This window comes from Streptomyces kronopolitis (assembly GCF_014646275.1).
GTDB lineage: Bacteria > Actinomycetota > Actinomycetes > Streptomycetales > Streptomycetaceae > Streptomyces > Streptomyces kronopolitis.
Map to the genome: position 1 here is coordinate 1 of NZ_BMND01000005.1, position 57,671 is coordinate 57,671.

The 57,671-nt window shown below is 74.2% G+C and carries 43 protein-coding genes and 1 pseudogene (1 of these 44 running past the window's edge); 21 read left to right on the forward strand and 23 right to left on the reverse strand.

Annotated features, from left to right (window positions below; translation table 11 throughout):
- Positions 1 to 258: 258 nt before the first annotated feature.
- Positions 259 to 1,674: a HEAT repeat domain-containing protein gene (locus tag IEY78_RS07950; protein WP_189096898.1), complete on the reverse strand. Its 1,416-nt coding sequence runs from the start codon at positions 1,672 to 1,674 to the stop codon at positions 259 to 261.
- Positions 1,675 to 1,985: 311 nt separating this feature from the next.
- Here IEY78_RS07950 and IEY78_RS07955 point away from each other — a divergent pair, with 311 nt between their 5' ends.
- Positions 1,986 to 3,449: a PP2C family protein-serine/threonine phosphatase gene (locus IEY78_RS07955; RefSeq protein WP_189096899.1), complete on the forward strand. Its 1,464-nt coding sequence runs from the start codon at positions 1,986 to 1,988 to the stop codon at positions 3,447 to 3,449.
- A gap of 176 nt (positions 3,450 to 3,625) precedes the next feature.
- Here IEY78_RS07955 and IEY78_RS07960 read toward each other — a convergent pair whose 3' ends face one another.
- The gene (locus IEY78_RS07960; protein WP_189096900.1) at positions 3,626 to 5,146 is read right to left on the reverse strand and encodes a DNA-binding protein NsdB; all 1,521 of its coding nucleotides are present in this window, start codon (positions 5,144 to 5,146) and stop codon (positions 3,626 to 3,628) included.
- 285 nt (positions 5,147 to 5,431) lie between these two features.
- Here IEY78_RS07960 and IEY78_RS07965 point away from each other — a divergent pair.
- Positions 5,432 to 6,556 (forward strand): annotated as a pseudogene (locus IEY78_RS07965) (aminoglycoside phosphotransferase family protein); the annotation flags it as partial.
- 427 nt (positions 6,557 to 6,983) lie between these two features.
- Positions 6,984 to 8,987 carry an N-acetylmuramoyl-L-alanine amidase gene (locus IEY78_RS07970; protein WP_189096901.1) on the forward strand — a complete coding sequence of 668 codons (2,004 nt, stop codon included), beginning with the start codon at positions 6,984 to 6,986 and terminating at the stop codon, positions 8,985 to 8,987.
- 91 nt (positions 8,988 to 9,078) lie between these two features.
- Here the strand turns inward: IEY78_RS07970 and IEY78_RS07975 are convergent, their stop codons facing one another.
- Together IEY78_RS07975 and IEY78_RS07980 are read right to left on the reverse strand one after the other, a co-directional pair.
- The gene (locus tag IEY78_RS07975; RefSeq protein WP_129246861.1) at positions 9,079 to 9,579 is read right to left on the reverse strand and encodes a hypothetical protein; all 501 of its coding nucleotides are present in this window, start codon (positions 9,577 to 9,579) and stop codon (positions 9,079 to 9,081) included.
- Positions 9,580 to 9,677: 98 nt separating this feature from the next.
- Entirely contained in the window at positions 9,678 to 10,073 is a 396-nt protein-coding gene (locus IEY78_RS07980) for an ACT domain-containing protein (protein WP_189096902.1), read from the reverse strand.
- Between the two features lie 299 nt (positions 10,074 to 10,372).
- On the opposite strand from IEY78_RS07980, the gene IEY78_RS07985 reads away from it, so the two are divergent.
- Entirely contained in the window at positions 10,373 to 11,509 is a 1,137-nt protein-coding gene (locus tag IEY78_RS07985) for an FAD-dependent oxidoreductase (protein WP_189096903.1), read from the forward strand.
- A 40-nt stretch (positions 11,510 to 11,549) separates the two neighbouring features.
- On the opposite strand, the gene IEY78_RS07990 is transcribed toward IEY78_RS07985, so the two are convergent.
- The 5 genes from IEY78_RS07990 to IEY78_RS08010 form a co-directional block, all read right to left on the reverse strand.
- Positions 11,550 to 11,789 carry a DUF397 domain-containing protein gene (locus IEY78_RS07990; protein WP_189096904.1) on the reverse strand — a complete coding sequence of 80 codons (240 nt, stop codon included), beginning with the start codon at positions 11,787 to 11,789 and terminating at the stop codon, positions 11,550 to 11,552.
- Between the two features lie 138 nt (positions 11,790 to 11,927).
- A complete protein-coding gene (locus IEY78_RS07995; RefSeq protein ID WP_189096905.1) occupies positions 11,928 to 13,094 on the reverse strand; it encodes a thiolase family protein in 1,167 nt (388 codons plus the stop codon).
- Positions 13,094 to 14,143 (reverse strand): thiolase family protein, encoded by a 1,050-nt coding sequence (locus tag IEY78_RS08000; RefSeq protein ID WP_189096906.1) that lies wholly within the window; start codon positions 14,141 to 14,143, stop codon positions 13,094 to 13,096. Before IEY78_RS08000 ends, IEY78_RS07995 begins: the two co-directional genes overlap by 1 nt.
- A complete protein-coding gene (locus IEY78_RS08005; RefSeq protein WP_189097130.1) occupies positions 14,143 to 15,090 on the reverse strand; it encodes a Zn-ribbon domain-containing OB-fold protein in 948 nt (315 codons plus the stop codon). Before IEY78_RS08005 ends, IEY78_RS08000 begins: the two co-directional genes overlap by 1 nt.
- Positions 15,091 to 15,114: 24 nt before the next feature.
- Positions 15,115 to 15,915, reverse strand: a complete 801-nt coding sequence (locus tag IEY78_RS08010) for a crotonase/enoyl-CoA hydratase family protein (protein ID WP_189096907.1) — start codon at positions 15,913 to 15,915, stop codon at positions 15,115 to 15,117.
- 163 nt (positions 15,916 to 16,078) lie between these two features.
- Here IEY78_RS08010 and IEY78_RS08015 point away from each other — a divergent pair, with 163 nt between their 5' ends.
- On the forward strand, positions 16,079 to 17,707 hold the full coding sequence (locus IEY78_RS08015) for an acyl-CoA synthetase (protein WP_189096908.1): 1,629 nt from the start codon (positions 16,079 to 16,081) through the stop codon (positions 17,705 to 17,707).
- 162 nt (positions 17,708 to 17,869) lie between these two features.
- Here the strand turns inward: IEY78_RS08015 and IEY78_RS08020 are convergent, their stop codons facing one another.
- Positions 17,870 to 18,505: a chorismate mutase gene (locus IEY78_RS08020; RefSeq protein WP_189096909.1), complete on the reverse strand. Its 636-nt coding sequence runs from the start codon at positions 18,503 to 18,505 to the stop codon at positions 17,870 to 17,872.
- Positions 18,506 to 18,726: 221 nt separating this feature from the next.
- Complete coding sequence (locus IEY78_RS08025; protein WP_189096910.1) at positions 18,727 to 19,425, reverse strand: alpha/beta fold hydrolase; 699 nt, start codon at positions 19,423 to 19,425, stop codon at positions 18,727 to 18,729.
- A 121-nt stretch (positions 19,426 to 19,546) separates the two neighbouring features.
- On the opposite strand from IEY78_RS08025, the gene paaK reads away from it, so the two are divergent.
- Positions 19,547 to 20,863 (forward strand): phenylacetate--CoA ligase PaaK, encoded by a 1,317-nt coding sequence (gene paaK, locus IEY78_RS08030; protein ID WP_189097131.1) that lies wholly within the window; start codon positions 19,547 to 19,549, stop codon positions 20,861 to 20,863.
- A 163-nt stretch (positions 20,864 to 21,026) separates the two neighbouring features.
- Here paaK and IEY78_RS08035 read toward each other — a convergent pair whose 3' ends face one another.
- The 6 genes from IEY78_RS08035 to IEY78_RS08060 all read right to left on the reverse strand — a co-directional run bounded on the left by IEY78_RS08035 (position 21,027) and on the right by IEY78_RS08060 (position 28,896).
- Positions 21,027 to 21,869 (reverse strand): alpha/beta fold hydrolase, encoded by an 843-nt coding sequence (locus tag IEY78_RS08035; protein WP_229699782.1) that lies wholly within the window; start codon positions 21,867 to 21,869, stop codon positions 21,027 to 21,029.
- Between the two features lie 158 nt (positions 21,870 to 22,027).
- The gene (locus IEY78_RS08040) at positions 22,028 to 22,834 is read right to left on the reverse strand and encodes a VOC family protein (protein ID WP_189096911.1); all 807 of its coding nucleotides are present in this window, start codon (positions 22,832 to 22,834) and stop codon (positions 22,028 to 22,030) included.
- A gap of 111 nt (positions 22,835 to 22,945) precedes the next feature.
- Positions 22,946 to 24,490 (reverse strand): acyl-CoA synthetase, encoded by a 1,545-nt coding sequence (locus tag IEY78_RS08045; RefSeq protein WP_189096912.1) that lies wholly within the window; start codon positions 24,488 to 24,490, stop codon positions 22,946 to 22,948.
- Between the two features lie 82 nt (positions 24,491 to 24,572).
- Positions 24,573 to 26,132, reverse strand: a complete 1,560-nt coding sequence (locus IEY78_RS08050) for an acyl-CoA synthetase (RefSeq protein ID WP_189096913.1) — start codon at positions 26,130 to 26,132, stop codon at positions 24,573 to 24,575.
- 20 nt (positions 26,133 to 26,152) lie between these two features.
- Positions 26,153 to 27,256, reverse strand: coding sequence for an NAD(P)H-dependent flavin oxidoreductase (locus IEY78_RS08055; RefSeq protein WP_189096914.1), 1,104 nt, complete (start codon positions 27,254 to 27,256; stop codon positions 26,153 to 26,155).
- Between the two features lie 77 nt (positions 27,257 to 27,333).
- The gene (locus IEY78_RS08060; RefSeq protein ID WP_189096915.1) at positions 27,334 to 28,896 is read right to left on the reverse strand and encodes a phytoene desaturase family protein; all 1,563 of its coding nucleotides are present in this window, start codon (positions 28,894 to 28,896) and stop codon (positions 27,334 to 27,336) included.
- Between the two features lie 181 nt (positions 28,897 to 29,077).
- Here IEY78_RS08060 and IEY78_RS08065 point away from each other — a divergent pair, with 181 nt between their 5' ends.
- Positions 29,078 to 30,373, forward strand: coding sequence for a glycoside hydrolase family 27 protein (locus IEY78_RS08065; protein WP_189096916.1), 1,296 nt, complete (start codon positions 29,078 to 29,080; stop codon positions 30,371 to 30,373).
- 37 nt (positions 30,374 to 30,410) lie between these two features.
- On the opposite strand, the gene IEY78_RS08070 is transcribed toward IEY78_RS08065, so the two are convergent.
- The 6 genes from IEY78_RS08070 to IEY78_RS08095 form a co-directional block, all read right to left on the reverse strand.
- Positions 30,411 to 32,522, reverse strand: coding sequence for a serine/threonine-protein kinase (locus IEY78_RS08070; RefSeq protein WP_189096917.1), 2,112 nt, complete (start codon positions 32,520 to 32,522; stop codon positions 30,411 to 30,413).
- A gap of 33 nt (positions 32,523 to 32,555) precedes the next feature.
- Positions 32,556 to 33,455 (reverse strand): oxygenase MpaB family protein, encoded by a 900-nt coding sequence (locus IEY78_RS08075; RefSeq protein ID WP_189096918.1) that lies wholly within the window; start codon positions 33,453 to 33,455, stop codon positions 32,556 to 32,558.
- A gap of 30 nt (positions 33,456 to 33,485) precedes the next feature.
- Positions 33,486 to 34,676 (reverse strand): acyl-CoA dehydrogenase family protein, encoded by a 1,191-nt coding sequence (locus IEY78_RS08080; RefSeq protein WP_189096919.1) that lies wholly within the window; start codon positions 34,674 to 34,676, stop codon positions 33,486 to 33,488.
- A 196-nt stretch (positions 34,677 to 34,872) separates the two neighbouring features.
- Complete coding sequence (locus tag IEY78_RS08085; RefSeq protein ID WP_189096920.1) at positions 34,873 to 35,292, reverse strand: SH3 domain-containing protein; 420 nt, start codon at positions 35,290 to 35,292, stop codon at positions 34,873 to 34,875.
- A gap of 176 nt (positions 35,293 to 35,468) precedes the next feature.
- The gene (locus IEY78_RS08090; protein ID WP_189096921.1) at positions 35,469 to 36,233 is read right to left on the reverse strand and encodes a VOC family protein; all 765 of its coding nucleotides are present in this window, start codon (positions 36,231 to 36,233) and stop codon (positions 35,469 to 35,471) included.
- Positions 36,234 to 36,407: 174 nt separating this feature from the next.
- Entirely contained in the window at positions 36,408 to 37,553 is a 1,146-nt protein-coding gene (locus IEY78_RS08095) for an FAD-dependent oxidoreductase (protein ID WP_189096922.1), read from the reverse strand.
- Positions 37,554 to 37,877: 324 nt separating this feature from the next.
- Here IEY78_RS08095 and IEY78_RS08100 point away from each other — a divergent pair, with 324 nt between their 5' ends.
- From IEY78_RS08100 to IEY78_RS08165, 14 genes are all read left to right on the forward strand, one after another.
- Positions 37,878 to 38,888 carry a FecCD family ABC transporter permease gene (locus IEY78_RS08100; protein WP_189096923.1) on the forward strand — a complete coding sequence of 337 codons (1,011 nt, stop codon included), beginning with the start codon at positions 37,878 to 37,880 and terminating at the stop codon, positions 38,886 to 38,888.
- Entirely contained in the window at positions 38,885 to 39,952 is a 1,068-nt protein-coding gene (locus IEY78_RS08105; protein WP_189096924.1) for a FecCD family ABC transporter permease, read from the forward strand. The genes IEY78_RS08100 and IEY78_RS08105 overlap by 4 nt, the downstream gene beginning before the upstream one ends.
- A complete protein-coding gene (locus tag IEY78_RS08110) occupies positions 39,949 to 40,761 on the forward strand; it encodes an ABC transporter ATP-binding protein (protein ID WP_189096925.1) in 813 nt (270 codons plus the stop codon). The genes IEY78_RS08105 and IEY78_RS08110 overlap by 4 nt, the downstream gene beginning before the upstream one ends.
- 64 nt (positions 40,762 to 40,825) lie before the next feature.
- Positions 40,826 to 41,845, forward strand: a complete 1,020-nt coding sequence (locus IEY78_RS08115; protein ID WP_189096926.1) for an ABC transporter substrate-binding protein — start codon at positions 40,826 to 40,828, stop codon at positions 41,843 to 41,845.
- Positions 41,846 to 41,927: 82 nt separating this feature from the next.
- Complete coding sequence (locus IEY78_RS08120; RefSeq protein ID WP_189096927.1) at positions 41,928 to 43,115, forward strand: ATP-grasp domain-containing protein; 1,188 nt, start codon at positions 41,928 to 41,930, stop codon at positions 43,113 to 43,115.
- Entirely contained in the window at positions 43,112 to 44,911 is a 1,800-nt protein-coding gene (locus tag IEY78_RS08125) for an IucA/IucC family protein (RefSeq protein ID WP_189096928.1), read from the forward strand. The genes IEY78_RS08120 and IEY78_RS08125 overlap by 4 nt, the downstream gene beginning before the upstream one ends.
- Positions 44,912 to 44,916: 5 nt before the next feature.
- The gene (locus IEY78_RS08130; RefSeq protein ID WP_189097133.1) at positions 44,917 to 46,212 is read left to right on the forward strand and encodes an MFS transporter; all 1,296 of its coding nucleotides are present in this window, start codon (positions 44,917 to 44,919) and stop codon (positions 46,210 to 46,212) included.
- Complete coding sequence (locus IEY78_RS08135; protein ID WP_189096929.1) at positions 46,200 to 47,981, forward strand: IucA/IucC family protein; 1,782 nt, start codon at positions 46,200 to 46,202, stop codon at positions 47,979 to 47,981. The genes IEY78_RS08130 and IEY78_RS08135 overlap by 13 nt, the downstream gene beginning before the upstream one ends.
- Positions 47,978 to 49,225 carry a type III PLP-dependent enzyme gene (locus tag IEY78_RS08140; RefSeq protein ID WP_189096930.1) on the forward strand — a complete coding sequence of 416 codons (1,248 nt, stop codon included), beginning with the start codon at positions 47,978 to 47,980 and terminating at the stop codon, positions 49,223 to 49,225. The genes IEY78_RS08135 and IEY78_RS08140 overlap by 4 nt, the downstream gene beginning before the upstream one ends.
- Before the next feature lies 1 nt (position 49,226).
- The gene (locus IEY78_RS08145; RefSeq protein WP_189096931.1) at positions 49,227 to 49,997 is read left to right on the forward strand and encodes an HpcH/HpaI aldolase family protein; all 771 of its coding nucleotides are present in this window, start codon (positions 49,227 to 49,229) and stop codon (positions 49,995 to 49,997) included.
- 206 nt (positions 49,998 to 50,203) lie between these two features.
- On the forward strand, positions 50,204 to 51,436 hold the full coding sequence (locus IEY78_RS08150) for an NAD(P)/FAD-dependent oxidoreductase (RefSeq protein ID WP_189096932.1): 1,233 nt from the start codon (positions 50,204 to 50,206) through the stop codon (positions 51,434 to 51,436).
- A 174-nt stretch (positions 51,437 to 51,610) separates the two neighbouring features.
- A complete protein-coding gene (locus tag IEY78_RS08155; protein ID WP_189097134.1) occupies positions 51,611 to 55,822 on the forward strand; it encodes a bifunctional nitrate reductase/sulfite reductase flavoprotein subunit alpha in 4,212 nt (1,403 codons plus the stop codon).
- A 69-nt stretch (positions 55,823 to 55,891) separates the two neighbouring features.
- A complete protein-coding gene (locus tag IEY78_RS08160; RefSeq protein ID WP_189096933.1) occupies positions 55,892 to 56,104 on the forward strand; it encodes a hypothetical protein in 213 nt (70 codons plus the stop codon).
- A 228-nt stretch (positions 56,105 to 56,332) separates the two neighbouring features.
- On the forward strand, positions 56,333 to 57,671 hold the 5' portion of the coding sequence (locus IEY78_RS08165; RefSeq protein ID WP_189096934.1) for a phosphoketolase family protein. 1,064 nt of this gene lie beyond the right edge of the window; only the first 1,339 of its 2,403 coding nucleotides appear in the window; the start codon lies at positions 56,333 to 56,335; its stop codon lies off the right edge, out of view.

A 57,671-nucleotide genomic window follows, 5' to 3' on the forward strand; every position in this document is an offset into this window, starting at 1 on the left:
GGGAGGGGACGGGCCGGAGGGGGTGGGTGTTCGGACGTAAAGCGAAGCAGTCCGAACACCCACCCCCGCAGGACCGTCACCGCACCCAACACCCACCGCCCGCCGCAGGCGCAACGGCGAAACACCCCCACGGCGGGAAAGCCGACAACGCGGAAAACGGCCCCGCGCAGCGGAAAGACAACGACGGGCGCACCGCGAAGCGGGCGATACACGGCGAGAAAACAACCACGGCGGAAAAGCCGAAAACGTGGGAAAAACCTAGGCCTCGGGGCCGAACCGGCTACGGACAGCCGTCTGGACCTCGGCCTCCTCTGCCGGGTCGGCGGCAAGGCGGCGGAGTTGTTCGACGACCCGGTCGTCGCCCGTGGCGGCGTGGCGGGCGGCCAGTTCGCGGGTGGTCTCCTCGCAGTCCCACAGGCACTCGACGGCGAAGCCGGCCGCGAAGCCGGGGTCGGTGACGGCAAGTGCGGCGGCGGCCCGGCCGCGGAGGTGGGAGGAGGAGGTCTCACGGTAGATGTGCCGCAGCACGGGGGCGGCGCAGCCGACGCCGAGCCGGCCGGTGCCGTCGACCAGCTCCCACAGGGCCTCCGCGTCCGGGCCCTCCTCGCGGACGGTCCGGCGCAGCGCGGCCAGCACCAGCTCGGTGTCGCGCGGCCCGCCGCGGCGGGCGAGCATCGCGGCGGCGGTGGCGAGCAGCCGGTCCGCGCCCGCCGCCCAGTCGCGGGCCCGCACGACGGCGGCCACGTCCTGCATCCGTGCGAACGAGGCGAGCGCGGCGGCGACCAGCGGCTCGGAGGAGAGGGGGCAGCAGACCGCGGCCTCGATCAGGTCGAGGGCCTCGGCGTCGCCGCGCTCGGCGAGGTGGTGGAGGGCGGCGGCGCGCGCCGCGTCCGGTCCACTACGGGCGGCACGCAGCAGCTCGGGGCGGTCCTCGGGACCGGCGACGGCGCCGAGGCAGCGGGCGGCGGCGAGATGACGCCGCTCCTCCGGTTCCCGCTCCCGTCCTTCCTGGGCCCACTGCAGAATCTCGGTCACGCTCCAGCCGGGGCGCGGCCCGCGCGGCCGCAGCTGCCGCTGCCAGCGGTCGAAGGAGCCCTGCTCCCCGGCGGCGGCCAGTCGCGCAGCGTAACGGGGGTCCTCGGCCCACAGCCGCCAGGGCCGGGGCTCGAAGGCGTCGCGGACGGCGGCGGCCAGTTCGGCCTCGCCCTCCTCGGTCCCGGGGAAGCGGGCGAGGACGGCGGGGGCGAGGGTCATCAGCCCGGCGTCGTCGTCACGCAGCGCGAGCTCGTCCAGGGCCCAGCGCCAGTTGCTGCCGGCGGCGGCGTAGCCGCGCAGCAGCAGCCGGGCGGCGTCGCGGCCGTACGCGGCGAGGTGGCCGAGGACGGCGAGGGCCAGGCCGGTGCGCTCCTCGCCGGTGTCGACGAGGTCGTCGGGGTGGAAGAGGTGGCGTTCGATCTCCTCGAGCCCGCCGTCGAGCTGCATGTAGAGGCGCGCGTAGTACAGCGAACGGTTCTCGACCTGCCAGTCACGGCGGGGGTCGCGCAGCACGCTGTCGTTGAGTGCCGCGAGCGCCTCGGCCCGCGGCGCCGCCAGGGCATGCAGGGTCCCGTCGCCGCGGCCTCGCTGGAGGAGGCCGAGCAGGGTGCCACTGGGCGCTATGTCTGGATCGAACATGAGGTCAGCATCCGGTGCGGGGGGCAGGGTGGCAACGGGATTTCCGCTGACCGGCATTCTTGCCGGTGACCACGGGCCGTATGCGTCGTTCCCACCATGGATCGGGGGAACGCCTCTTTGTACGGCGGCCGAAGCCTAGCCTGGAAGCCGTCATTCCGCCGATTCGGTGCGAGGTTGCCCCGCAAAGCCGGGGGCATATGCCAGATGCACCACCGTATCGGGTAGTGCCAAATCCCTTACAGACGGTCGCTGCCTGTGCAACAGTCGTTACCGGCCCTTCAGCCCGGCGCCGCCTGATCACGGAGTACGTCATGCCGTCCCCTCTCTTCGCGGATCACTCAGCAGACCGGCCCCCCGAGCGCGACGCGGTCGAGGCACTCATCACGCAGGCCCGCCGCCTGCGCGGTGGCCTCGACGCGGTGCGCCGGGAGTCCGCGGTGGACACCGGCCTCGCCCCCGACCCGCAGCTGCGCTGGCAGCGGGCGCTGTGCGATCTCGCCGCGCACCACCTCGACGACCTCGGGGGCCATCTCGACCAGCTGAGAGAGGGCCTGCCCACCGAGAGCGACCACGACAGCGCTCCCGATGCCGCTCCCCCCGCCCCGCCGGAGCCCGCGCCCCATGAGCGCGGCGCGCTGCTGCGCCGGGTGGGCAGCGCCGAGTGGAATCTGCTCACCGACGAGGTCAGCTGGTCCGACGAGCTGTTCGCGATGTTCGGAAGGGCACCGGAGGACGGCCCGCTCACCCTCGACGAACTGCCCTCGCTGGTGCACGCCGAGGACCAGGAGGGCCTGGCCGCGATGGTCACCGACTGCCTGGTGGACGGCCGGCCGATCGACGGCGAGTTCCGCATCGTGCGGCGGGACGGCAGTCTGCGCACGGTGCACATGGTGGGCGAGCCGGTGCTCGACGCCGACGGCTGTACCGCCTGCATGTGGGCCGTGCTCCGGGACGTCAGCGAGCTGCGCCGAAGCCAGCAGGCGGTGCGCGAGACCCGTGACTCGCTGCACCACGAGCGGCGGGTCGCGCAGACCGAGCACCGGCTCGCGGTCGAGCTGCAGGAAGCCGTGCTGCCGCCCTGGCGCGGCTCCCTGCGGTTCCCGCAGGGCGGTCCGGTCGCCCTCGATCTCGCCGGGCGCTATCTGCCGTCCGGCACCCGCGCCCTGATCGGCGGCGGCTGGTACGACGCGCTGCAACTCCCCGACGGGCAGACGCTGCTGAGCGTCGGCGATCTCACCGGGCACGGCATCACCGCCACCTCCGGAATGGCGATGGTGCTCGGCGCGCTGCGCGGCATGGCGGTCGCCGGCCACCGCCCGGGTCCCCTGATGGGCCTCCTCAACCAACTGCTGGACAGCGCCGCCCAACCGGCTCTCGGCAGCGCGGTGTGCGGCTGGTTCGATCCCGAGCACCGCACGCTGGAGTGGGCCCAGGCAGGGCACCCTGCACCGCTGTTGTTCCGTCGCGGCACGGGGCGCGCGCTGGACCCGCCCGACGGCGTGCTCCTCGGGGCGACCTCGGGCGCGTCCTACACCCAGCACACCGAGCAGCTGGAGCCCGGCGACCTGCTCGTGCTGCACACCGACGGTCTGGTTCCGCGCCAGGCAGCGGGCGGGGCGGCCGCCCATGAGGGTGCCGAGCGGCTGCTCGCCCTGGCGCCGCGGTTCGCCGCGGCGCGCAGCGCGCAGGACAGCGTCCGCATCGTCGTCGAGGAGTTCGGCAGCGGCGAGCGCGAGGACGATGCGTGTGTGCTGATCGCCAGGGTCGGCGACTGACGCACACCCCGCTTGCTGAGGGCGGTCCGGCGGATCCTTCGCCGGCCGCCCCGGAGGCGTCGGTGGGCGGGTGAGATCCGGACAGCGGGGACGGCGGGGCGGAGCACGCTCCGTCGTCCGTCGTGTCGCCCCTCCGGGCGGATGACGCGGCGTGCTGTGCGTGGTCATCTCCGGTCTCAGGCCGAGAAGTTCCCCCCGAGGCCCGCGCCGATTCCCGGGCCCAGGCCCGACCCCTTGGTCTTCGGCTTCGCCTTCGGCAGGACATCCTGGATCTCCTCACGCAGGTCCTGGATCTTGGCGAAATTCGCGTACTGGCCGGTGAGCCGGAACATCTCGCGCAGCCGGTCCCAGGTGCGATGGGAGGAGTTCTCCCCGATGGAGACCAGCGCCAGCCTGGCATAGCGGTCGGCCTGCTCGGGGTCGTCGCCGAGGAAGCAGGCCGAGGCCATCGAGATGTAGTCGAAGATCTGGGACCGCTGACGGCCGTTCTCGCGCAGCCGCAGCGCCTGCTTGGCGTGGTGCTGGGCGATCCTGGCGGCGGAGGGGTCGTGGTCGGCGAGGGTGCGGAAGGCCAGGGCCTGCATACCGTGCAGATCGGCCTCGTCGAACATCTGCATCCAGCACGGCGGCGGCACATCGCCCTTGTCCGAGACGAACAGCTCCTCCGCCTCGCCCAGGGTGCGCCGCATCGCCTGGCCCTGGCCCTTGGACGCCTGCGCCCAGGCCTCGATGGTGTGCAGCATGGCGCGGGTGCGCGGCAGGGTCTCCTCGCCGGAGCCCGACTTGGCCAGCTTCATCAGGTCCAGCGCGTCGTCGGGGCGGCCCAGATGGACCATCTGGCGGGCGGCGCGGGAGAGTGCCTCACCGGCGCGCGGGCGGTCGCCGCCCTCGCGCGCCGCATGGGCCGCGATGATGAAGTACTTCTGGGCGGTGGGCTCCAGGCCCACGTCATGGGACATCCAGCCGGCCAGCACCGCCAGGTTGGCGGCCACTCCCCACAACCGGCGCTGCAGATGGTCGGGGTGGTGGTAGGCCAGCATCCCGCCGACCTCGTTGAGCTGGCCCACCACGGCCTTGCGCTGGAGTCCGCCGCCGCGGGCCGCGTCCCAGGCGCGGAACACCTCGACCGAGTGCTCCAGCGCGTCGACCTCCTGGGAGCCCACGGGGGCGGCCTCGTAGCGGTCGAGGCCGATCTGGTCGAGGTCGTCGGCGGAGTCGGAGGCGAACGGGTGGCGTGGGCCGGCGGGGGCCGGGGCGGTGTGCAGCCAGTCGTACATGGCGCCGGTGAGTGCGGAGCCCGCGGCGAGTGCGGCGCCCGCACCCACCAAGCCGCGTCGGTTGAGCATGAGGTCCATTCCCGTGAATTCCGTGAGGACCGCAGCGGTCCGTTCGGGAGCCCACGGCAGACCGTCCAGGGCCTGCCGCTTCCCCGAGCGACCCGTTCTTGCGAACCCGAGGTCCTCGATGGTTACGACACGGCCGAGGCGCTCGGTGAACAGGGAAGCCAGAACCTTGGGCACCGGATCGCGGGGGGTCTCCCCCATATCGATCCAGCGCCGCACTCGCGAGGTGTCGGTCGCCAGCTGCGGATGGCCCATGGCCGCCGCGTGCCGGTTGACCAGTCTCGCCAGCTCGCCTTTGGACCAGCCGGCCAGACCGAAAAGGTCCGCGAGACGGGTGTTCGGCTGCCTGTCCACGTCAAGCCCCCAGGTTCCTCGACTGAGTTGACAGTAACGGCCGGTGACAGGGGCTGTGGGCATTCGCCAGGGTTCGCCAGGGTGCGCCAGATGGTCTGCCACCCGCAGCCGCGTGTTCTGTAGACGTGCCGCCCCCGGCCTGGTGGCGGGACCGCATTCCCCAGGGTGCGCGCCCTGCACAGGGACCCTGGATCGGCCTCCTGCACGGGGCCCGTTCACGGGTTCCCACCACCGGGCCGGGGAGCGTACGCAACTCGCCGGCGCACGAAGGGATCTGTTTCACCCATGTATGCAGCATCGTCCGCCGTGACCGTCCCCCGGCCGCACCGTCCGCACCCCACCGGCAGCGGGCCGTATCTCGACCCCGCGCCGTCCGCGGGGGCGGTCACCGGCCTCCCCGGCGGCCGGACCCGGCGGGCGCACGGCACGGGCACCCAGCCGCTCAGCGGCCGGCTCGACCTGTCCGGCCCCCAGGGCGCCCAGCTGCGCGCCGCCGTCGCCTCGGTGCAGCGGATCTGCCCGGAGTTCAACCCGGTGCAGGTGCTGCGCCGCAGCGGCAAATCCGTCCTGCTGGTGGGCACCACGGGCCGGATGACGGCGGTGGCCAAGTGTTTACTGGACCAGTCCCCCGCATGGGCGGAACGCTTCCGGCAGGAAATAAGCGCATACCGCGCATTCGTCCGGCATCGTCCGCCGGTTCGGGTGCCGCGGCTGGTGGCGGCCGACCCCGACAACTGCACGCTGATCGTGGAGCGGATGCCCGGCCGGGTCGCCGCCCTGACCCGGCACCCGTCCGAGGCGCCTCCCCGCGCGGATGTGCGCGCCGCGCTCGGCGCGATCTGCCGGGTCAACCTCTGGCGTCCGCCGGCCGGACTGTTCGACACCCCGCTGGACTACGCGGGCCGGATCGGCCGCTACCACGACCTGGGGCTGTTGACCGACCGTGACCTGGGCGATCTGCAGAAGCTGCTGCACGGCCTGTCGCACACCCAGGGCCAGTTCTGCCACGGCGACGCGCTGCTGAACAACGTGCTGCTGTCCCCCGCCGGCCCGGTGCTGCTCGACTGGGACCACGCGGGCTGGTATCTGCCGGGCTACGACCTGGCGACGCTGTGGTCGGTGCTCGGCGACGCGCCGGTGGCCCGCCGCCAGATCAGCCAGCTCGCCCAGAACGCCGGACCGGCCTCGCGGGACGCCTTCCTGGTGAATCTGATGCTGGTGCTCACCCGCGAGATCCGGCGCTACGAGACCGCGATCCAGCGGACCATGCACGAGCCCGCGCCGACGGGCGCACCGGGCCCGGGACAACCCGGTGCGGCCGCGGCGGGCGAGGAGCAGCGGCTGCTCCTGCGCCGGTTGCACGACGACTGCCAGATGGCGCGCCGTGCGGTGCGGGCGGCGGTCGGCACCCCCTCGGGGGATGATGAGCGGCGCGCCCGGGCACGGGGCGCGCCGCTCAGTCATGCGCCGCCCAGGCCCGGACCGGCGACGGTCCGGCCTCCCACCGCCGGTCCGGGCCCCCGTCCGGCCAAGGTCCGCCACGTCCCGCGCGCCACCGCGGCCGCGTTCGCGGGGCCCCGCCCGCGCCCCCGCGCCTCCTCCCCCACCCCGTCATTGGTCCATTCCACTGACGCCCCGCAGGCCCGGCGCGGTGCCGGGAAGACTCCTCGTGAGACGCCCTGACATGCGACATCCCGACAAGGCATGGTGATTGACGGACCGTCGGCACACGTATAGCTCTGTGCCGACGGGGGCTCTAGTCTCGGGTCCCGCCCGTGCGGCCGTTTGCGCACCCACCGTCACACCGCCCGGCTCGGGCCGGCTCGAGGAGGTTGCTTTGCGAGGATCCGCCCCGGAAGACGAGAAGAGATTCCACCGCCCCGCCCTGCGCAGATCCGCCACCGCCGTCGCGGCGGCGGTGCTGCTGCTGCCGCTCTCGGGAACGCCCTCCGCCACTGCCGGGCAGCCCCGGACGGACGCGTTGCAGCAGGCGTTCACGGACGCCGCCGCCCGCTTCCACGTACCGCGCAGCGTGCTGCTCGGCGTCTCCTACCTGGAGTCGCGCTGGGACGGCCACGGCGGCGCGCCCAGCGTCTCCGGGGGCTACGGCCCGATGCATCTGACCGACGCCCGCACGGCGCTGGCCCGGACGCCGGAGTTCAGCACCGGCGACGAGGACGCCCGCGGCGACGACGCCCGGCCGCACAAGACGCCGACCGGCCCGGCCCGGCGGGCCGCGCTGCCCGCCGAACTGCCCGCCCGGCTGCGTACCTTGTCGACGGCCGCCGAACTGACCGGGCTGCCGGCCGAGAAGCTGCGGACCGACCCCGCGGCGAACGTGCTCGGCGGGGCGGCGCTGCTCGCCGCCGGGCAGCACCAGCGGGGGCGGTCCGCGTCGGCCGATCCGGCCCGGTGGTACACGGCCGTGGCGCGCTACGGCAGCCAGGACGACGCCCGCGCCGGCAAGGCCTTCGCGGACGAGGTGTACGAAGTGATGCGCCACGGCCAGTCGCGCACGACCGACGCGGGGCAGCGGGTCACGCTGGCCGCCTCGCCGAAGCTGACCCCCGATGCCGCACAGCAGAAACGTCTCGCCGCGCCGGCCGACCGGAGCGCGGCGGCAGTCGCCGCCCGCAGGACGGAGTGCCCGTGGACCGTTGCCTGCGAGTCGGTGCCGGCGCCGTACGAGGAGTTCGGCGACGGCGACTACGGCAACCACGACAAGGCCGACCGGCCCGAGGACCAGCGGGTCAGCACCATCGTCATCCATGACACCGAGGGGTCCTGGGAGACCACCCTGAAGCTGATCAAGGACCCGACCTATGTGTCGTGGAACTACACGATCCGCTCCTCGGACGGGCTGATCGCCCAGCATGTGCCGACCAAGGACGTGGCCTGGCACGCGGGCAACTGGTACATCAACTCGCACTCCGTCGGCATCGAGCACGAGGGCTTCCTCGCGGCGCCGGACGCCTGGTACACGGAGGCGATGTACCGCGCCTCGGCCCGTCTGGTGAAGTATCTGAGCCGCAAGTACGACGTGCCGCTCGACCGTCAGCACATCCTGGGCCACGACAATGTGCCCGGGACGACCACGGCCACGATCCCGGGCATGCACACCGACCCCGGGCCGTACTGGGACTGGGCGCACTACTTCACCCTGCTGGGCAAGCCGTTCCGGGCCACCGCGGACGCGCGGGGCGGACTGGTCACCATCCGCCCCGACTACGACCGGAACCAGCCCGCCTACACGGGCTGCGAGAAGCCCGGGGACGCCTGTGAGGCGCACGGTTCCACGGCGGTCCGGCTGCACACCGCGCCGAGCGGGGACGCACCGCTGGTCAGGGACATCGGACTGCACCCGGACGGCGCTGACTCGACGACCGGGGTGAACGACACCGGCGCCCGGGCCTCGACGGGCCAGCAGTTCGCGGTGGCCGGCCGGGACGGCGACTGGACGGCGATCTGGTACCTCGGGCAGCGGGCGTGGTTCCGCGATCCCCACGGCCACCGGGTGGCGGTGAACGCGAAGGGGCTGGTCGCGACGCCGAAGGAGGGCCGCACGGAGATCCCGGTCTACGGCCGCGCCTACCCGGAGAAGGACGCCTACCCGGACGGGGTGCCGTACCAGGCGGTCTCCGCGCTGCCGTACAAGCTCGCCGCCGGCCAGGAGTACGTGGTCGGGGGCCGGATGAGGGGCGACTACTTCTACGCCCCGACCTTCGATGTCACCAAGCACGCGATCGTGCGCGGTGAGGACGTCTACTACGAGATCCAGCTCGGGCACCGGGTCGGCTATGTGCGGGCGGCCGACGTGGACGTGCTGCGCTCGGGCTCCTAGGGGGACACCGGCCGGGTGAACGCCTCGCGCCCGGTGGACGGATTCCGTCCACCGGGCGCGATCATGTCCGCTCCGGTACTGCGCCGGGAGGTCAGCCCTGCTGGAAGAGCTCCGCCGGCAGCGGCTTGAGCAGGGCGTAGAGGTCGTCGGTGATCGGCCGGTCCCAGCTGGCGATGGTGACCAGCACGCCGTCGCTGCGGTCGAACTGGGCGCAGGAGATCCGGCTCTCGGAGCACTTGATGCGCTTGACGATCAGCAGGTTGTCCTCGTGCATCACGGGGGTGTCCTCGCTCTCGACGACCGTCACCGGCTCGTCGTTGCCGAGCGCCGCGAGCAGCTGGGCCACCTCGAAGGGCACCTGGTCGTCCGCCAGCTCGCGGGCCGGGGAGCCCTCCGGCAGATTGCCGATGATCATCGCGGGGCCGCGGCCGCCGAACAGGTCGTAGCGGAGGAAGACCCCCTGGCAGGTGCCGTCCGGGGCGGGCAGCAGGCCGGCCCCGAGATTGCCCGGCCAGTCCCCGGGGTCCATGGCGAGGACGTCGAAGTCAGGCCCGGCGGGCGTGGCTGCGCTGCGGCGGCGGAGGAAGGACATGCCGCCATCGTACGTGGCCCCGGCGGGCGCGCCGCGCCGACGTCGGGGGCGGGCGACGGCCGGTGCCCGGCGCCCACCGTCCGCCGCACCGCCGCTGGTCAGGCCCGGTCGGCCAGCGCGCGGAGCCGGCGCAGCGCCTCGTCGGCCGCGGCATACGGCACGAAGAGGTGATCGTGGTGGAAGCCGGCGACGACATTGCAGCTGAGACCGGCCTGGGCGAGCGCGGTGGCGACGGCGGCGGTGAGTCCGACGGCGTCCAGCGCGGAGTGCACCCGCAGGGTGATCCAGGCGGCGACATAGTCGTATGCCAGGCCCGCGCGGTCGGCCTCTTCCTGGTGGACGACGAGGGTGCGGCCCTCGGGCTCGGTGACCGTGACCACCGGCGTCAGCCCCTCGGGGAGGGCGCCGGGCACGGTCGTGAACACGAAGCGGCCCGGGTTGATCTCCGGACGCATTCCGCTCAGCAGGGCCCTCAGCTCGCGTTCGCCACTCATGGTGCCCACCCTACGGGCGTCTCGACGCGGGTCGGGCAAGTGCGGTCCCGCCCCTTCGGCCTCCTGCGCCACGGCATCCTCACGGCCCTTCCTCCCCCTGGTGCGCTGACCGCGCCTCCTGTCGGCCGGCTGTCGGCGGCGGTCGGCGCTCTGTCGGCCATCCGTCGGCGGCCGCCGGGACAGTGGAGCCGGTCGGGAACGGCCCGGCCACCACCACCTCGCCCCGACTCCTGGAACGGCGCTCCCGGCCTCACCTGCCGGGAGTCCGTCCAGCGGTCCGCATCAGGAAGGAAGCCCTGATGAACACTGATGTCACGATCATCGGCGCCGGGCTCGGCGGCCTCACGCTCGCCCGCGTCCTGCACGTCCACGGAATACCGGCCACGGTCTACGAGGCGGAGCCCTCCCCGACCGCGCGGGCACAGGGCGGGATGCTCGACATCCACGCCTACAACGGGCAACTGGCGCTCGAAGCCGCCGACTTGACGGAGGAGTTCCGGGGCATCGTCCTGGCCGGCCGCCAGGCACTGCGGCTCCTCGACCCGGACGGGACCCTCCTGTACGACAAGGCCGACGACGGCACGGGCGGACGCCCCGAGGTGCAGCGCGGCGAACTGCGGCAGATCCTGCTCGACGCGCTCCCGGCCGGCACCGTCCGGTGGGGGCACAAGGCCAGCGGCGTCCGCGCCCTCGGCGGGGGCCGGCACGAGGTGGCGTTCGCCGGCGGCGGCACCGTCGCCACCGGCCTGCTGATCGGCGCGGACGGCGCGTGGTCACGGGTGCGGCCGCTGCTCTCCGCCGCCACGCCCGCGTACATCGGCAAGTCGGTCGTCGAGACCTACCTTTTCGACGCCGACGCCCGGCACCCGGCCGCGGCGAAGGCGGTCGGCGGCGGGTCGATGATCGTGCCCACGCCGGACCGGGAGATCTTCGCCCACCGGGAGAAGGCGGACACCCTGCACGCGTACGTGGGGCTGCACCGGGCGCAGGAGTGGTTCGACGCCATCGACTTCACCGATGCCGCCGTGGCCACCGCGCGGATCGCACGGGAATTCGACGGCTGGGCACCGGAGTTCACCGCGCTGATCACCGACGCCGACACCGCCCCGGTCCTGCGCCCGCTCCACGCGCTGCCGCCGGGGCACCGGTGGGAGCGGGTGCCGGGGGTGACCCTGCTCGGCGACGCCGCCCATCTCTCGGCCCCGAACGGCGAAGGCGCCAACCTGGCCATGCTCGACGGCGCCGAACTCGGCGAGGCCCTCGCCGCGCACCCGCACGACACCGAGGCCGCGCTGACCGCCTACGAGCAGGCCATGTTCCCCCGCAGCACCGAGGATCCGCTCCTCGACGGCGCCACGGCCCACGGGGACGCCCCCGAGAGCCACCCGTTCCACGATCTGGTCGTCGCGCGCAGGCGGCACGAGCAGGGCGAGTAGGGCCTGGGCCACACGGCGTCGCCGTCGGCACCGCGGCGCGCTAGGTCAGATCGAATGCTCCTTCGCGGGCGTCGACGACGAAGGCGTGCCACTCGGCGGGGGTGAAGATCAGTGCGGGGATCTCCGGACTGCGGCGGTTGCGCATCGCGATGTACCCCTCGACGAAGGCGATCTGTACGTCGCCCACGCCCTGGGTGCTCGACTGCCATTCGGCCTGCGCCAGGTCGAGGTCGGGCCTGGGCCCGCCCGCGAGCCGCTGCTCGGTGATGCTGTCGGCCACGATTCCCGCTCCTCCCGGTTCGTCGTCCGTGATCAGCGTAGCCAGTGCGTCCGGGGACGGACAGAGGACGTGGCGCGTCGGTGGGGGTGGGGGTCCGGGGGCGGGCGCACGGGGCCGGGCGCCCGCCCCCGGGGGGTGTCAGGTGGCCGGTGCGTCGGTGCCGACCAGCCACATCGCGAAGAACTGGGAGCCGCCGCCGTAGGCGTGGCCCAACGCCCGCCGGGCGCCGTCGACTTGGTGGGCGCCGGCGCGGCCGCGTACCTGGAGGGCGGCCTCGGCGAAGCGGAGCATGCCGGAGGCGCCGATCGGGTTGGTGGACAGCACTCCGCCGGAGGGGTTGACGGGGAGGTCGCCGTCGAGTGCGGTGACGCCGGCCTCGGTGAGTTTCCAGCCCTCGCCCTCGGCGGCGAAGCCGAGGTTCTCCAGCCACATCGGCTCGTACCAGCTGAAGGGGACGTACATCTCGACCGCGTCGATCTGCCGGCGCGGGTCGGTGATGCCGGCCTGCCGGTAGACGTCGGCGGCGCAGTCCTTGCCGGCCTGCGGCGAGACGAAGTCCTTGCCGGCGAACAGGGTGGGTTCGCTGCGCATCGCCCCGCCGTGCACCCAGGCCGCCGGGTGCGGTGCGCGGGCGGCTCCGGCGCGGTCGGTGAGGATCATGGCGCAGGCGCCGTCGGAGGAGGGGCAGGTCTCGGAGTAGCGGATCGGGTCCCAGAGCATCGGGGAGGCCTGCACCTTCTCCAGGGTGAGGTCCTCCTCGTGGAGGTGGGCGTAGGGGTTCTTGAGGGCGTTGCGGCGGTCCTTGTAGGCGACGAGGGAGCCGATGGTGTCCGGCGCGCCGGTGCGGCGCATGTACGCGCGCACGTGCGGGGCGAAGAAGCCGCCGGCGCCGGCCAGCAGGGGCTGCTGGAAGGGGATCGGGAGGGACAGTCCCCACATGGCGTTGGACTCGGACTGCTTCTCGAAGGCGAGGGTGAGGACGGTGCGGTGGACCCGGGCCGCGACGAGGTTGGCGGCGACCAGGGCGGTGGAGCCGCCGACCGAGCCGGCGGTGTGCACCCGCAGCATCGGTTTGCCGACGGCGCCCAGGGCGTCGGCGAGGTACAGCTCGGGCATCATGACGCCCTCGAAGAAGTCGGGGGCCTTGCCGATCACCACGGCGTCGATGTCCGCCCAGGTCAACTCGGCGTCGTCCAGGGCGCGTCGGGCCGCCTCCCGGACGAGTCCGGCGAGCGAGACATCGCGTCGTGCGGCGACGTGTGCGGTCTGGCCGATTCCGGTGACGGCCACGGGCTCCTTGCTCATCACTCACCCTCCAGGACGGCGACCAGATTCTGCTGCAGGCACGGGCCCGAGGTGGCGTGCGCGAGGGCGCGGTCGGAGTCGCCGCGGTGGATGCGGGCGGCGGCCTCGCCGAGCCGGATCAGCCCGGCGGCCATGACGGGGTTGGCGGCCAGCGCGCCGCCGGAGGGGTTGATCCGGACCGCGCCGTCCGCCGCGTCGAGGCCCAGGGCGCGACGCAGCACGACTTCCTGGGAGGTGAAGGGGGCGTGCAACTCGGCAGTGTCCACGGGGCGTTCGAAGGCGCCGGCGCGCTCGGCGGCGAGCCGGGTGGACGGGGAGTCGGTGAGGTCGCGCACGCCCAGGCTGTGGGCCTCGATGCGGTGGTCGAGGCCGCGGATCCAGGCGGGGCGGGCGGTCAGCCGGCGGGCGGTGTCGCCGGCGGCGAGGACGACGGCGGCGGCGCCGTCGCCGATGGGCGGGCAGTCGCCGGTGCGCAGCGGGGCGACGAGGGGCACGCCGGCGGGCAGCGCGCCGCGCAGCTGGGCGTGCGGGTTGGACTGCGCGTCCCGGCGGCTGCGGGCCGCGATCCCGGCCAGCTCCCGCTCGTCGGTCAGCTTCGCGTCGATCAGTGCCCGGGCCTGGAGGGCGGCCAGCGCGACGGAGTCGGGCCACAGCGGGGCGACGTAGTACGGGTCGAGCTGGCGGGTGAGGACTTCGCGCAGGTCGCCGGGCGAGGACTTGCCGTACGCGTAGACCAGCGCGGTGTCCGCCTCGCCGGTGAGGAGCTTCACCCAGGCCTCGTAGAGCGCCCAGGCGCCGTCCATCTCGACATGGGATTCGGAGATCGGCGGCCAGGCGCCGACGCCGTCCAGGGCCATGGTGAAGGAGAAGGCCCGGCCGGCGAGGTAGTCGCAGGAGCCGGAGCAGGTGAAGCCGATGTCCCGGGCCGCCAGGCCGGTCCGGTCCAGGACGTCGTGGAGCACCGGCATCAGCATCTCGACCTCGGAGGTCTCCGCGCTGTCGCGGACGTGCGCGCTCTGCCCGAAGGCGACGATGGCGACCTCGCGCATCACACCAGCTCCTTGTAGCTGTCGTAGTCGGCATCGGGTTCGCCGGTGGGGCGGTAGTGGTCGGGGAAGCGGCCGTCCCCGCTCCACACGGGTTCCACCCGCAGGCCCATGCGGACCCGGTCGTACGGGATGCCGCCGATGCGGGCGTGCAGGGCCAGGTCGGCGCCGTCCAGGGCGATATGGGCGTAGACGTAGGGGACCTCGATATCGAGGTTGCGCGCCTTGATGTTGACGATGCAGAAGGTGGTGACGGTGCCGCGGGGGCCGACCTCGACCTGGGTGTCGGTGGCGACGCCGCAGGTGGGGCAGGCACCGCGGGGCGGGACGTAGACCTTGCGGCAGGAGGGGCAGCGCTCGCCCACGATCCGGTGCGCCGAGAGCTCCTGGAGGTAGCGGGACTGGGCGCGGCCCGGCGCGTAGGTGTAGTCGAGGCGGGCGGGGGCGGTGAGCAGGGTGACGGGGTCGGTGAACTCCCCGCCGTGCGCGGCGGGCAGGTCCTCGCCGGCGGGGCCGTCGTCGGGTACGAAGCAGGCGATGTCGGTGATGGCGCCGGTGCGTGCGGCGGCCCAGCGGACGCGGACCCGCATCCCGGTGCGGACGGCGTCGGGGCCGGTGGCGTCCAGGGCGTGCAGCAGTGCGGTGTCGGCGCCGTCGAGCCGGACCAGGACCCAGGCGAAGGGGGTGGTGAGCGGCTGGCCGCGGCGCGGCGCGGGGTTCCAGGCCCAGGTGGTGACGGTGCCGCCGCTGCCGACCTCGACCAGCTCGCGGAGTTCCTCGGCGGTCACCGGGTCGTACTCGGTGGGCGGGACGACCACCCGCCCGTCGCCCGTCCGCACGCCGAGGACGGTGCGCTCGCGCAGTCCGGTGAGGAAGGCGCTCCGGACGGGGCCGAGCGAGCGGGTGAAGGGGAATTCCACGACGAGGGGCGCCGTGAGGACCTCTGGCACGTCTGGCATACGGATCTCCTTGGGTCAGGCGCGCCGGAAGACGGGGGGACGCTTCTCCGCGAAGGCCCGTGCGCCCTCCTTGGCGTCGGCGGTGGCGAAGAGCGGCCAGCCGCGGGCGAGTTCGTCCTTGAGCCCGTCGGCCTCGGTCATCCCGGCGGTCGCGTAGACGGAGGCCTTCACGGCTTCGACGGCCAAGGGGCCGCAGCCGTTGATGAGTTCGGCGATCTCCAAGGCCTTGTCGAGGGCGCTGCCGTCGGGCACCACCTGGCCGATCAGGCCGATGCGGGCCGCCTCCTCGGCGGTATAGGGCCGGCCGGTGAGCAGCATCTCCAGGGCGTGGGTGTGCGGGATCTGGCGGGCGAGGCGGACGGTGGAGCCGCCGAGGGGGAACAGTCCGCGCCGGACCTCGAAGAGCCCGAAGGTGGCGCCCTCGCCGGCGACGCGGATGTCGGTGCCCTGGAGGATCTCCGTGCCGCCCGCGACGCAGTGGCCCTCGACGGCGGCGATCACGGGTTTGCGGGGGCGGTGGTGGCGCAGCATCGCCTTCCAGTGCAGCTCGGGGTCGGCGCGCAGCCGGTCGCGGTACTGCTCGCCGGCCATCCCGTCGCCCGCCAGGGCCTTGAGGTCCATGCCGGCGCAGAAGGTGCCACCGGCGCCGGTGAGGACGATGGAGCGGATCCCGTCGTCCTCGTCGGCGGCGACCCACCCGTCGTACAGCCCCACCAGCATCGCCGACGAGAGCGCGTTCTTCGCCTCCGGCCGGTTGAGGGTGAGTACCAGGGTCGCGCCGGTGCGCGCCACGGTCAGATGTTCCGTCCCGCCCATTGTGTCCTCCCGTCTCACGACGCAGAACAGGTTGCAGGAGCCGCACGGCGACTTCAAGGCTTTTCTGACAGACAGTCAGATTTCTTGACCGGGGCCCTTCCCAGCTCCTCCGGGCGGCGCTCTAATGACCGCCAAGCCGACGTCCGCCCGGTCTGGAGGAGACGTGGAGTTCAACCTTGCCGACCTCTTCGAGTCGATCGTCGACACGGTCCCCGACCGCGAGGCGCTGGTGTACGTCGAGCACCCGGGCTCCGGCGCCGAGGCGCGGCTGACCTACGCCGAGCTGGACCGCGCCGCCAACCGCCTCGCCCACCACCTCGCCGAGCACGGCATCGGACCGGGTCAGCACGTCGGACTGCACCTCTACAACGGCGTCGGCTACCTCCAGGCCCTCTACGCCTGCCTGAAGATCCGGGCCGTCCCGGTCAACGTCAACTACCGCTACGTGGAAGAGGAGTTGGCCTACCTCTACCGGGACGCCGATCTGACGGCGCTGGTCTACGACGCGGAGTTCACCGCGCGGGTGGCCGGCGCCCTGCCGCGGGCGCCCCGGCTGCGGCACCTGGTCCGGGTCGGCACCCCGCCCGAGGGCGCGCCCCGGCCGTCGGTCGCCCCCGTCGCGCTGGCCGACGCCGAGGCCGGCGCGTCGGCCGCGCGCGGCTTCGGGCCGCGCTCCGCCGACGACCGGATGATCATCTACACCGGCGGCACCACCGGCATGCCCAAGGGCGTGATGTGGCGCCACGAGGACCTGTTCTTCTCCGGGATGGGCGGCGGCGCCCCGACCGGCGAGCCGGTCCGGCGGCCCCAGGAGCTGGCCGAACGGGTCGCGGCCGGCGACGACGGCCTGGTGTTCTTCCCCACTCCCCCGCTGATGCACGGCACCTCCACCCTCACCGCGTTCATCGCCTTCCACTTCGGCCAGAAGGTCGTGCTGCACCGCAAGTACGTGCCCGAGGAGGTGCTGCGGACCGTCGAGCGGGAGCGGGTCACCTGCGTGTCGCTGGTCGGTGACGCCATGCTGCGCCCGCTGGTCGACGCGCTGGCCGGGCCGCTCAAGGACACCGACTGCTCCTCGCTGTTCAGCGTCAGCAGCTCCGGCGCGATCCTGTCGGAGACCGTCCGCGACCGGTTCTGCGCGCTGGTCCCCGGCGCCCTGCTGCTCAACAACTTCGGCTCCTCCGAGTCCGGCTTCAACGGCACCGCCACCGACGACGCGGGCGCCGACCGGGGCTTCCGGCTCCAGGTCAACTCCCGTACGGCGGTGGTGGACCCGGCGACCAACGAGCCGGTGCCGGCCGGCGAGGTGGGCCGCCTCGCCCAGCACGGGCACGTCCCGCTGGGCTACTACAACGACGCGAAGAAGACCGCCGAGACGTTCTTCGAGGCGCGCGGTGAGCGCTGGGTGCTGCTCGGCGACATGGCCACCGTCGACGAGGCGGGCATCGTCACCGTCCTCGGCCGGGGCTCGCAGTGCATCAACTCCGGCGGGGAGAAGATCTATCCGGAGGAGGTCGAGCAGGCGCTCAAGGCGCATCCGGACGTCTACGACGTGCTGGTGGCGGGCGTGCCGGACGAGCGGTGGGGCAACCGGGTCGCGGCGGTGATCCAACTGCGCCCGGGCGCGGGCCCGTTGGACCTCGCGGGGATACAGCAGCACTGCCGGGCCCGGCTGGCGGGCTACAAGGTTCCGCGTGCCGTCGTCTTCACCGACCGCATACGGCGCTCGCCCAGCGGCAAGGCGGACTACCGCTGGGCGAAGGCGGTGGCGGCGGGCGGACGGACCGCCTGAGCCGAGCGGCCGGCCCGTCCGCCGCGCGGCACCGGGCCGGCGCGCGGGCACCGGGCCGGCGCTCGGGTCAGACCCCGGCGCTCGGGTCAGACCCCGGCGCTCGGGTCAGACCCCGGCGCTCGGGTCAGACCCCGGCGCTCGGGTCAGACCCCGGCGCTCGGGTCAGGCCCCGGCGCAGACCGACCGCAGCGAGCGGGCCAGCGCCGCCGTGTGCAGCCCGTCCAGCCTCCGCTCCGCGCGGACCTTCAGGGCGGCGCCGGCCAGCACCGGGGTGCAGGACGGCGCCGAGCGGGCCTGCGGGGAGGCGGCGACGGCGCGCACCAGCTCGCCGTTGATGCGGTTGATCTCCTTGCGGACCTCCTGGAGGTCGGGCCGCTCGGTGGGCGCCTGCGCCGGGTTCGCGTCCCACTGGCGGTACAGCCCGCGCTGCACGACCTTGTTGGCCTCGATCTGGTCCCGGAAGATCCGCGTCGTCGCCGCGGGGTCGGCGCCCAGCTGCCGGGCCTGTTCCGCCACGGAGTTCAGGACCTCCTGCTCACGGGCCGGGTCGTCGATCGGGCTGCCGGTGCCGTACTTCGCGGCGGCCACCACATCGGCGGTGGCCAGCCGCTCGGCCGACAGTGCGGCGAGCGGCCGGAGCTGGCCGTACGGGGAGTGTGCCGGGGCGGCAGACGGGGCCGGGGCGGCGGCCGGGGCGGTGGCGACCGGGGCCGCGGCGGCCGCCCCGGCTCCGGCGAACAGGACGGTGGCGGCGGCGCCGGCTGCCAGGGCGCTCCGTATCGAAAGGGTCAGCTGCACGATCGGCCTTTCTCGCGTTCCCCGGGGCTCCGGGGGAAGTCCTGGTCAACATAAGGCCGCGAACCTGACAAGAACGGGCAATCGCCGCGACGGGGTGCATTTCCGTGCGACGCGACCGGTGCGGTGGACGGGAGCCGGGAGCGCGGCGCGGCCGGTTCGATAGACGGGACCCGGTTGCGGCGCGGCCTGTCCGGTGGATGCGCCGAGGCCTGCCGTCCGGGTCAGGTGTGCGGCGCGAGGAAGGAGGCGACCGCGGCGAGGAACTCCCCGGGGCGCTCCTCGTGGACGAGATGGCCGGCGCCCTCCACCGTCACCAGCCGGGCGTCGGGCAGCCGCTCGGCGAGTGCGGCGAGCTGCTCCTGGGGGACATGGCTGGTCTCCCCGCCGGCGATGACCAGGGTCGGCACGGTCACCCGCGCCACCGCCTCCCACCATGCGGGGTCCGGCGCGTTCCGCTCCGCCACCACCGCGATCTTGGCCTGCCAGTCGAACGAGGCCGGGCCCGCCGGCCGAGGGGGCACCTCCTGGGGCGGATCGGCGGGCAGCGGCGGGGCGACCTCCTCCAACACCAGCCGCTCCACCAGGTCCGGCCGTTCGGCGGCCGCCAGCAGGGCGGCCACCGCGCCCAGCGAGTGCCCGATCAGCAGCACCCGCTCCAGGCCGAGCGCCCGCAGGAATCCGAGGGCGTCGTCCCGCCAGCGCGCGAAGCCGTAGTCCCCGGGCCAGTCGCTGTGGCCGTGGCCGCGCTGATCGAGGGCGAAGACCCGGTGGGTGCCGGCGAGCCGGCCGACCACGCCGCGCCAGTCCTCGCCGTCCTCCCCCAGGCTGTGCAGCAGCACCGCCGGCGGGGCGTCCCCCTCACCCCACACCCGGTATGCCAGCTGGACCTCACCGACCTGCACCTTCCGGACGTCGCTCATGCGCGGGACGCTACCCGCGAGCGCGCCGCGCCACGCCCCTTGACGTGTTCGCCGCGCGCTGATTACTTGGATCAGCACGCGGCTACCGAATGATCGGTAGGGACACGAGGCGGTGAACTCCATGCCGGCAGCGGCCGATGACAGTGAGACGTTCGACGAGGCGGAACGGCTCTCCCGGGACGCGTTGCGCGAGCGCCAACTCACCCGGCTGCGCGCCTCGTTGCAGCACGCCTACGACCACGTCCCGTTCTACCGGGAGTCCTTCGCGCGGGCCGGGCTGCATCCGCGGGACTGCCGCTCGCTCGACGATCTCGCCCGCTTCCCCTTCACCGTCAAGGATGATCTGCGCGCCCAGTACCCCTTCGGGATGTTCGCCGTCCCCAAGGCGGAGGTGCGCCGCATCCACGCCTCCAGCGGCACCACCGGCCGCCCCACCGTCGTCGGCTACACCGAGGGCGACCTCTCCCGCTGGGCGGACGTCGTCGCCCGCTCTCTGCACGCGGCCGGCGCCCGGCCGGGGCACACCGTCCATATCTCCTACGGCTACGGCCTGTTCACCGGCGGCCTGGGCGCCCACTACGGCGCGGAGCGGCTCGGCTGCACGGTCGTGCCCGCGTCCGGCGGGATGACCAGCCGGCAGGTGCAGATCATCCAGGACTTCCGCCCCGAGATCATCATGGTCACCCCCTCGTACATGCTCACCCTGCTGGACGAGTTCGAGCGGCAGGGCGTCGACCCCCGGACGACCTCGCTCAAGGTGGGCGTCTTCGGCGCCGAGCCGTGGACGCAGGAGATGCGCCGCGAGATCGAGGAGCGGTTCGCGATCGACGCCGTGGATATCTACGGCTTGTCGGAGGTCATGGGCCCCGGTGTCGCCCAGGAATGCGTGGCGACCAAGGACGGGCTGCACATCTGGGAGGACCACTTCTACCCGGAGGTCGTCGACCCGATCACCGGCGAGGTGCTGCCGGACGGGGCGCACGGCGAGCTGGTGTTCACCTCGCTGACCAAGGAGGCGATGCCGGTGATCCGCTATCGCACCCGCGATCTGACCCGGCTGCTGCCCGGCACCGCGCGCCCCGCCTTCCGCCGGATGGAGAAGGTCACCGGACGCTGCGACGACATGATCATTCTGCGCGGGGTCAATCTCTTCCCCGCACAGGTCGAGGAGATCGTGCTGCGGACACCGGGCGTCGCCCCGCACTTCCAGCTGAAGCTGACCCGCGAGGGCCGGCTGGACCGGCTGACCGTGCGCGCCGAGGCCCGCCCGGACGCCACCCGCCAGGAACGCGCGGCCGCCGTCGAACGGATCGCCCGCGCCGTCAAGGACGGGATCGGCGTCTCGGTGGCGGTCGAGATCGTCGATCCGGAGACCCTGGAGCGGTCGGTCGGCAAGATCAAGCGCATCGTGGACGCCCGGCCGCGGGACAAGGGGTAGGGCGTTCCGCGGGGTCCCCGTCGCACGCCCGCGGGCCCGTTGGCGACCCGTCTCCCTCGGCCTTCGATCCGTCGGCGTACGCGTTCCCGCGGTCCGTCGGCGCCCCGTCTCCCCCGGTCCTCGGGTCCGTCGGCGTCCCTTCGCCCCCACCCCTCGGGCCCGTTCAGTCCCGCGGGTTCAGGCGCGCCGCGAGGTCGGCGAAGGCGGCGCGGACGGCCGTCGGGTTCTCCAGCCAGGGGAAGTGGCCGGCGTCGGGGATGCGGCGGTGCAGGACGTGCGGGCCGTGGAAGCCCGGCTCCTCGTGCCAGATCCGCTGGTCGACGATGTGGTCGCGGGCGCCGCTGACGATCAGGGTGGGCAGGGCCGCGGGCTGCCAGCGGGCCCGGTAGTCGTCGTCGAAGTGGGCATCGGCCCAGGCCACCGCGTCATGGCAGTAGGAGAGGCCGGACAGCAGGTCCCGGCCGTCGGCCAGTGCGGAGGGGCCGAAGTTCCACGGCGCGGCGGCGAGCGTCAGGGCGCGGAGGTGGTCGTCGTCCGGCTGCCGGGCATAGCGCTCGGCGGCGCCGGCGACCTCGGGGAGCGGGTGGTCCTCGGCGTAACGGGCGAAGCCGGGCCGCCAGCCGGCGTGCGGGGCGCTGCTGAGCAGCACCATGCCGGTCAGCAGGCCTTCGAGTTCCGGGACGGAGAGCAGGAACATGCCGCCGGTGGAGTGGCCCGCCATGACCACGTCGTCCAGCTCCCGCGCGGCCTCCGCGAGGGCCCCGGGCCAGTGGGCGTAGGGCTCGGCGGGAAGCCCGGGCAGGCCGCGGTTGGAGCCGTCGCCGGGCAGGTCGACCAGCCAGGCGGCGCCGGGCACCTGGGCCGCCCGCACCAGGCCGAGCAGCGATTCCGAGCCCAGCCCCGGCCCGCCGGGCACGAACAGCCAGTTGCCGCGCCCCTCGCCCGAGGTGACCTGGCGCAGCCTGACTCCCGACGCCGTCCACCGTTCCTGCAGAAATGCACCCACCGCGACCGCTCTCCTCGTCGTACGTTCCCTCGCCCCCGGCACGACGGTAGGCGGTACGGCCCGGTGGGCGCCTGGCCTTTTTCGCGGGCACGGGAGCCGCGGGGCCGGTCCGGCGGCTCGCCGGGCCCGGGGAGGCGTGCGCGCGGCGGCGGTTCGGCTCAGGTCGTCGTCGGCTCCCCCTTGAGCAGGGCGAACGGGGCTCCCGCCGGGTCCATGACCATGGCCAGCCGGCCGACACCCGGGGCGTCGGTGGGCGGGATCATGACCGTGGCGCCGCGGTCGGTGGCCGCGGCGAAGGTGGCGTCGCAGTCGGCCACGCCGAAATACGGGTGCCACTCCGACGACGAACCGGCCCGCAGATGCTCCTGCTGGAGTTCCATGATGCCGCCCTGCGCGGAGTCGCCGACCTTGCCGCCGCCCGGCGCGGAGACCAGGGAGTAGACGGCGTCACCGCCCATCGGCATGTCCTGGTAGGTCCAGGAGAAGACCGAGCCGTAGAAGTCCTTGGCCCGGGCCGCGTCGGTCGTGTACAGCTCCGTCCAGCACAGCGTGTTCGGCGCCATGACCGTGCCGAGGCCGCCGCCCGGGAGGTCGCCGGGCTGCCACACGGCGAAGTCGGCGCCGGTCGGGTCGGTGAAGGCCGCCAGCCGGCCCGCGGTGAACACATCCGCCGGGGCCACCCGCACCGCGCCGCCGGCCTGCTCGACGGCCTTGGCCGTGGCGTCCGCGTCGGGGGTCTGGAAGTAGACGTTCCAGGCGGAGGACGCGCCCTCCTCCGTCAGCGGGCCGACGGCGGCGACCGTCTTGCCGTCGAGCTGGAAGAAGCCGTACCCGCCGGCGTCCGGGCCGGCGGACTGGAAGGTCCAGCCCAGCACGCCGGAGTAGAAGGCCGCGGCGGCGTCGACGTCGGGGGCCCCGAGGTCGAGCCAGTTCGGTGTGCCCGGGACATAGTTGGTGGTCAGCATGGGTGGTCCTCCGTTGCGCGGATGGTGACGTGCAGGGCTGTCTCCCGCCGTTTCTCAGCATGGCAGGGGGCACTGACAGTCGCCCTTCGCGCGCGCCGCGGCCCGCCCGGCTCAGGGCGCCCCGAACCGTGCGCGCAACTCGCGCTTGAGGACCTTGCCGCTGGCGTTCCGCGGCAGCGCGTCCACGAACACCACCCGTTTGGGGGCCTTGAACGGCGCGAGGCGCGCGCGGGCCGCCTCGATCAGCTCCTGCTCGCCCACCTGCCCGTCGGCGCCGTCCGCTCCCCCGCCGCCGGGCGGGCGCCGCACCACCACCGCGGTCACCGCCTCGATCCACCGCTCGTCCGGCAGTCCGATCACCGCGACCTCGGCCACCTGCGGATGCTCGTAGAGCACGTCCTCCACCTGGCGGGAGGCGACCAGGACGCCCCCGGAGTTGATGACGTCCTTGACCCGGTCGACCACCGTGAAGTAGCCCTCCGCGTCGCGGACGGCGAGGTCCCCGGAGTGGAACCAGCCGTCCCGGAACGCCTCCGCGGTCTCCTCCGGCTTGTCCCAGTAGCCGGTGCACAGTTGCGGGGACCGGTAGACGACCTCGCCCCGGGTGCCGTCGGGCACCTCGCGGCCCTCCTCGTCGACCACCCGCGCCTCGACGAACAGCACCGGCCGCCCGCAGGAATCCATCCGGCCCTCGTGTTCGTCCGGGCCGAGCACGGTGGCCAGCGGACCGATCTCGCTCTGCCCGAAGCAGTTGTGGAAGGCGAGCCCGGGCAGCCGGGCGCGCAGCCGCTCCAGTACGGGGACCGGCATGATCGAGGCGCCGTAGTAGGCCTTGCGCAGTCCGCTCAGCTCACGGGTGGCGAAGCCGGGGTGGTTCGCCAGGGTGATCCACACGGTCGGCGGCGCGAACAGGCTGTCGGCCAGGCCCGCTTCCACCAGGTCGAAGATCCGGTCCGGGTCGGGGCCGTCCAGGATGGTGTTCTCCGCTCCGACGGCCAGATAGGGCAGCAGGAACACATGCATCTGCGCGGAGTGGTAGAGCGGGAGGGTGTGCAGCGGCCGGTCCGTCTCCCGCAGGCCGAGGGCGAGCACGGCGCTGGTGTACTCGTGCACCAGCGCATGGTGGGTCATCATCGCGCCCTTGGGCAGCGCGGTGGTCCCCGAGGTGTAGAGCAGCTGGACCAGGGCGTCCTCGGGCACCTCGGCCAACGGACCGGTGTCCTCGGCCGCCTCGGCGGCCGCGAGCCGCTCCAGCAGCCCGTAGCGGCCGCCGTACAGCGGCATCCGGCGCACCCCGTCCGGCAGCCGGTGTGCCAGCGCGGCGTCGGTGAGCACCAGCGCGCTGCCCGACTGGTCGAGGAGGTAGCGCAGATCCTCGCCCGTCAGGCTGTGGTTGACCGGCACATGCACCAGTCCGGCGCGGGCGCAGGCCAGGAAGCCGATCAGATACGCGTCGGAGTTGTGCCCGTAGGAGGCGACGCGGTCGCCGGGCGCCAGGCCGTCCGCCAGCAGTACCCGGGCCGCGGCGGTCACCGCGTCGTCGAGCTCCCGGTAGGTCCAGGCCCGCTCCCCGTACCGCACCGCGATCCGCCCGGGTACCCGGCGGGCGCTGCGCCGCAGGACTCCGTCGACCGTATTGCTCCGCGCTCGCCTCATGGCGTGATCCTCGACCGCCGCCCACCCGGGGTCAAGGCACCCGGCCGCCGCGCAGGGCCGCCGGGGGCTGTCGTCACCGCCCCTAGACGGCGCGCTCGCGGCCCTCCCAATACGGGTCGCGCAGCCGGCGCTTGTAGAGCTTGCCGTTGGGGTCGCGGGGCATGGCGGCGATGAAGTCGACGGACTTGGGGCACTTGTAGCCGGCGAGCCGGCGGGCGCAGTGGTCCAGGATGCCGGCGGCCAGTTCGGGGCCCGGACGGTGGCCCGCGGCGGGTTCGATGACGGCCTTGACCTGCTCGCCCCAGTCGTCGTGCGGGATGCCGAAGGCGGCCGCGTCGGCGACCGCGGGGTGGCTGAGCAGGGCGGATTCGATCTCGGCGGGGTAGATGTTGACGCCGCCCGAGATGATCATGTCGATCTTGCGGTCGCGGAGGAAGAGGTGGCCGTCCTCGTCGAGGTAACCGAGGTCGCCGACGGTGAAGAAGTCGCCGATCCGGTTCTTCCGCGTCTTGTCCTCGTCCTTGTGGTAGCGGAAGCCGCCGGTGCTCATCTTCATGTACACGGTGCCGAGTTCGCCGGCCGGCAGCCGTTTGCCGTCGTCGTCGAAGATGGCCAGCTCACTGATCGGCCAGGCCTTGCCGACGGTTCCGGGCTTCTTGAGCCAGTCCTCGGCGGTCGCGAAGGCGCCGCCGCCCTCGCTCGCCGCGTAGTACTCCTCGACGCAGCCGCCCCACCAGTCGATCATCGCGCGTTTGACGTGGTCGGGGCAGGGCGCGGCGCCGTGCAGGGCGTGCCGCATGGCGCTCACGTCGTACGCCGCCCGGGTCTCGTCGGGCAGCGCGAGCAGCCGGTGGAACTGGGTGGGGACCATATGGGTGTGGGTGCAGCGGTGTTCGTCCATGAGGGCGAGCATCCGCTGCGGCGTCCACTTGTCCATCAGGACGATGCGGTGGCCGATGTGGAGCGAGGCGGCGGCGAATTGGAGTACGGCGGTGTGGTAGAGCGGCGAGCAGACCAGATGGACGTTGTCGTCGAACGGCCTGATGCCGAAGATGCCGAGGAAGCCGCCGAGGTGGGTCTCCTCGGGCGGGATGCCGGGCAGCGGGCGGCGGATGCCGCGCGGGCGTCCGGTGGTGCCCGAGGTGTAGTTCATCACCCAGCCCAGCGTGCGGTCGGCGGGCGCGGACTCCGGTTGCCCGTCGACGAGTCGGGCGTACGGGCGGAAGCCGGGGATGTCGCCGAGGGCGTAGCGCCGGGCGGCCGGCAGGTCGGCCTCGTCGGCGGCCGCTCGCGCCGCGGACGCGAACCGCTCGTGCGCCAGCAGCACCTTCGCCCCGGAGTCGGCGACGATCCAGGCGATCTCCGGGCCGACCAGGTGGTGGTTGACGGGGACGAGGTAGAAGCCGGCCTGGGAGGCGGCCAGGTAGGCGGTGAAGAACTCGACGCCGTTGGGGAGGACCACGGCGAAGGCGTCACCGCGTTCCAGGCCCGCCGCCCGCAGCCCGTGGACCAGTCGGTTGCTCGCGGCGTGCAGCCGGCCCGCGGTCCACTCCTCGCCGTCCGGGGCGATCAGGACCGTGCGGTCCGGGGCGGCGGTGGCCTGCGCCCAGAAGCCGTTGGGGGGTGGGGAGTCCGGTGTCATTGCGCTGTCCTCCTCGGGGTTCACGCGCGTCCGGCGATGCGGTGGAGGCGGTCGATGGCCCGCTCGAAACCGCGGGTGAGGTCGTCGAAGACGGCCTGTACGCTGCGTTCGCTGTTCATCCGGCCGACGATCTGGCCGACCGGGGTGCCCAGCAGCGGCTCGACCTCGTGCCGCTGGATACGGGAGTTGGCGTCGGCGACCAGCAGGCCCTGGAGCGGCATCGGGAGCGGGCCGGGGCCGTCCGGGTCGTCCCAGGCGTCGGTCCACGCGGTGCGCAGCTGGCGGGCGGGCTTGCCGGTCAGCGCGCGGGAGCGGACGGTGTCGCCGGGGCCGGCGGCGAGCAGTTTGGCGGTCAGCCGCCGGGAGTGCAGCTCGGCCTCCTCGCAGGTCAGCCAGACCGAGCCGAGCCAGACGCCCTGGGCGCCGAGGGCCAGCCCGGCGGCGACCTGCTCTCCGGTGCCGATGCCGCCGGCGGCCAGTACCGGTAGCGGATCAACGGCGGCGACGACCTCCGGGGTGAGGACCATGGTGGCGATGTCGCCGGTGTGGCCGCCCGCCTCGTAGCCCTGGGCGACGACGATGTCGATGCCGGCGTCCTTGTGGTGCCGGGCGTGCCGGGGGCTGCCGGCCAGCGCGGCGACCAGGATGCCGTGGTCGTGCGCGCGCCGGACGACGTCGGGCGGCGGGGGGCCGAGGGCGTTGGCGAGCAGCTTGACGGGGTAGTCGAAGGCCACGTCGAGCTGGGTGCGGGCGACGTGCTCCATCCAGCCCGTGATCCGCCAGCCGGCCGCCTCGCCGTCCGCGAGCGGCGGCACCCGGTGGGTGTCGAGGAGTCCGGCGACGAAGCGGCGGTGCCCTTCCGGGATCATCGCCTCGACCTCGGCCTCGCTGACGCCTGCCACCTTCTTGGCGGGCATCACCACGTCGAGTCCGTACGGCAGCCCGTCGGTGTGGGCCTGCATCCAGTCGAGGTCGCGGGCCAGCTCGTCGGGGGCGGTGTAGCGGACCGCGCCGAGCACCCCGAACCCGCCGGCCCGGGTGATCGCGGCGGCGACGGCGGGGAAGGGGGTGAACCCGAAGACGGCGTGCGCGATGCCCAGCCTGTTGCTCAACTCCGTCTGCATGCGCGCAGGATGCCGCAGCGGGTCGTACGAGGGAAGAGGTTTTCTGATGAAGCGTCAGAAACTTTGCCCCGGGGCGGTCAGTCCTCCTCCAGCACCGCCATCGCCGCGTTGTGCCCCGGGATCCCGCTGACTCCTCCGCCGCGCACCGCGCCCGCGCCGCAGAGCAGGACGGCGGGGTGCCCGGTGGCGACGCCCCAGCGGGCCGGCGCGCCACCGGCCCGCTCGTCCTCGGGATCCGCGTACGGGAAGGCCAGGTCGCGGTGGAAGATGTTGCCGCCCGGCAGGCCCAGTTCGCGGTCCAGGTCCAGCGGGGAGCGGGCCTCGATGCAGGGGCGGCCCTCGGCGTCGTGCGCCAGGCAGCCGGCGAGCGGCTCGGCGAGATGGGTGTCCAGCTCGGCGAGGGTGGCGGCGAGGAGGCGGTCGCGGGTCGTGTCGTTGTCGGCGGTGAACAGGCGGGCGGGGGCGTGCAGACCGAACAGGGTGAGCGTCTGGTAGCCCTGGCGGACCAGGTCGGCGCCGAGGATGGAGGGGTCGGTCAGGGAGTGGCAGTAGATCTCCGAGGGCGGGGCGGTGGGCAGCGTGCCGGATGCGGCCTGCCGGTAGGCGTCCTCCAGTTGGCGGTAGCCCTCGGCGATGTGGAAGGTGCCGGAGAAGGCCTCGCGGGGGTCCACCCGGGTGTCGCGGAGCCGCGGCAGCCGGGTGAGCAGCATGTTGACCTTGAGCTGGGCGCCCTCGGCGGGTGGCGGCGGGTCCTCGCCCAGGAGGCGGGCCAGCTCCCGCGGGGCGGCGTTGACCAGGACCCGGCGGGCGCCGATGGTGCCCGCCTCGCAGCTCACCTCGGCGCTCCGGCCGTCCGTCGCCAGGCCGGTCACCGCGCAGTCGGTGACGATCTCGGCCCCGGCCCGGCGGGCGGCGTCGGCCAGCGCGTCGGTGAGCGCGCCCATGCCGCCGATGGGGACGTCCCAGTCGCCGGTGCCGCCGCCGATGACGTGGTAGAGGAAGCAGCGGTTCTGCCGCAGCGACGGGTCGTGGGCGGCGGCGAAGGTGCCGATGAGGGCGTCGGTGAGCACCACGCCGCGGACCAGGTCGTCGGCGAAGGTCTCCTCGACCAGCTCGCCGAGGGGCCGTTCGAACAGGGCGTGCCACAGGGCGTCGTCGTCGACGACCGTGCGGAGCCGCTCGCGGGTGGGCAGCGGCTCGGTCAGCGTGGGGAAGACCCGCTCGGCGAGCCGTCCGGTGGCGCCGTAGAAGTCCTGCCAGGCGGCGAACTCCCGCTCCGATCCGGTGAGTTCGGCGAACGCCGTACGGGTGCGGGCCTCGCCCCCGCCGACGAGGAGCCCCGTGGGGCGGCCGTCGCGCACGGCGGGGGTGTAGGAGGAGACGGTGCGTTTGCGGACCGCGAAGCGCAGCCCGAGGTCCCGCACGATCTTCGGCGGCAGCAGGCTGACGAGGTAGGAGTAGCGCGACAGCCGGGCGTCGACCCCGGCGAACGCCCGCGTCGACACGGCGGCGCCACCGGTGTGGTCCAGCCGCTCCAGCACCAGCACGCTGCGCCCGGCGCGCGCGAGGTAGGCGGCGGCGACCAGTCCGTTGTGGCCGCCGCCGACGATGACCGCGTCATACGAAGTCCGTTCCGGCATGCCTCTTGGTAGCACGCGCCGCACGGGGTCGCCAGGTGCACGCGGCTGAAACCTCCTCCCCGGCCGGTGCGGCTTCTTGACCGGGCAGAGGGGTGCTCCTAGCGTCCGGCCGTGCTCCGCCCGGGCACCGCCCGCGCCGTCCTCTCCGCCCAGGCCGTCCCGCCCACTCGTGAGGTGACCCGTGTCCCCCTCCCCGGTATCCCGCCCCGGCCGCGCCCTCGCCGGACTGACCGCCGTCGCCGCCTGCTCCGCCGGGCTGCTCGCGGCCCCCGCGCCGGCCTCGGCCGCCCCGGACCCGGCCCGCGCACCGGCCGCCGGGGCCTACCCGAACCTGGCCCCCAGACCCCCGATGGGCTGGAACAACTGGTCCTACTACATGTGCGACATCAACGAGAAGACGGTCCTGGACAATGCCCGGGCGCTGGTCCGTACGGGGCTGGCGGGCAAGGGCTACCGCACCGTCACCATCGACGACTGCTGGATGGGCAGAGCCCGCGGCTCCCGGGGCGAGCTGGTGGCCGACCCCGTGAAGTTCCCGCACGGCATGGCGTATCTGGGGCGGCAGCTGCACCGGTTGGGACTGAAGTTCGGTATCTACGAGGACGTCGGCACCCTCACGTGTGAGAAGTTTCCGGGCAGTCTCGGCCATTTCCAGGAGGACGCCGCGCAGTTCGCCGAATGGAAGGTGGACTACGTCAAGGCGGACGGCTGCAATGTGCCGGTCGCGCCGGGGCACACCAAGGAGGAGACCTACCGCGACCTGTACGGGCAGATGAGCCGGGCGCTGCGGGACACCGGACGGCCGATCACCTTCTCGGTGTCGGCCCCGGCCTACTTCCAGTTCGACGGGGACAGCGTCTGGCACCAGGTCATCGGCTGGTCGGCGGAGGTCGGCAACCTGTGGCGCGGCGGGCGGGACGTGGCGCTGCAGCAGAGCACCCCGGCCGCCAAGTGGTCCTCCATCGTCTACAACTTCCGCTACAACGCGAAGCTGTCCGGCCTGCAGAAGCCCGGGCGCTGGAACGACCCGGACTTCCTGCTGGCCGGTGACACGGGCCTGACCCGCGAGGAGATCCGGAGCCAGATGTCGCTGTGGGCGATGATGGCCGCGCCGCTGATCTCCAGCACGGACGTGACCGGGCTGTCCGGCCAGGCGCGCTCGGTGCTCGGCAACAAGAACGTCATCGCCGTCGATCAGGACGCGCTCGGCGTCCAGGGGCATCTGGTGCAGCAGGACGACGGCTCGGCGGTGCTGGCCAAGCCGCTGCGGAACGGCGACACGGCGATCGCGCTGTTCAACTCGGGCGCGACGGCCCGCACCCTGTCCGTCACGGCCGCCGCGGCCGGGCTGCCGCAGGCCGGCTCCTACCGGCTGCACGAGCTGGTCACCGGCCGCCGCACGCGCAGCGGCGGGGACATCGTGGCGCGGGACGTGCCGCCGCACAGCACGGTGCTCTACCGGGTCACCCCGGGCTGAGCCGGCCGGGCCGGCGCCCCGGACGCGGGCCGTCCGCTCACTGCCGCCGCCCGGCGCGCTCCTGGCGCCGGGCCGCGATCCGGCGGTGGACGGCGGCGGCCTCGTCCGCGCGGCCCAGCTGCTCCAGGCACTGGGCGAGGTCGCCCAGTGCGGCCAACGTGTCCAGATGGGCGGTGCCCAGCACCCGTTCGCGGGCGTCGGCGACCCGGCGGTAGTGGTCCAGCGCCTCGCCCCAGCGGCCGAGCCAGCCCAGGGCGACGGCGGTCTCCCGGCGGCTGACCAGGGTGTCGGGGTGGTCCTCGCCCAGTACCCGGGCGCGGGCCGCGGTCACCTCCCGCGCCTCCACGAGGGCTTCCTGCCAGCGGCGCTCCCGTCCGAGGTTGACGCCCAGGCCGTGCCGGGCGCGCAGGGTCTCCGGGTCGTCGGCGCCCTGGGCGCGGGTGCGGGCCGCGGCCAGCTCGCGGTAGAGCGCGAGCGCGTCCGCGGTGCGGCCGAGCCTGCCGAGGCCGATACCGACCTCGTAGCGGGCGGCGAGGGTGTCGGGGTGGTCGGGGCCGAGCATCTCTGCGCGGGCCGCCGCGACCTCCTCGTGGACCTGGAGCGCCGCCGTCCACCGGCCCAGCTTGCCCAGCACGAAGGCGAGTTCACCGCGGGTGGCGAGGGCCTCGGGGTGGCGGGCGCCCAGGACCCGGGCGCGGGCCGCGGCCACCTCCTCCAGCATGGTGCGGCAGTCCTCCAGCCGCCCCAGCCGGCCGAGGTTGAGGGCGACGTGGTGGCGGCAGTCCAGCGCGTCGGGGTGGTCGGGGCCCAGCGCGCGCTCGCGGCCGCCCAGCACCTCGGTGTAGAGCTGGTGCGCCTCGAAGTGCCGGCCGAGGCGGCTCAGCGCATGCCCGGCCTCCAGGCGGCTGGTGAGGGTGTCGGGGTGGTCGGGGCCCAGCAGGCGGGAGCGTTCCGCGGCGAGCGCGCGATGGGCCTCGCCGGACTCCGCCCACCGGCCCAGCCGCCCGAGGCCGAGGGCCGCGGTGTGCCGGCCGGCCAGCGCGGCGAGAGCGGCGCGGCTGCCGTCGGACAGCGGCGGGCCGGTGACGCCGGCGGCCGGGGAGGTGTCGTCGCGCCGGGTCTCGCTCCCGCCGGTCCAGGCATCGGTGAGCGCCGTGGCGGCCCGGGCCGGTACCGGGTGGTGCGCCGCCCGGGCGAGGTGCTGCCCCGCGCCGAGGGTCAGGCCGCGGGTCCAGGAGGGCAGCGGGAGGGCGGCGACGGTCGGCTCGTCCTCGGCCGCGGCGCGGCGCGCGGGGCGCGGCTGGCGGGCGTCGGAGAGGCGCTTGCCGAGTTCGTGGGCGTCCCGGGGGCGGTCGTCGGGGTCCTTGGCGAGGAGGTCGAGCATGATCCGCTCGAAGCTCTCCGGCAGGTCCGGCCGGAGCGTACGGGGCGGCTCGGGCAGCCGGTCGCGATGCCCGACGAGCACCGCCCAGGTGTCGCCGAGGTCGAACGGCGGCGCGCCGGTGGCGATCTCGTAGAGCACACAGCCCAGGGAGTAGAGGTCGCTGCGGTGGTCGACGCCGTGGCCGCCGATCTGCTCGGGCGACATGTAGTGCGGGCTGCCCATGGCGATGCCGGTGCCGGTCAGCCGGGCGGTGAACCCGATGTCGTGGCCGAGCCGGGCGATGCCGAAGTCGCAGATCTTGACCGTGCCGTCGGCGGTGCGGACGATGTTCGCCGGCTTGAGGTCGCGGTGTACGACGGCCTGTTCGTGGGTGTAGGCCAGCGCGGCGGTGACCTGTTCGGCGATCTCGGTGACGTCGGGGAGGGGCAGCGGCTGGCGCCGGTTGTCCTCCAGCAGCTGGCTGAGGTTACGGCCGCTGAGCAGCTCCATCACGATGAAGAGGGTGCCGTCCTCCTCGCCGAAGTCGTGGACGACGGTGATGCCGCGGTGCTGGAGCGCCCCGGCGACCCGGGCCTCGCGGCGGAAACGTTCGCGCAGGACCTGGAGGAGCGAGGGTTCGTGCTCCGGGCCGAGCGGCTTGAGGCATTTGACCGCGACCTGCCGGCCCAGCGACTCGTCGCGGGCGCGCCACACCTCCCCCATGCCGCCGCGCCCGATGGTGTCGAGCAGTCGGTACCGCCGCTGGATCAGTCTGTTTTCCGCCACCGTGAATCGCCGCCCCCGTCCCCGTTACCGCGGTCAGTCGCGCAGCTCCCCCTGCGCGCCCCGCCTGCCGTCCAGTATGGCGGGGGAACGGCGGAGCTTGTAGAGCGCTGGGCGGGTGTCGGGACCGAGCCGCCCGACGGCGCGCAGGACGTGCCGGGGCGGCAGCTGCCAGCGGAGGGTTGCGGGCAGGGTGCGCAGCAGGCGGCCGGTGGTGCGCAGCCGGCGGGTGACGGCGGCGGGCGGGGGTGCGGGGCGCCCGTAGAGGTCGTGGGCGTACGCCGGAAGCGCGCCGTAGGCCAGGCCGGCCACCCGCTGCCACAGCAGGGCGCGGGCCGGCACGAGCACCGCCGGGGTCGGCGGCCGGCGCAGGAACGCGTCGACCTCGCGGGCCTCGGGGGTGAGCGCCAACTCGGGCCGTACGCGGGCGAAGTAGGCGGCCAGCGCGGAGCGGTCGCCGGGGACGGCGGCCGGGTCGAGGCCGACGAGCCGGGCGCTCTCGCGCTGCTCGGCGAGGTAGGCGTCCGCCAGGTCGTCGGTCACCGGGCAGCCGGAGCGGCGCAGGACGTGCAGATAGGAGTCGACCTCCGCGCAGTGCACCCACAGCAGCAGGTCCGGCGCGTCGACGCCGTAGCGCGCGCCGGTCGCGGGGTCGGCGGCGGACAGCCGGCGGTGGATGCTGCGGACCCGGGCGCCGGCCCGTTCGGCGGCCTCGGTGGTGCCGTAGGTGACGGTGCCGACGAAGTCGGCGGTCCGCAGCAGCCGGCCCCAGGCGTCCCGCCGGAAGTCCGAGTTCTGCACGACGCCGCGCACCGCGCGGGGGTGCAGCGCCTGGAGGTACAGCGCGCGCACCCCGGCGATCCACATCATCGGATCGCCGTGCAGCTGCCAGGTCACCGAACGGGGCCCGAACAGCCCCGGATCGCCGGTGGACACCTCTGACCCGCCTCCTGTCGCCGTGCCGTGTCAGCGCCGTACCCGGGGCATCCCCAGGCCGAGCCAGGAGATGATCTCGCGTTGGATCTCGTTGTTGCCGCCGCCGAAGGTGAAGATGACGGCGGAGCGGTAGCCGCGTTCCAGTTCGCCGTGGAGCACCGCGCCGGCCGAGCCCTCCTTGAGCGGGCCCGCGGAGCCGACGGTCTCCATCAGCCAGGCGTAGGCGTCCCGGCGGGCCTCGGAGCCGTAGACCTTGACCGCGGAGGCGTCCTGGGGGGTCAGGGTGCCGTGCTGGAGGGCGTCGACCATCTGCCAGTTCAGCAGCTTCATGGCGTCCAGCCGGGCGTGGGTGCGGGCCAGCCGGCCGCGTACCCAGCCCAGGTCGATGACCCGGCGGCCGTCGGTGAGCTTGGTGGTGGCGGCCCAGCGCTGGACGTCGTGCAGGGCGCGGATGGCCATGGTGCCGTGGGCGGCGAGGGTGACCCGCTCGTGGTTGAGCTGGTTGGTGATGATCCGCCAGCCCTTGTTCTCCTCGCCGACGCGGCGGGAGGCGGGGACGGTGATGTTCTCGTAGTAACTGGCGGTGGTGTCGTGCGAGGCGAGGGTGTTGATCAGGGTGCAGGAGTAGCCGGGGTCGCTCGTGGGGACCAGCAGCATGGTGATGCCCTTGTGGGGCGGCGCGTCGGGGTCGGTCCGGACCGCGAGCCACACCCAGTCGGCGGTGTCGCCGTTGGTCGTCCAGATCTTCTGCCCGTTGACGACGTAGTGGCCGCTGTCCTCGTCGCCCTCGCGGACGGCGCGGGTCTTGAGGGCGGCCAGGTCGGTGCCGGCGTCCGGTTCGCTGTAGCCGATGGCGAAGTCGATCTCGCCGGACAGGATCCGGGGGAGGAAGAAGGCCTTCTGTTCGTCGGTGCCGTACCGCATGAGGGTGGGCCCGACGGTGTTCAGCGCCATCAGCGGCAGCGGGACGCCCGCCTGGGCGGCCTCGTCGAAGAAGAGGAACTGCTCCATCGGGGACATGCCGCGGCCGCCGAACTCCTGGGGCCAGCCGACGCCGAGCCAGCCGTCGGCACCCAGCCGGCGCACGGTCTCGCGGTAGAAGCGCTTCTGGTCGGCGGGTGCGGCGTACCGTGCGGCGGCGTCGGCCGGCACCAGCCGGGCGAAGTACGTGCGCAGTTCGGTGCGCAACTGCTGCTGTGCGGGGGTGTATTCGAGGTGCACGGCCCCTCCAGTTCGTCCGCTCCGGTCGTCCGGCCCGGGGGCGGCCCCGCGAGGCTGACGGGCCGCCGGCTGCCGGATCGAGGGGCACAGTAGAACTTGTTCCAGTAATACGGAAGGGCGCGCGGCCCGGCCGCGGACACACGAAGACCCGGCCCGGCACCTCCGCGGCACCCGACCGGGCCTCCCCGGGACTCCATCAGCCCACGGCGTGCTTCGACGGGTTGTTCGGCTGCACCCGGGCGTGCTGCACGTCCTTGCAGTACTTGACGTAGCCGCTGTTGGTCACGTACTTCCCCGCGACCCAGCCCGGGCGCTCACCGCGCGTCAGGTACCAGACCGAGTTGCCGCGGACGTTCTGGGTGCGCACCTTGCAGACCAGGCCGACCTGCGCGCGGTGGCGGAGGTAGCCCCGCACGGAGGAGTCGGTGCTGGGGTACTGGCGCTGGCTCAGGCCCTTCTTGGCGGTGACGATGCCGTAGGGCGGCTTGAGGGGGCCGGGCGCCGCCTGGACCGGGGCGGCGAACAGCGTCGCACCGACGGCGAGGGCCGCGGTCAGTGCGCCCGCGCCGGCCGCGAGCTGCTTGCCTCGGGCCACGAGGGATTCGGTCGTCGACATAGGGGGTCTCCTGTTCTGGACGCGCGATGCCACCCAATGGTGCACAGTGGGACATTACGCGCACTTCACCCCCGGAATGTGGTGAAACGACGAACAGGCAGCCGATCGTGTGACAGTGCAAGGGTTGCCGGATGACGGCCCGTCAGCACCGCGCGGGCGGCGCCGGGCCGGCCGGCTCAGCCCTCGGTGCCGACGCGGTGGATGCCGAAGGAGCCGCCCTGCGGATCCCGGATCACCGCGATCCTGGGCCCGGCCGGGACATCCGTCGGGGGCACCAGCAGCATGCCCCCGGACTCCGCCGCCCGGGCGGCCGTCGCATCCACATCGGCGACGGCGAAGTACGGCAGCCAGTGCGCCCTGACGTCGTCCGGGTAGAACTCGTCCAGCGCGGTCAGGCCGCCGAAGTCGGCGCCGTCCAGGCCCCATTGCGGATAGTCCGCGTGGGTGCCGACGGTCCAGCCGAAGATCCGGGTGTAGAAGGCCTTGGCGGCCTCGGCGTCCCGGGTGGCCAGCTCGACCCAGCCGAGCGAGCCGGGTGCGTTGAGCACCCCGGCGCCGGCGAAGGAACGGGCCTGCCAGATCGAGAACATCGCGCCCTCCGGGTCGCTCAGCACGGCGAAGCGGCCCAGGTCGAAGACGTCCATCGGCCCCATCAGCTGCTGCCCGCCGGCCTCGGTGACGGCCGCGGCCAGCGCGTCGGCGTCCCGCGTCGCGAAGGACACGGTCCAGGCGGTGGGCTGACCGGACATGTAGAGCGGGGCGAGCGCGGCGACCGGGGCGTCGTCCAGGTACAGCATGGTGTGGCCGCCCGCCTCCGGGCGCGGGTCGGTCTCGGCGCGCCAGCCGAAGACCTGGCGGTAGTACACCTTGGCGGCGTCCACGTCCGAGGTGCCCAGCTCCACCAGGCAGGGCGCGCCCGGGGTGGGCTCGGTGATCTCCACGGTGCCTCCCGTCCTCCGCGCCGGGCCGTGGCCGGGCGGCGGCGCGCGCGTGCGCTGCCGGTCGGCAGCCGTACGGTGCCGATGTTCCGATGGGCGCGGCCGGGCCGCAACCGGAGCGCGGCGCGGGCGGGGCGGCATCCGCGGCGGGCGGGCCTCGGGTCAGGGGGCCTCGGGTCAGGGGGCCTCGGCCCGCAGTCGGCGCAGGGTGCCGTGCGGGGCGTCGGGGGCGAAGGCCTCGGCGAGGGCGGTGGCGGCGGCCTCGGCGGCCCGCGCCGCCCGCGGCCACATCGCCGTCTCGTAGGTGTGCAGCGCGGCGTGCGGGTCGCGGTCCCCGGCGAGGGCGCGGCCGAGTGCGGCGCCGTCGAGCAGGGCGAGGCCGGCGCCCTCGGCGGCGAAGGGGGCCGTCAGGTGCGCGGCGTCGCCCAGCAGGGTCAGCCCCGGGGTGGGGGTCCAGGTGTGCGGGCTCGGCAGGGCGAACAGCGGGCGGTTGCGGAAGCCGCCGTCGTTGTCCCGGAGCAGCGCCAGCAGCCGGTCGTCCCAGCCGGCGAACGCGTCGAGCAGCACGGCGCGGACCGCCGCGGTGTCCGTCATCGCCACCCCGGCGGCCGCCGCCCAGTCCTGGGAGCCGCGGAAGGCGGCCTGGACGCGGAGCCGGCCGTGGCCCAGGCGCCGGGCGAGCAGGCCCCGGCCGGCGGAGAGCGCCAGCATGACGCCGTCGCCGACCAGGCGGGCGAGGTGCGGATGGCGGGTGTCGGCGTCCTCGAACCGGGCCTCGACGAAGGTGACACCGCAGTAGTGGGGGGTGGCGTCGGAGAGGACCGGGCGCACCCGGGACCAGGCACCGTCGGCGCCGATGACCACGTCGAAGTCCTCGGTGTGCCCGTCGTCGAACTCGGCGGTGTGGCGGCCGCCGCCGAGCGGGTGCAGGGTGCGCAGATAGCTGCCCCAGCGCACGGTGCCGGGCGGGAGGGAGTCCAGCAGCAGGCGGCGCAGCGCGCCCCGGCCGATCTCGGGCCCGCCCGCCGCGCCGGGGGCCGGGGTCTGCCGGAAGCGGACGGTCGCGGTGTGGTCGAGCAGCCGCAACTCCTGGCCCGCCGGGCGGGTGAGTCCGGCGCACTCCGCCCGCAGACCGGCTGCCTCCAGCGCCTCCTGACCAGTCGTCAGCCACAGTTCCGGCACGCCGTGCCGGTCGGGGGCCTCGACGGAGTCGTCCTGCTCGAAGACGGTCACCGGCAGCCCGTCGCGCCGCAGGACGCGGGCGCAGAGGAGGCCGCCCGGGCCGGCGCCGATGATGGCGATACGGGGCGTGGCGGGGTTCATAGCGCTCCTCGGCTGAGCGAAACGGCAGCCCCCCGGCCAGAAAAGCACAGCGGCCCACCGCCTGCCAGCACGGCGCCGGGCCGGCACCCACCGCCGCGCTCCGCCGGCTCCACGGCCGGGGCTCCGGCGGAAACGGGGGCGTGGGCGGGTGCGGCGGTGGGTAGGGCACCCCAGGTCGGGGGGTGTTGAGTCCCGGGGAGGGAACACCCGTCCGACATATGGGACAGTTGGCAGCATCCGGAACGCGAGCTTGCAGATTTAGGTATGCCTAACCTAATGTAACGACGCGTGTCGACGACCAAACCACCAGCCACCGCACCCCCTGTGCCCGATGCGCGTCCCGCCGCGAACGCCCTGCGGCGCGTGCCGCTGCTCGTGGTCGGGCTCGGAGCGCTGGCACTCTGTGCCGCCCTCAGCCTGGCCCTCGGAACCCGATCCGTACCGCTGTCCACCGTCTGGGACGCGCTGACCGGCGCCACCCACGGACGGGACGCCATCGTGGTGACCGGACTCCGGCTGCCGCGCACGCTCGTCGGGCTCGCGGTCGGCGCGGCGCTCGGGGTCGCCGGAGCCGTCGTCCAGGGCATCACCCGCAATCCGCTGGCCTCCCCGACCACGCTCGGCATCAACGCCGGCGCGGGCTTCGCGGTGGTCACCGCCATCTACGCGCTGCATCTGACCCGGCCCGTCCAGTACATCTGGTTCGCGTTCGCGGGCGCCGCGGCCGCCGCGCTCTTCGCCCAGGCACTGGCCCGGCGCGCCGGCGACCTGGACCCGGTGCGCCTGGCGCTGGGCGGCACGGTGCTGCAACTCGTCCTGCTGTCCTGGACGTCGACGGTCATGCTGGCCAGCAAGCGGTCGCTGGACGAGGCGCGGTTCTGGCTGGCCGGTTCGCTCTCCGAGCGTCCGCTCTCGGTGCTCTACCCGGTGCTGCCGACGCTGGTGATCGGGCTGGTCGTCGCGCTCGCCATCGCACCGGCCCTCAACGCGCTGGCGCTGGGCGACGATTCGGCGCAGGCGCTGGGCGTGCCGGTGTCGCGGATCCGCAGCGCGGGCGGGCTGGCCGTCGTGCTGCTCGCCGCGTCCGCGGTGGCGGTGGCCGGGCCGCTGGCCTTCATCGGGCTGGCCGCGCCGCACCTGGTCCGCCAGCTGCTGCGCACCTCCGACCACCGGATCGTGGTCCCCGGCTCGCTGCTCGCCGGGCCGCTGCTGCTGCTCACCGCCGACATCGTCGGACGGCTCGTCATCCGGCCGTCCGAATTGCAGGTCGGCATCATCAGCGCGTTCCTCGGCGCGCCGCTGCTGGCGCTGCTGGCCCGGAAGGTGGCCCGATGAACGACCTCCGTACCGCCGCGCCGCACGCGGCCCCGGCGGCCGGCACCGGCCGCCGGGTGAGTACCGCACGCGGGCGCACCGTGCTGACCGCCGTTGTGGGCGTCGTGGTGCTCTGCGCCCTGGTGACGGTGTCCGTGGCCAACGGCGACATGCCGCTGCCGCCCCTCGACGCGGTCAAGGGCCTGTTCGGGCTCGGTGACTCCGCGACGGTGCTGGTGGTCCAGGAGTTCCGGGCCCCCCGCATGGTCGCGGCGATCGTCGCGGGGGCGGGGCTGGCGGTGGCCGGCGCCCTGCTCCAGCGGCTGTTCCGCAATCCGCTCGCCTCGCCCGACGTGATGGGGGTGACCGGCGGGGCCTCGTTCGGCGCGGTGGCGATGCTGGCCGCCGGGGCCTCGCAGGCCCTGATGCCGCTGGCCGCCCTCGGCGGCGGGCTGCTCGCCGCGGTGCTGCTGGGGGTGTTCGGCTGGCGCTCCGGCGTCAGCGTGACCCGCCTGGTGCTGGTCGGCCTCGCCGTCCAGGCGGGCCTGTCCGCGGCGGTCAGCTTCATGGTCGTCCGCTTCCCCACCGAGCTGGCGGGGTCGGCCCTGCAGTGGACGACGGGCTCGGTGTACGGGCGGACCTGGACCGAGGTGACGTCCGCGGGCGGGGCGGTGGCCGTCGGCCTGGTGGCCGCCTTCGCGCTGCACCGCCGGCTCGCCGTCCTCGACCTCGGTGACGACTCGGCCGGCGCGCTCGGCCTGAACACCCATGCCGCCCGGCTCCAGGTCCTGGTCATCGCGATCGTGCTGGCCTCGCTGGCCGCCGCGCTCACCGGCCCGGTCGCCTTCGTCGCGCTGGCCGTCCCGCACATGGTGCGCTTCCTCACCGGGCCGCCCACCGCCGGGACGCTGGCGCTGTCCGGCCTCGCCGGTGCGGTGCTGCTGCTCGCCTCCGACCTCGTGGCGCAGTACCTGCTGCCGGTCGGCGGACTTCCGGTCGGAGTGGTCACCGCCACGCTGGGCGCGCCGTGGCTGCTGGTGCTGATGATCCGTCAGAGCAGTTCCGTGAACAGGAGTGTCCGATGACCGCCAATCAGCTTTCCACCCACGGTCTCGATCTGCGCTACGGCGACCGGCTGATCGTCGGCGGCCTGGACCTGACGCTGCCCGGCGGCGCCGTCACCGCTGTCGTGGGCCCCAACGCCTGCGGCAAGTCGACCCTGTTGCGCGGGCTGACCCGGCTGCTGGCGCCGGCCGCCGGCACCGTCGCGCTGGACGGCTCCGACATCCACCGGATGCCGGCCCGTGCGCTGGCGCTGCGGATGGGGCTGCTCCCCCAGCAGCCGGTCACCCCCGACGCGATCACCGTCGAGGCGCTGGTCCGGCTCGGCCGCTACCCCCACCAGCGGCTGCTCAGCCCCTGGTCGGCGGCGGACCAGCAGGCGGTGGACGAGGCGCTGCGGCGCACCGGCACCCTCGAACTGCGCGACCAGCCCGTCGACCAGCTCTCCGGCGGCCAGCGGCAGCGCGCCTGGATCGCGCTCGCGCTGGCCCAGGACACCGATCTGCTGCTGCTCGACGAGCCGACCACCTTCCTGGACCTGCGCCACCAGCTCGATGTCCTCGACCTGGTCGCCGCCCTGCACGCCGAGGCGGGCCGCACCGTCGTGATGGTGCTGCACGACCTCGGGCAGGCCGCCCGTTACGCGGACCACCTCGTGGTCCTGAAGGACGGGCAGTTGGCCGCGGCCGGCGCCCCGGCCGACATCCTCGACGCGGAGCTGGTCAAGTCCGTGTTCGACGTGGACTGCCGGGTGATTCCCGACCCCGAGACCGGCACCCCGCTGGTCGTCCCCAAAAGCGGTGCGAAACGGCACTCCGCCGTCACCGTCTGACCGCCTCCCCCACGGGCGTTTCCCCTCCCTCCCCCTCCGCTCCCGGTAAGGAAGTCACACCCTCATGCAGACCAGAATCCCGCTGCGCACCACCGCCCGCCGGCTGCCGGCCGCGCTGCTCACCGTCGCGCTGGGCGCCACCGCCCTGACCGCCTGCGGCAACGGCGACGGCTCCGCCGACGACGCGGCGAAGGGCAAGGCCGGCGCCGGCTTCCCGCGCACCGTCAAGAGCGCCATGGGCGGCGACGTGAAGATCCCCGCCAAGCCCAAGCGCGTGGTCGTGCTGGACACCGGTGAGCTGGACGACGTCACCACCCTGGGCGTCAAGCCGGTCGGCGCGGTCTCCCCGCACATGAAGACCGAGGGCGGCTTCCCCTCCTACCTGAAGGACGAGATCGGCGGCGTCAAGGACGTCGGTCCGCTGCTGGAGCCCAACCTCGAAAAGATCATCGCGCTGAAGCCCGACCTGATCCTGTCCTCCAAGGTCCGGCACGAGAAGATCTACGACAAGCTCAAGGCCATCGCGCCGACCGTCTTCACCGAGACCACCGGCGGCCCCTGGAAGGCCAACCTCAAGGTCCACGCCAAGGCGCTGGGGCTGGAGAAGGAGGCCGACCAGAAGCTGAAGGAGTACCAGAGCAGGGCCAAGGCGCTGGGCGAGGCCATCAAGAAGAAGTACCACGGCAAGATGCCCTCGGCCTCGGTCGTGCGCTTCGTCGCCGGCCCGACCCGCCTCTACCAGAAGTCCTCCTACAGCGGTGTGGTCCTCGACGACATCGGCCTGGCCCGGCCGAAGTCCCAGAGCTCGACCGACCCGGCCAAGACCATGCTCGACGTCAGCCCGGAGCAGATCGACAAGGCCGACGCGGACCTGGTGTTCGTGACGACCGCGGACGTCCCCAGCAAGACCCAGCAGAAGGACGTCACGTCCAACCCGGTCTGGAAGGACCTGCCGGCCGTCAAGAAGCACAAGGTCTTCGACGTGCCCGACGAGACGTGGATGTCCGGCATCGGCATCCAGGCCGCCGAGCACATGCTCGCCGACGTGGCCAAGGCCACCGGGGTGCCGCTGCCGAAGAGCTGACCCGCCCGGGGCGGGCCGCCCCGCCGGCCCGCCCCTCCCCGACGCCCCCTGCACCACCCTTGATCCCGAAGGGGTCCCGCTCATGCGGACGTATCTGCTCGCCCTCAACCCCACCGACTCGGTCACCGAGGGGTTCCTCCCCGCCGCCGCCCGCCTCGGCCTCCAGGTCACGATCCTGACGGACCAGCCCGCGGCACACCGGCGCGTCGCCCCCGATGCCGAGGTCCTGGAGTGCGACGTCCACGACTTCCGTGCCGTCATCACCCGAATAGCCACCCACCACCCGGCCGCCGCGGTCTTCACCAACAGCGACCACCTGCAGACCCAGGCGGCCCTGGCGGCCGACTACTTCGGGCTGCCCGGCAAGGACTGGCGCGCCGCGCTGCGCACCAAGAACAAGGCCGAGATGCGCCGCCATCTCGCCACCGCCGGCCTCGACCGGGTGCGCTCCGCCGAACTCGCCCCCGGCCAGGACCCGGCCGCCCTCCTGGACGCCGGACTGCCCTTCCCCTGTGTGCTCAAACCGCGGGAGGGCGTGGCCAGCGAGGACGTCCGGCCGGCCGGCAGCCCCGAGGAGCTGCTCGCCCGCGCCCGGGAGATCCAGCAGCGGCGCCCCGAAGCCGCCCTGGTCGCCGAGGAGTTCCTCGAGGGCGAGCTGTGCACCCTGGAGACGCTCGGCGACGGCCGGGTGCGGCATGTCCTGGGCGGCTTCCGTACCACCGTCTCCGCCCCGCCGGCCTTCATCGAGGAGCGGCACGACTTCGTCACCGCCCACCCGGAGCAGGTCGTGGCGCAGGTGCTGGCCCAGCTCGACGCGCTGGGCGTCGGATTCGGCGCCTGCCACACCGAGTTCATGCTCCACGAGGGCCGGGCCCGGCTGATCGAGGTCAACTACCGTGTCATCGGCGACCAGTGCGATCTGCTGCTGGCGCAGGTGCTGAACATCCCGCTGTTCGAGCTGGTGCTGCGGACGCATCTGGGCGAGCCGCTGCCCGAGTCGCTGGGCGCCCGGCAGGACGGTGTGGGGCGGGTGGAGTACGCCCTCGCCGACCGGGCCGGGACGCTCACCGCCGCACCGGCCGCCACCGACCGCGAGGCGGACGGCGTGCGGCTGGCCTACCGGCCGCTGCGCCCGGTCGGCGCCGACCACCCCCACTACCGCACCAACCGCGACTACCTCGGCGTGCTGCGGGCCACCGGCACCGACCACGGCGCCGTGGACCGGGCCGCGGACGGCTTCTTCACCGCCGAGCGCTGGGAGATCTCGTGACCCTCGCCACCGACCCCACCGCCGGCCGCACCGCGGACGCGGCGGACGGCCCGGCCGAGGAGTCCGAGCTGCTGCTGCGGGTGCTGAGCGCCCTGCTGCGCGAGGACATCGTCGGGCTGCGCACCCGCTCCACGCTGCTGGAGCGGCCGGACGGCCCCTGGCTGCGGCTGCCCGCCGACCCGGGGGCCGGCGCCCTGCTGCTGCCGCTGGGCCCGGACGGCTACCAGAGCACCCACGCGGCCCGGCTGCCGCTGCTCGTCCGCGAGTCCGACGGCACCCGCCTGACCACGGTCGAGGAGATCCTCGGCGCCCTGCGCGGGCTCGCCGATCCGGCCGACCGCCCCGGCTTCGACGCGTTCGCCGAGGAATGCCGGCAGACGCTGGCGACGATGCGGCTGCACGCGGACACCCGCGACGAGTTCGACCGGGTGCTCACCGAGCGCCACGGCCCGGCCCCCGAGGACTGGCGCGGCCTCGACGGCGGGCTGGCCCACGAGGCCCTCGCCGCGCGCCTGGACCACCCCGTCTACCCCACCGCGCGCGGCCGCTCCGGCCTGGACGTGGCGCAACTGCGCGCCCACGCCCCCGAGTTCCGGCCCGACTTCGCGCTGCGCTGGCTGGCCGTGCCCCGCTCCGCGCTCACCGTGACCGGCGGCGAGACGGCACTGCCCGGCTGCTGGCCGACGCCCGCGCAGCTCAACCTGCCGGAGCTGGACGACAGCCATCTCGCCCTGCCCGTGCACCCGTTGACGGTCGGCGACGCGCTGGACGAGGCGCTGCGCGAGACCGGCCTGGAGGGCTCGGCGGTGCTGTCCCGGCGGGCGCTGCTGGACGTGGTGCCGACGCTGTCGATGCGGACCGTGGCGGTGGACGCCGAGCCCCGGCTGCACCTGAAACTGCCGCTGGCCACCGCGACACTGGGGCTGCGCAACCGGCGCACCATCAAGCCCCGCACGCTCGTCGACGGCGCCGAGGGACAGCGGCTGCTGGAGAAGGTGATCGCCCGCGAGCCGCGGTTCGCCAAGGCGGTCCTGCAGGCCGACGAGACCACCTACGCCCACGCGGACCACGAGCTGCTCGCCGTGCTGTGCCGGCGCTACCCGGCCGGCCTGGAGGGCTCCGCCGTGGTGCCGATGGCCGCGCTGCTGGGCCGGGCGCCCGGCGGACGGCTGGTCATCGACCACCTCGCCGACCGCTTCTACGGCGGCGACCCGCTGGCCCTGCTGGACGCCGCGCTGACCCTGCTCTTCGACTGGCAGACCACCCTGTTCGGCTACGGCATCGGGCTGGAGTCGCACCAGCAGAACGTCTCGCTGGTGCTGGACCGCACCGCCGCCGGCACCCGGGTGCGGCTGCTGTTCAAGGACAACGACGCGCCGCGGATCAACGCCGCACGGCTGCGGGAGACCCTGGGCCAGGACGCCCCGGACCCCGCGGACTTCGCCGACCCGCGGATCTTCGCCGAGGACGACCGGCCGGTGCTGGACCTGTTCACCACCATCACCGTCCATCTGTGCGCGGGCTCCTACGCCTTCGGGCTGGCCCGGCACGGCCGCGCCCCGCTCGACCGGCTGCTGGGACTGCTGCGCGACCGGCTCGGCGAGGCCGTCGACCGGCTGGGCGGCGCACCGGGCGCCGCGCTGCGCGCGCACGTCCTGGACGCCCCGGAGCTGCCGGTCAAGGCCATGGTCAGCGCCGGCAGCCTGCTGTCCAAGGAACGCTCCGGCGCCGCCGACATCAACAAGCACTACACCACCGGCCCCAACTATCTGCTGCCGATGGGGACTTCCCGATGAGCCCGATGAAAACCGCCCCCGCCCGCCGGTTCGACGCGGCCGCCGTCGAGACCAAGGTCCGCCCGGGACTCGCCCGGCGCCAGGTGTACGCCGTCGCCGGCTGCTACTTCGTGGCCTCGTTCGCCGCGCTGGGCCTGCCGCCCTACCTGACCGAGATCCTGCCCGAACTCGGTGACGGCGCCGCCCGCTGGGCCGGTCTGCTGTACATCGTGCCGACCATCTTCGGCGCGATCGGCGCGCCGCTGTGGGGGCGCCTGGCCGACCGCTTCGGCCGCAAGAAACTGCTGCTGCGGGCGCAGTTGGGGCTCGCCGCGGCCTTCCTGCTGGCCGGCTGGGCCGACTCGCTGCCGACGTTCACCGCGGCGCTGGTCATCCAGGGCGTGCTGGGCGGCACCTTCGCGGCGTCGAACGGCTATCTGGGCGCGGCCCTGGAGGGCCATGCGCTGTCCCGGGCCCTGACCCTGATGCAGGGCAGCGCCCGGGCGGCCCTGGTGTGCGCGCCGATCGTGGTCGGCTCGCTGACCCCGTGGCTCTCGCCGCACCGCCAGTACGCGCTGCTGGCCGTGCTCCCGCTGACCGCCGCGGCGATGCTGGCGGCACTGCCGGAGCCGCCGCGCGGCGCGGGCGCCGGACCGGCACGGGAGACGGCGGAGGTCGAGGCGGCGGAGGCGACGGCGGCCGAGCAGGTCGCGGCCGACGAGCCCGCCCCGCGCGCGCCGGGCGTCTCCCTGCGGGCCCTGTACGCCCTGGAGTTCGCCTTCGTCTTCTCCACCGTCATCTCGTTCCCGTACCTGATCGCCCTCATCAAGGAGCGGATACCCGACACCGGGCCGATGGTGTCCGGTGTCCTGTTCGCCCTGCCGCACATGTGCTACCTGGTCGCGGCCATGGCGGTGCACTCCCTCTTCCGCACCCGCCCCCGGCTCGGCATCGCGCTCGGCTTCGGCGCCATCGCGCTCGGCCTGGCCGGACACGGCGTCGCCCACTCGCTCACCGCCTTCATCGTGGTCCGCCTGGTGCTCGGCGCCGGGCTCACCCTGGGCCTGGTCTGCCTGTCGATCGTGGCCGCCGACTGCGCCAGGGGCCGTGCCCCCGGCGGGCTGTTCGGCTCGATCGAGTTCTTCTCCAAGGCCGGTGCCGTCGCCGCCGGTCTGGCCGCCGCGGCCGGCAACAACTGGTTCGGCCCGACCGCGCCCGTGGTCACCGGCACCGCGATAGCGCTGGCCAGCGTGGCCGTGACCGCCCTCCCCCGCCTCCCCCGTACTCTCCGCACCCGCAGGAGCCCCCGATGCCCTCGCTGACCAACTCGCCCGGCGCCGCCCCGGTGTCCGCCGCCCCCACCGGTCTGCCCACCGCCGACCAGGCCGTGGCGCACACCCTGCTCAACTGCCTGCTGCGGGAGGTCTCCGGCCCCGAGCACCAGACCGCCGTCGACGACGGGCGGCTGCTGATCCGGCTGCCGCGCCGCGGGGTGCTGCTGGGCGTCGCACTGCGCCGCACCTCGCTGCTGGGCGCGCACCGCTTCACCGGAGCGGTGTCCGAGCGCACCGACGGCGGCTGGGCGGAGATCGGCTGGCAGCGGCTCGCCGAGTACGTGCACGCCGAACTGTCGCTGCGCACGGGGGTGCACAACGAGGAGTTCCTCGCGCAGGTCGCCTCCAGCCACCAGGCCGTCTCCGCCGCGCTCGCGGACCGTGCCCGGCGCGGCCCGGCCGCCGGGGACCACACCGCCGAGGACTGGCAGACCGCCTATGTCGTCTCCGAGCAGTCGCTGCTCTTCGGCCACCGCTTCCACCCGACGCCGAAGGCCCGCACCGGCGACCCCAGCGCCTGGCAGTCGTACGCCCCCGAGACCGGCGCCGCCTTCCCGCTGCTGATGCTGGCCGTGCGCGAGGAGCTGATCGCCGAGGAGTCCACCGCCGAGGGCGCCACCGCCGTGCTGGACGCGCTGCACCCCGAGGTCCCGGACGGCTACCGGCTGCTGCCCGCCCACCCCTGGCAGTACGAGCTGCTGCGCGACCACGCGGGGCTGCGCGAGGCGCTGGAGCGCGACGACATCCGCGTCCTGGGCAGCGGCCGGACGCCGTTCGCCGCCACCGCGTCGGTGCGCACGCTCTACGACGGCGCCGACTTCCTCAAGTTCAGCCTGAACGTCCGGATCACCAATTGCCTGCGGAAGAACGCGAGTTACGAGCTGTCCGGGGCGGTGGCGCTCACCCGCCTGCTGGCACCGCAGCTCGCCGACCTCGCCACCCGCTTCCCGGGCAGCGCGGTGCTCCAGGAGCCCGCCTACCGCAGCCTGGCGCTGCCCGGCGCCGACGGGGAGCCGGACACCGACCTGCTCGAAGGCTTCGGCGTCATCGTCCGCGAGGGCCTCTCGCAGCGGCTGCTGCCGGGCACCACCCCGCTGCTGGCGGCCGCCGTCGCCGACGAGTACCCCACCGGGCCGGCGCATGTCTCCCGGCTGCTGGCGGGGGCCGGCCCGCAGGCCGCGCTGGAGTGGTGGGCCGCCTACCTCAACCTGCTGCTCCCGCCGGTGCTCGCCGCCTACTTCGACCACGGGCTGGTGCTGGAGCCGCACCTGCAGAACGTGCTGGTCTGCGTCGACGGCGACGGGATGCCCGCACAGGTCCTCTTCCGCGACCTGGAGGGCACCAAGCTCGTCCCCGAGCACCACACCGAGCTGCTGGCCTCGCTGCCCGAGCAGGTCGCGGCGCCGATGACCTACGACGCCCAGCGCGGCTGGGACCGGGTGGTGTACTGCCTGCTGGTCAACCATGTCGCCGAGATGCTCGCCGCGCTCGCCGATCTGCACCCGGACACCGAGACCGAGCTGTGGGCGCAGGTCCGCCGCACCCTGCAGACCCACGCGGACCGCTTCGGCTGCCCGCCGCGGCTGGCCGCCCTGCTGGCCGGGGTCCCGCTGCCTGCCAAGGCCAATCTGCTCACCCGCTGGGAGCGCAAGGCCGACCGCGAGGCCGGCTATGTGCGCCTGCCCTCCCCGCTGGCCGAGGCCGTGCTGTCGGGCGCCTCCCGCAGCGACGACACCACCCCCTGGAGCGCCCGATGACCACCCCGAGCCCCGCCCTGCCCCCCGCCGTCCGCGACCGCGTCCGGTCCCTGGCGGCCGAGGAACTGCCCGCCTACGTCTACGACCTGCCGGCCCTGCGCGCGCATCTGGCCGAGGTGCGGGCCGCGCTGCCCGCCCGCGTCGAGCTGTACTACGCGGCCAAGGCCAACCCGGAGCCGGAACTGCTGGCGGCGCTGCGCCCGTACGTGGACGGCTACGAGGTCTCCTCGGGCGGCGAGCTGGCCCATGTCGGCAAGGCCGTACCCGACGCCCCGCTGGCCTTCGGCGGGCCGGGCAAGACGCCCGCGGAGATCGTGCGGGCGCTGGAGATCGGCGTGGCGCGCTTCCACGTGGAGAGCGTCTACGAGCTGCACATGCTCGCGAGCCTGGCCGCCCGCCATGTGCCCGAGCGCCGGATCGCGGTGCTGGCGCGCTTCAACCTGCCGGTCGACGACGGCTCGCTGGACGGCAGTTCGCTGGCGATGGGCGGCCGCCCGACGCCGTTCGGGCTCGACCCGGACCAGGCGGACGAGGTCGTCACGCTGCTCACCGACGGCAGATACCCGCAGCTCGAACTGCGCGGCATCCACGCCCACTTGGCCAGCGGCCTGGCGGCGCCCGAGCAGCTCGCGGTGTCCGAGGCCGTCGTGGCCTGGGCCGCCGCGCTGGCCGAGCGGCACCGCGTCGCGCTGTCCGAGGTGACCATCGGCGGCGGGATGGCCGTCGACTACGCCGCCCCGGAGCAGCGTTTCGACTGGGCCGCGTTCGGCGCGGGCCTGGACCGGCTCGCCGCCGCCCACCCCGGCCTCACCCTGCGCATCGAGCCGGGGCGGGCACTGACCGCGTACTGCGGCTGGTACGCCACCGAGGTGCTGGACGTCAAGCACAGCCACGGCGAGGAGTTCGCCGTGGTCCGCGGCGGCACCCACCATCTGCGCACCCCCGCGACCAAGGGCCACGACCAGCCCTGCACGGTGGTGGAGTCCGACGCGCCGTGGCCGCACCCCTGGCCGCGGTCGGCGGCGCGCGGCGGCCTGGTCACCGTCACCGGGCAGCTGTGCACCCCCAAGGACGTGCTGGCCCGCGCGGTCCCGGCGCCGGGGCTGCGGGCCGGCGACCGGCTGGTGTTCGGGGTCGCCGGCGCCTACGCCTGGAACATCTCGCACCACGACTTCCTGATGCACCCGCGCCCCGGCTTCCACTTCCTGGACGCCGCGGAGCCCGGCGCGGAAGGGACCGGCTGAGATGCTCCGTCCCAACGAGGTCCGGCGCAGGCTGGCCGCGGGCGAGGAGGTGCACGGGCTGTTCGGCACGCTGCCCGAGCCGGCCGTGGTGGAGATGATCGGCTGCGCCGGCTATGACTTCGTCATCCTGGACACCGAGCACACCCTCGTCGGCCCGCAGCAGTTGGAGAACCTGATCCGGGCGGCCGAGACGACCGGGCTCACCCCGTTCGTCCGGGTCCCCGAGAGCGATCCCGGCGCCGTGCTGCGCGCCCTGGACGCCGGGGCGATGGGCGTCGTCGTCCCGCATGTGCGCGGGCGCGCGGACATCGACGCGACGATCCGCGCCGCCCGGTACGCGCCCGAGGGCATGCGCTCGCTCAACGGCGGGCGCGGGCCCGGCTTCGGGCGGATCGACCCGGCCGAGTACCTCCGCCGGGCCAACGCGGAGATCATGGTCATCGCGCTGCTGGAGGACGCCGAGGGCATCGAGGCGATCGACGAGATCCTCGCTCCCGGCGGCGTCGATCTGGTCCTGCCCGGCCCGGGCGACCTCTCGCAGTCCTACGGCGTCCCCTGGGAGGTCCGCCACCCCCGGGTGCGGGAGGCGGTGCGCACCCTGCGCGAGGCCTGCGGCCGGCACGGCGTCCCGTTCTGCGCGATGTCCACCACGCCGGAGCGCCGGGCCGAGTGGCGCGCGGACGGGGTCACGGCCTTCGTGCTGGGCGAGGACCGCGATCTGGCGGCGCGTGCGCTGCGCGGCCATCTGGAGCGGACGGCGGGAGTGCGCTAGCACGGCCCTGGGCGTCGCGAACCGGCCGTGTGCCGCGGCCGGTTCGCGGCGCCCAGTGTTGCGCGGAGTGGCGCGGGCCCCCGCCGGCGGCGTCCACGGGGCGGCGTCGGCCGGGGCCCGTTGCCACACCTTCGGCGGTACCTGTCCGGGCGCGGGACGGGTAACTGATGTCGGGTAACCGATCATCCGAGGGAGCTGAGCGCGACATGGCCCAGAACACAGCGTTTGTGATCGCCGGAGCGGGACTGGCCGGCGCGAAGGCCGCGGAGACGCTGCGCGCGGAAGGCTTCGAGGGCCCGGTGGTGCTGCTGGGCGACGAACAGGAGCGGCCCTACGAGCGGCCGCCGCTGTCCAAGGGCTATCTGCTGGGCACCGCCGAGCGGGAGAAGGCCTACGTCCATCCGGCCGGGTGGTACGCCGAGCACGATGTCGAGCTGCGGCTGGGCAACGCCGTCACCGCCCTCGACCCGGCCGGCCACGAGGTGGCCCTCGCCGACGGCAGCCGGCTGGGCTACGCCAAGCTGCTGCTGGCCACCGGCTCCACCCCGCGCCCGCTGCCGGTGCCCGGCGCGAACCTCGACGGGGTGCACTACCTGCGGCGCCTGGCCGACAGCGACCGGCTCAAGGAGGTCTTCCGCTCCGCCGCCCGGATCGTGGTGATCGGCGCCGGCTGGATCGGCCTGGAGACCACGGCGGCCGCCCGCGCCGCCGGGGTCGCGGTGACCGTCCTGGAGGCCGCCAAGCTGCCCCTGCTGCGGGTGCTGGGCCGCGAGGCCGCCGAGGTCTTCGCCGCGCTGCACACCGAGCACGGCGTCGATCTGCGCTGCGGCACCCGGATCACGGAGATCACCGGCAACGGCGGCACGGCGGACGGGGTCCGGCTGGCCGACGGCACCCGGATCGCGGCCGACGCGGTCATCGTCGGCGTCGGGATCACCCCCAACACCGAGGCGGCCGCGGCGGCCGGGCTCCGGGTGGACGACGGCGTCGTCGTGGACGAGCGGCTGCGCTCCTCCGACCCGGACATCCACGCGGCCGGCGACGTGGCCCGCGCCTACCACCCCGTGCTGGACCGGCACCTGCGCGTCGAGCACTGGGCCAACGCGCTGAACCAGCCGCAGACCGCGGCCCGGGCCATGCTCGGCCAGGACGTGCGCTACGACCGGCTGCCGTACTTCTTCACCGACCAGTACGACCTGGGCATGGAGTACACCGGATACGTCGCGCCGGACGGCTATGACCGGGTCGTCTTCCGCGGGGACACCAAGACCCGGGAGTTCGTCGCCTTCTGGCTCTCCGGCGGGCGGGTGCTGGCCGGGATGAACGTCAACGTCTGGGACGTCACCGACTGGATCAAGGAGCTGGTGGCGAGCGGGCGGCCGGTGGACCCGGAGCGGCTCGCCGATCCGGACGTGCCGCTGGGCGAGCTGCTGTCCTGAGCGAGGCCGGCCGGCGGTGCTCACGGAGCGCCGCCGGCCGCTGTGTGGTCGCCGTAACGACGGGTGCGCGCTTGCCGTGACACCCGGTTAACGGGCCGTTCGTAGGGTCGCAAGCGCAGCAGCCGACCACGAAGGGGACCGTCCGTGACCGCTCCGGAACCGCCGGCCGAGACCATGTCGCAGGTGCGGACGGCCTGCACGTACTGCGGGGTCGGGTGCGGGGTCGTGCTGAACGTGGCGACGGACGCGGACGGGCGGCGCACGGTCCGCGGGGCGACCGGCGGCAAGGACCATCCGTCGAACGGCGGCCGGCTGTGCACCAAGGGCGCCACCAGCGCCGAGCTGTTCGCGGCGCCGGGCCGGCTGTCGCGGGCCCTGGTGCGCGCGGACCGCGGCGACGAGCCGGCCGCCGAGCCGATGGCGAGCGCCGTGCGGCGGACCGCCGCCCGACTGCGGGAGATCGTCGACACGCACGGCCCGGACGCCTTCGCGCTCTACGTCTCGGGGCAGATGACGCTGGAGGCGCAGTACCTGGCGAACAAGCTCGCCAAGGGCTTCGTCCGCACCCGCCACATCGAGTCCAACTCCCGGCTGTGCATGGCCAGTGCGGGCAGCGGCTACCAGCTGTCGCTGGGCGCGGACGGCCCGCCCGGCTCGTACGACGACTTCGCGCACGCCGATGTCTTCTTCGTCATCGGCGCCAACATGGCCGACTGCCACCCGATCCTCTTCCTGCGGATGCGGGAGCGGATGAAGGCGGGCGCCAAGCTGATCGTGGTCGATCCGCGGCGCACCGCCACCGCGGCCAAGGCCGACCTGTTCCTGCAGATCGCGCCGGGGACGGATCTGGCGCTGCTGAACGGCCTGCTGCACCTGCTGGCGGCCGACGGCCGGCTCGATACGGAGTTCATCGCCGAGCACACCGAGGGCTGGGCGGCGATGCCGGAGTTCCTCCGGGACTATCCGCCCGCGAGGGTCGCGGAGCTGACCGGGATCCCGGAGGCGGACCTGCGCCGGGCCGCCGAGTGGATCGGCGCGGCGGACGCCTGGATGAGCTGCTGGACCATGGGCCTGAACCAGAGCACCCACGGCACCTGGAACACCAATGCCCTGATCAATCTGCATCTGGCGACCGGGGCGATCTGCCGCCCCGGCTGCGGCCCGTTCTCCCTCACCGGCCAGCCCAACGCGATGGGCGGGCGGGAGATGGGCTACATGGGGCCGGGCCTGCCCGGTCAGCGGTCGGCACTGGTACCCGCCGACCGGGCCTTCACCGAGGAGCTGTGGGGGCTGGAGCCGGGCACGCTGCGGTCGGACGAGCCGGGCCGGGGCACCGTCGAGATGTTCCGGCGGATGGCCGACGGGGAGATCCGGGCGTGCTGGATCATCGGCACCAACCCCGTCGCCTCGGTCGCCAACCGCCGCACCGTCATCGAGGGGCTGGAGGCCGCGGAACTGGTCATCGTCCAGGACGTGTTCGCGGAGACCGAGACCACCGCGTACGCCGATGTGGTGCTGCCCGCCGCCATGTGGTCCGAGTCCGAGGGCGTGATGGTCAACTCCGAGCGCACGCTGACGCTGGTGCGGCAGGCCGCCGACGCACCGGGCGAGGCCTGGCCGGACTGGCGGATCATCGCCGAGGTGGCCCGCGCGATGGGCTACGAGGACGCCTTCCGCTACGGCAGCGCCGAGGAGATATTCGAGGAGATCAAGCGCGCCTGGAATCCGCGGACCGGCTACGACCTGCGCGGGGTGACCTACGAGCGGCTGCGGCGCACCCCCGTGCAGTGGCCCTGCGCCACCGCCTCGGGGCCCGACCGCAACCCGGTGCGCTACCTCGGCGACGGCGCCGGCCGGCCCCTGGACGAGCGGCCGGACGGCGGCCGCCCCCGGCTGTCCTTCCCCACCGCGTCCGGCCGGGCGGTGTTCTTCGCCCGTCCGCACCTCCCGGCGGCCGAGCTGCCCGACGACGACTACCCGTTCCTTCTCAACACCGGCCGTGTGCCGCACCAGTGGCACACCCTCACCAAGACCGGCACGGTCGCCAAGCTGAACAAGCTGAACCCGGGACCCTTCGTCGAGATCCACCCGGCGGACGCCCGGGCGCTGGGAGTGGCGGAGGGCGACATGGTGGAGGTCGCCTCGCGGCGCGGCCGGGCGGTGCTGCCCGCCGTGCCCACCGACCGGGTGCGGCCCGGCGACTGCTTCGCGCCGTTCCACTGGAACGATCTGTTCGGCGAGTACCTCAGCGTCAACGCGGTCACCCATGACGCGGTCGATCCGGTCTCCTTCCAGCCCGAGTTCAAGGCGTGCGCGGTGTCCCTGGCCAAGGTCGCGGGCGAGACGGGCGCCGGGCAGGGGGCGGCGGCCCCGGTCGGCGGGAGCGCGCGCGAGGACGCCTTCCCGGGGCCCGGCGGCGGTGCGGCGGTGGCGGCGCTGGCCGGGGTGTTCCCGCTCGCCGGGTCCGCGCCGCCGGTGCTGGCCGCGCGGGAACGCCGCTATCTGTCCGGCTTCCTGACCGGCCTGGACTCCGCGCCCGCCGCCGGCACCCCGGTGCTGCCGGCCGGGGCGCCCTTCGACCCGGACACCGCACTGTGGGTCAACGGCGTGCTGGCCGGGATGTTCTCGCGCCACCCGCAGGCCCCGCCGCTCGCAGGTACGGCGGAGGCGCCCGCCGCGGCGTCCGGTGACGCGGCGGACCCGGCGGTCGTCGTCCTGTGGGCCTCGCAGACCGGCAATGCGGAGGAGGTCGCCGCCGACGCGGCCCGCCGGCTCCACGGCAGCGGGCGGACGGCGAGGTTGCTGAGCATGGCCGACACCGCGCCGGCCGCCCTGCCGCACGGCGCCGATCTGCTCCTGGTCACCAGCACCTTCGGCGACGGCGACGCCCCCGACAACGGCTCGGACTTCTGGGAGACCCTCAACGCGCCGGACACCCCGCGGCTGGAGGGCGTGCGCTACTCCGTGCTCGCGCTGGGCGACTCCTCCTACGACGACTTCTGCGGGCACGGCCGGCGGCTCGACGCCCGGCTCGCCGCACTCGGTGCGCGGCGGCTGGTGCCGCGCACCGACTGCGAACCGGACTACGAGGCGCCGGCCGGGCGGTGGCTGGAGCAGGTGCTCACGGCCCTGGCGGACGGCCCGGGGACGGCGGGGGCGGGGCCGGACGGGACGGCACCGGGCGTCACGGCACCCTCGACGGAGGCCGCCCCGGCTCCCCCTCCTTCCCCTGCTCCCCCTCCCGCACCGGCCGCCGGACCCGCCAAGCCCGTCCCCGTCACCGCCCGTCTCGTCGGCAACCGGCTGCTGAGCCGGGACGGGTCCGCCAAGGAGGTGCGGGAGTTCACCTTCGACACCCGCGACGGCGACGGCACCCCGCTGGACTACGCGGCGGGCGACGCGCTCGGCGTGCTGCCGCACAACTGCCCGGATCTGGTCGCGGAGTGGCTGTCCGTCACCGGTGCCGATCCCGCCGCCACCGTCGAGCTGCCCGGCCCGGGCGCGGTGCCGCTGGAGGAGGCCCTGCACCGCCATCTGGATCTCACCCGGATCACCCCCGCCCTGCTCCGCCTGGTCGCCGAACGCACCGGTGACCGGGCCCTCAAGAAGCTGCTGCGGCCTGGCAACCGCGGTGAGCTGGACCGGTGGACCTGGAGCCGGCAGGCCGTCGACGTCCTCGCCGAACACCCGGTACGGGCCGACGCGGCGGACTGGGCCGCCCTCCTCCCCCGTCTGCAGCCCCGGCTGTACTCCATCTCGTCGAGCCCGCTGACCGACCCCGCCCTGCTGCGTCTGACGGTCTCCGTGGTCCGCTTCGAGAACCGCCTGGGCCGCCCCCGCAAGGGCGTGGCCTCCACCTTTCTGGCCGATGCCGGGCCGGACAGCCCGGTGCCGGTGTTCGTCCGGCGCACCGAGCGGTTCCGTCCGCCGGCCGATCCGGCGACCCCGATGGTGATGGTGGGCCCCGGCACCGGTGTGGCACCCTTCCTCGGCTTCCTGGCGGAGCGCCGGGCCCGCGGCCACCGCGCCCCCAACTGGCTCTTCTTCGGCGAGCAGCACCGCGCCGGCGACTTCCACCACGAGGAGGCCCTCGGCGAACTGCGCCGGGAGGGGCTGCTCACCCGTCTGGACACCGCCTTCTCCCGCGATCAGCGCGCCAAGATCTACGTCCAGGACCGGATGCGTGAGCAGGGCGGCCGGCTGTGGTCCTGGCTCCAGGACGGCGCCCACTTCTACGTCTGCGGCGACGCGTCCCGGATGGCCAGGGACGTCGACCGCGCGCTGCGGGACATCGCCGTGGCGCACGGCGGCCTGACCGAGGAGGCGGCCACCGGCTATGTGAAACAGCTCGCCGCCGACAAGCGGTATGTGCGTGACGTGTACTGAGCGCGCCGATCCCTCCTGAACGGGCCGACGGCCGCCGTCCGGCGGACGATGGTGGGGAAGGAGAGGAGCATGACCCTGATGAGCGCTGCCGCCGTGACCACCGCACGGGAACCCGACGGACCGGGGCCGGTGCCGAGCGAGCCGGAGCCGGTGCCGCGGGACCCGGCCCCGGCCGGACCGGAACCGGACGAACCGGCGCCCGCCCCCGGCCCGGCCCCCGGCCCGGACGAATCGCCCGGCTCGAAGCCGGACGACGACCCGGCCGCCGAGCCGCCCGACTGATCCGCCGTTCCCGATCGCCCGCGCGGCACGGCTCGCGGAGCGGGCGGCGAGGGGTGTCCGTCCGCCGGACGCGGGGCCCGCGCGCTGTGCCGCGCCCGGTCCCTCGGCCCGTCCGCCCATGCCCCGTCCACCCATGCCCCGTCCACCCATGAAGTGCCCGATACGTGGGCACACGCACCGTGCCGCCGGTGAACGCCCCTCGCACCCACCACGATCAGGAGACCCAGCATGCCGGACGCGGATCCCGCAGCAGGCACGGCAGACACCGCCCCGGGCCCCCTCGGCGCCGAGGAGCTGCACGCCCTCGACGCCCACTGGCGGGCCGCCAACTATCTGGCCGTCGGACAGATCTATCTGATGGCCAACCCGCTGCTGACCGTCCCGCTGCGGCCCGAGCACATCAAGCCGCGGCTGCTGGGCCACTGGGGCACCTCGCCCGGTCTGAACCTCGTGCACACCCATCTCAACCGCGTCATCAAGGCCCGCGGGCTGGACGCCCTGTGTGTCTGGGGGCCGGGGCACGGCGGCCCCGCCGTGGTGGCCAACTCCTGGCTGGACGGCACGTACGCCGAGACCTACCCCGATGTCACCCGGGACGAGGCCGGGATGGCCCGGCTGTTCCGGCAGTTCTCCTTCCCCGGCGGGATCCCCAGCCATGTCGCCCCGGAGACCCCGGGCTCGATCCACGAGGGCGGCGAGCTGGGCTACTCCCTCACCCATGCCTACGGCGCGGCGTTCGACAACCCGGAGCTGCTGGTGGCCTGCGTGGTCGGCGACGGCGAGGCGGAGACCGGGCCGCTCGCCGCGTCCTGGCACGCCACGAAGTTCCTGGACCCGGTACACGACGGCGCGGTGCTGCCGATCCTGCACCTCAACGGCTACAAGATCGCCAATCCGGCGGTGCTCGCCCGGATCCCGCAGGAGGAGCTGGACGATCTGCTGCGCGGCTACGGTCACGAGCCCCTCCACGTCACCGGCGACGACCCGGCGGCGGTCCACCAGGCGCTGGCCGCCACCATGGACGAAGCCCTGGACCGCATCGCCGACATCCAGCGACGGGCCCGCACGGAAGGCGCCTCGGAGCGCGCCCGATGGCCGGTGATCGTGCTGCGCACCCCCAAGGGCTGGACCGGTCCGCACGAGGTCGACGGGCAGCCCGTCGAGGGCACCTGGCGCGCCCACCAGGTCCCGCTGCCCGGTGTTCGGGAGGACAGCGGGCATCTGCGGCAGCTGGAGGAGTGGCTGCGCTCCTACCGTCCGGACGAGCTGTTCGACGCCGGGGGCCGGCCGCGTCCGGAGGTGCTGGCCTGCGTGCCGGAGGGCCCGCGCCGGCTGGGTGCCTCGCCGCACGCCAACGGGGGTGTGCTGCTGCGGGAGCTGCCCCTGCCGCCGCTGGAGCGCTTCGCGGTGGAGGTCACGGCGCGCGGCAGTGCGCTGCACGAGCCGACCCGGGTGCTGGGCGGGCTGCTCGAAGCCGTCATGGAGGCGACCGCGCAGCGCCGCGACTTCCGCGTCGTGGGCCCCGACGAGACCGCCTCGAACCGGCTGGAGGCCCTGTACGAGGCCA

Excerpts from the sequence above, each read along its gene's own strand:
- IEY78_RS08010 (WP_189096907.1), bottom strand. The coding sequence starts at position 15,915 with ATGGGCGGGACGGAACATCTGACCGTGGCGCGCACCGGCGCGACCCTG.
- IEY78_RS08025 (WP_189096910.1), bottom strand. The coding sequence starts at position 19,425 with ATGAGCGACGTCCGGAAGGTGCAGGTCGGTGAGGTCCAGCTGGCATAC.
- IEY78_RS08055 (WP_189096914.1), bottom strand. The coding sequence starts at position 27,256 with ATGCAGACGGAGTTGAGCAACAGGCTGGGCATCGCGCACGCCGTCTTC.
- IEY78_RS08145 (WP_189096931.1), top strand. The coding sequence starts at position 49,227 with ATGCTCCGTCCCAACGAGGTCCGGCGCAGGCTGGCCGCGGGCGAGGAG.
- IEY78_RS08060 (WP_189096915.1), bottom strand. The coding sequence starts at position 28,896 with ATGCCGGAACGGACTTCGTATGACGCGGTCATCGTCGGCGGCGGCCAC.
- IEY78_RS08040 (WP_189096911.1), bottom strand. The coding sequence starts at position 22,834 with ATGCTGACCACCAACTATGTCCCGGGCACACCGAACTGGCTCGACCTC.
- IEY78_RS07955 (WP_189096899.1), top strand. The coding sequence starts at position 1,986 with ATGCCGTCCCCTCTCTTCGCGGATCACTCAGCAGACCGGCCCCCCGAG.
- IEY78_RS08130 (WP_189097133.1), top strand. The coding sequence starts at position 44,917 with ATGAAAACCGCCCCCGCCCGCCGGTTCGACGCGGCCGCCGTCGAGACC.
- IEY78_RS08110 (WP_189096925.1), top strand. The coding sequence starts at position 39,949 with ATGACCGCCAATCAGCTTTCCACCCACGGTCTCGATCTGCGCTACGGC.
- IEY78_RS08140 (WP_189096930.1), top strand. The coding sequence starts at position 47,978 with ATGACCACCCCGAGCCCCGCCCTGCCCCCCGCCGTCCGCGACCGCGTC.
- IEY78_RS08000 (WP_189096906.1), bottom strand. The coding sequence starts at position 14,143 with ATGCGCGAGGTCGCCATCGTCGCCTTCGGGCAGAGCGCGCACGTCCGC.
- IEY78_RS08085 (WP_189096920.1), bottom strand. The coding sequence starts at position 35,292 with ATGTCGACGACCGAATCCCTCGTGGCCCGAGGCAAGCAGCTCGCGGCC.
- IEY78_RS07985 (WP_189096903.1), top strand. The coding sequence starts at position 10,373 with ATGAACACTGATGTCACGATCATCGGCGCCGGGCTCGGCGGCCTCACG.
- paaK (WP_189097131.1), top strand. The coding sequence starts at position 19,547 with ATGCCGGCAGCGGCCGATGACAGTGAGACGTTCGACGAGGCGGAACGG.
- IEY78_RS08160 (WP_189096933.1), top strand. The coding sequence starts at position 55,892 with ATGACCCTGATGAGCGCTGCCGCCGTGACCACCGCACGGGAACCCGAC.
- IEY78_RS08045 (WP_189096912.1), bottom strand. The coding sequence starts at position 24,490 with ATGAGGCGAGCGCGGAGCAATACGGTCGACGGAGTCCTGCGGCGCAGC.
- IEY78_RS08050 (WP_189096913.1), bottom strand. The coding sequence starts at position 26,132 with ATGACACCGGACTCCCCACCCCCCAACGGCTTCTGGGCGCAGGCCACC.
- IEY78_RS07975 (WP_129246861.1), bottom strand. The coding sequence starts at position 9,579 with ATGTCCTTCCTCCGCCGCCGCAGCGCAGCCACGCCCGCCGGGCCTGAC.
- IEY78_RS07950 (WP_189096898.1), bottom strand. The coding sequence starts at position 1,674 with ATGTTCGATCCAGACATAGCGCCCAGTGGCACCCTGCTCGGCCTCCTC.
- IEY78_RS08155 (WP_189097134.1), top strand. The coding sequence starts at position 51,611 with ATGTCGCAGGTGCGGACGGCCTGCACGTACTGCGGGGTCGGGTGCGGG.
- IEY78_RS07980 (WP_189096902.1), bottom strand. The coding sequence starts at position 10,073 with ATGAGTGGCGAACGCGAGCTGAGGGCCCTGCTGAGCGGAATGCGTCCG.
- IEY78_RS07995 (WP_189096905.1), bottom strand. The coding sequence starts at position 13,094 with ATGAGCAAGGAGCCCGTGGCCGTCACCGGAATCGGCCAGACCGCACAC.
- IEY78_RS08105 (WP_189096924.1), top strand. The coding sequence starts at position 38,885 with ATGAACGACCTCCGTACCGCCGCGCCGCACGCGGCCCCGGCGGCCGGC.
- IEY78_RS08120 (WP_189096927.1), top strand. The coding sequence starts at position 41,928 with ATGCGGACGTATCTGCTCGCCCTCAACCCCACCGACTCGGTCACCGAG.
- IEY78_RS08135 (WP_189096929.1), top strand. The coding sequence starts at position 46,200 with ATGCCCTCGCTGACCAACTCGCCCGGCGCCGCCCCGGTGTCCGCCGCC.
- IEY78_RS08115 (WP_189096926.1), top strand. The coding sequence starts at position 40,826 with ATGCAGACCAGAATCCCGCTGCGCACCACCGCCCGCCGGCTGCCGGCC.
- IEY78_RS08095 (WP_189096922.1), bottom strand. The coding sequence starts at position 37,553 with ATGAACCCCGCCACGCCCCGTATCGCCATCATCGGCGCCGGCCCGGGC.
- IEY78_RS08150 (WP_189096932.1), top strand. The coding sequence starts at position 50,204 with ATGGCCCAGAACACAGCGTTTGTGATCGCCGGAGCGGGACTGGCCGGC.